Origin of the sequence: Alcaligenes sp. Me129, assembly GCF_050487245.1 — a bacterium.
GTDB lineage: Bacteria > Pseudomonadota > Gammaproteobacteria > Burkholderiales > Burkholderiaceae_B > Alcaligenes > Alcaligenes phenolicus.
Map to the genome: position 1 here is coordinate 397,275 of NZ_JBKQGX010000001.1, position 47,171 is coordinate 444,445.

Below are 47,171 nucleotides of genomic sequence, written 5' to 3' on the forward strand. Positions count from 1 at the left end.
TGTTGAAAACCTGGTTGCCCAAGGTTCAGCAAGCCATGGCCGAATTGCCAGAGCTGGTGGACGTGGACACTGGCACGGACGATAAGGCAGGCTTGGTCCAGCTGGAAATTGACCGCGATATGGCCACGCGCCTGGGCATTGATATGTCCATGGTGGCGGGGACTTTGAATAACTCCTTTTCCCAGCGTCAGGTTTCCACGATTTTTGGCCGCTTGAACCAGTATTACGTAGTCATGGAAGTGGAGCCGCGTTTTGCGCAGGATCTGGAGTCCCTGAAGGAAATCGAGGTTGTTGCCAAAGACGGCACCCGCGTTCCTTTGTCTGCCTTTACGCGCTTTACGACCGGCACCGCGCCGCGCAGCATTAACCATATGGGTTTGCTGGTGGCCGAGTCTGTGTCCTTCGGTTTGGCCGAAGGCGTCACCCTCAGTCAGGCAACGGCGGCCATTGAGCAGGCCATGGCTCGTATTCAGCTTCCTACACGCGAGATCCAGGCCGGGTTTGAAGGTAATACGGCGCAGATGCTCGATGCCCTGGCCAAGCAACCCATGATGTTCCTGGCTGCTTTGGTGGCTTTGTATATCGTGCTGGGGATGTTGTACGAGAGCTATATGCACCCGCTCACCATTCTGTCCACTTTGCCTTCGGCTGGGATTGGGGCATTGCTGGCCCTGATGATGACTAGTGGCGAGTTCAACCTGATTGCCATGATCGGGGTGTTCTTGCTGATTGGTATCGTCAAGAAGAACGCCATCATGATGGTGGATTACGCCTTGCAAATGGAGCGTGAGCGCGGCATGGGTTCGCGTGAAGCTATTTACGAAGCCTGCCTGGTGCGATTCCGCCCCATCATGATGACGACCTTGTCCGCCATTTTTGGTGCTATTCCTTTGATTCTGGCCTCCGGGCCGGGCGTGGAAATGCGACAGCCCTTGGGCGTCACCATTGTGGGTGGTTTGGTGCTCAGTCAAATCCTGACCTTGTACACCACGCCGGTGGTTTATCTTTATCTGGATCGTTTGCGCCATCGCTTCATGCGCCGCAAGAACCAGACAACTTTGAATATATAAGCTGATATGCCTACTTCTAACGCCATGATTCTTCCGCGCTTCGCACTGGCTGGGATGGTGCTGCTCCTGTCCGCATGTGCTGTTGGCCCTGATTATCAGCGGCCCGAAGCGCCGGTGGGCGAGCACTTCAGGGAAGAGGTACGGCCCACGGCCTGGAAGCAGGCCGAACCGGCTGATTTGAAAGACCGCGGCCCCTGGTGGGAAAGCTTCAACGATGGCGTGCTCAACACCCTGATGCAAAGCCTGAACGAGCAGAACTTCACTTTGCAGCAGGCACAGGCACGCGTTCGTCAGGCGCAGGCCACCCTGTCCAACACGCGTTCGACCCAGTTCCCGCAAGTAGGCAGTTCGGTCGGCACGACACGGCGTGGCAGTGGGTCGGGTGATACCAGCCAAAGCAGCAGCGCCTATGACGCCAGCATCACGGTGAATTGGGAAGTGGACTTGTGGGGGCGGATTCGCCGTCAGGTAGAAGCAGGTGATGCTGGCCTGCAAGCCAGTGCTGCGGATATGGCTGCTACACGCTTGAGCCTGCAGTCTCAATTGGCACAGACTTATTTGCAGTACCGCAGTGTGGAGTCCAGCGAGCGAGTGCTGGATGAAACCGTGGCCGCGTACGAGCGTTCTTTGCAAATCAATCAGAATCGCCTGGACGCCGGGTTTTCGGCACCGGGAGATGTGGCTGCAGCCTTGAGCCAGCTAGAGGGGGCTCGCACCCAGCGCTTGGCCTTGAATCGCGAGAAGGCCATCTACCTGCATGCGATGGCTGTGTTGGTAGGCCGCGCACCTTCCCAGTTTGAGGTGGTGCCTCATGCGCCCTGGCCTGTTGCTCCGGATATTCCGGTGGGTCTGCCATCCAGTTTGCTGGAACGTCGTCCCGATGTGGCCCGTGCCGAGCGTCGCATGGCGCAGGCCAATGCCCAGATTGGTGTGGCCAAGGCTGCCTGGTTTCCCAGTCTGAGCCTGAAGGCCAGTGGAGGGTTCAGCAGCAGTGATCTTAGCGAATGGCTGACGGCACCCGCGCGTGTCTGGTCCCTGGGCCCAGCCTTTGCCCTGACTTTGCTGGATTTTGGGGCACGCCGTGCGCAAGTCGAGCAGGCCGAGGCCAGCTATGACGAACAATTGGCTGCCTATCGTCAGACGGTGCTGGATGCGTTGAAGGAAGTGGAAGATGCCTTGTCTGAACGCAATGGCCTGGAGCTGGAGCAAGCCAGCCAGGCGCGTTCTCTGGCCGCGGCACGCGAGTCCTTGCGGCTGACACGCAATCAGTTTGATGCTGGTCTGGTGGATTTCCTGAGTCTGGCACAAACCCAGGCTACGGCACTGTCGGCCGAGCGGCAGGCTTTGGATCTGGAGTCTCAACGCCTGCGGGCGGCGGTCAAACTGATGGTGGCCTTGGGCGGTGGCTGGGATGTAGCGACAGGTCTGAATCCCGAAGAGCCGAAAGCGGTGGAAGTTGATCCAGCTGCGAAAGCAGAATAGGTTTGGCCTGACCTACACTAATCTGACCTGACCTGACCTGACCTGACCTGACCTGACCTGACCTGACCCGATCCAATCTGGTCTTAATCAAGTTTAGTTTAGTTTGGTTTGATGTGGTTCGGCGTTGGCTGAACTTCTTGGCGCTTGGTTTGGTTTGGCCGTTTTACCGTGCTCTCCGGCCTGGCTGGGCCGGAGCTTCAACGCCCGGTTTGCTTCGTATGGACCAAGCAAGGATTGGATTACCGCCCAAGCTTTGGGCTGCAGTTTGCTTGCTTGTAGTTCAATAGCGGCTCATTCCTTGCTTGATAGTGCGCGGAAACCGCCTCAGTCCTGGTCCATCCAGGCATACAGTCCGTCAACCCATTCCTCGCCGTCGGCCAAGCCCAGGGTGGCGTGGATCTCTTCAGCCCGCTGGTACAAGTCATCAAAGTCAATTTTTGGCGGGTCAGCAAAAGCCAGGGCGACCAGATTGCCATCGTGCGTTTCAGGTAACCAGACCACGGCCGGGAAGCTTTCTTGAAGCGCATGCAGATTGCGCGCATGGACCAGTTCCGAGCCCAGCAAATTCACCGTTAACAGTCCTTGTGGCCCCAGAGCCTTGCGGCATGCCTGATAGAAAGCTTCGCTTTCCAGGGCAGGGTGTTCGGCCTGGTCGGAGTACACATCAATTTGCAGCACATCCAGCTCGCCGTAGACGGCATCCAGATAGTCCAGCGCGTCTACCGTGTGCACGTTCAGGCGTTCGTCGTCGGGTGGCAGATTGAATAGCAGGCGACTGGCCTGCACCACTTCCGGGTTGATTTCCACGGCGTCGATGCGCGCCTGGGGGAAGTGCTGGTAGCAAAAGCGTGTCAGGCTGCCTGCGCCCAGGCCAAGCTGGGCAATACGGCGCGGATCGGTCTGGAACAAGGTCCAGATCATCATTTGGCGAATGTAGTGCAGCTCTAGCTGATCGGGAGCATCCAGGCGCATCGCACCCTGCACCCAGGCAGAGCCCAGGTGCAGGTAGCGTACGCCTTCATGTTCCGAAATAGTGACGTGTGGCGTCATGCCGGGTCGTTGTCCAGCATGTGGCGTATACCGGCAATACCGTGTGCACCGTGGTTGCGGGCGTCAGCCAAGGTCTTGGCCGACTGTCCGCCTATGGCAAACACAGGTAGACCAGCCTGTTCCGCCAGGCTGGCGAAACGGGCCCAGCCCATGCCGGGATCGCCGGGATGGGAGGAGGTTTCCAGGACATGGCCCAGAACCAGAAAGTCCGCCTGGATTTTGCGGGCTATTTCAATATCACTTTCATTGTGCGTGGACATGCCGATCAGGCCTTTGCTGATTGCGGGAAATGTCGTCAAGGTGTCGTGGCATTTCGCGGACAGGGCTTGGGCGTCGCTGGCGCGCAAATGCACACCATCGGCATGGTCCCACCAGCTCTCGGGGTGCAGGCTATTGACCAGGCAGCGCGCTTGGTAGCGCTGGCACAGGTTCACAACTTGCAGGAACGCTTGGTGCAAATGGAATTCGGCATCGGGCCGGGCAGCCCAGGCTGGCTCACGAAACTGGACCAAGGCCGGGCCTTGTTGCAGGGCTTGTTCCAGTTGTTCCAGATAGGCGGGTAAGCGGGCCGGCTCGTCGATGTTGGTAATCAGATAGCGTTCAGGCAGTTGCAGCCATTTAAGCGGCGGTTCGGTAGCAGGCAGTACAGGGCCGACTTCCAAAGGACCTTTAGGGTTGACCCAGGCAAGCTCTTGGCCTTCCAGGCACTGGGGTTCGCCTTCCCATTCCCGCACCAGGCAGAAAGAGAGTTTGACGAAATTCTTGGGGTATTCGTGTGTATAGGTAACCCAGGGGTGTGCGTGGGTGGTTTCAATGCCGAGTTCTTCGCGCAGTTCCCGTACCAGCGCCTGTATGACGTTCTCGCCCGCCTCAATCTTGCCGCCTGGCAGTTCCCACCAGCCCGGCCAGGGTTTATCGGCTGGGCGTTTTCCCAGTAGCACTTGGCCGTGTTGGTTCAGTAAAACGCCAACGGCCACTTCCAACGTGGGTTTAGACATGTCTAGCGGTCCAATCTCTAGCAAATTGACGTGCTACCCGGCCGGAGCGAGAGCCACGTTCCAGAGCCCATTGCAAGGCTTCCATACGCGAGCTTTCAATGTGTTCTGCAGGGCAACCCAAAGCGCCAAGCCAGTAATACACAATGTCCAGGTAGTCGTCTTGTTTAAAGGGGTAAAACGACAACCATAGTCCAAAGCGCTCGGACAGGGATACCTTTTCTTCAACGGCTTCACCAGGGTGGATCTCGCCGTCTGCAGACGTGGAGGCACTCAGGTTCTCTTTCATGTACTCGGGCATCAGGTGACGTCGGTTGGACGTGGCGTAGATCAGTACATTGTCGCCAGGGGAGGCCAGCGAGCCGTCCAGCACGGATTTAAGCGCCTTGTAACCGGCTTCACCTTCTTCAAAGGACAGGTCGTCGCTGAAGATGATGAAGTGTTCGGGGCGGGTGCTGATCAGGTCAATGATGTAGCCCAGGTCGCCCAGATCGGATTTGTCCACTTCGATCAGACGCAGGCCCTGATCGGCAAATTTGGCCAGCATGGCTTTGACCAGCGAGCTTTTGCCCGTACCGCGAGCACCTGTCATCAAGACGTTATTGGCCGGTTTGCCTGCCAGGAAATGGCGGGTGTTGCGCTCAATAATGCCCTTTTGGCGTTCGATATGGTGCAGGTCTTCGGTCTGGATGGTGGCTACGTGCTGGACACCTTCAAGCCAGCCGCGCGAACCATTGGTACGCCAGCGAAAAGCAATGGAATCCCAGTTGATAGGGGGTGGAGCAGGGGGCAGCCAGGCTTCCAGTTGAGCGAGAACCCGCTCGGCCCGGCTGATCAGGGTACTCAGGTCTTGCGAACTCAAGACAGTCTCCGTTTCAGGTTGAAATGCTTATTATCGCTAATTTGGCCCCTTTTTCTGTGATCACTGTTGTGCTTGACGCGTAACAATAGGCCCAAAGCGATTCAAAATCGTATAATCATCAAGTTACGGTTGGCCGATAGCGGCCCCCTCCCTTACTCGTCCGGAATTCTGTTTTGAACCTGTCCACCCTGATTGAACCTATTGCCGACGACATGAAGGCTCTTGATGTCGTCATTCGTGAGCGCTTGAATTCGGATGTGGTGCTGATACGCACAATCGGCGAATACATCGTTAGTGCTGGCGGCAAGCGCATGCGTCCTGCGCTGCTGTTGCTGGTAGCCCGCGCGCTGGCTTATCAGGGGAGCACGCACCATCTGTTGGCAGGTGTGGTGGAGTTCATCCACACCGCCACCTTGCTGCACGACGATGTGGTCGATGAATCCGATATGCGACGCGGTCGCCACACGGCCAATGCGGTCTACGGTAATGCCGCCAGCGTGCTGGTTGGCGACTACCTGTACTCGCGCTCCTTCGAGATGATGGTGCAATCGAACTCCATGCCGGCCATGGCCGTGCTGTCGGCAGCCACCACGGTGATCGCCGAAGGCGAGGTCTTGCAGCTGCTGAACGTACACGACCCGGACGTTTCCCTGGAACGTTATCTGCAAGTCGTACGCTACAAGACAGCCAAGCTGTTTGAAGCGGCGGCGCAAGTGGGGGCGATTGTGGCCGGTGCTTCGCCTGAAATGGAAGAAGCCATGGCCGCCTATGGCCGCCACCTGGGTACCGCCTTCCAATTGGTCGACGACGTGCTCGATTACACCGGTGATGCCCAGGCCTTGGGCAAGAACGTGGGTGACGATCTGCGCGAAGGCAAACCCACCATGCCACTGATCCGTGTCATGGAAGTTGGCACACCCGAGCAGGTTCAGCTGATCAAGTCGGCCATTGAAACCGGTGATGCGGATTTTGCCGCTGTTGCACAGGCTATCGAGCAAACCGATGCTTTGGCCTATACCCGTGAAGCGGCCAAGGCAGAAGCCCAGCTGGCTGTTCAGGCCTTGGCTGATGTTCCCGAGAGCGAATTCAAGCAGGTATTACTGAGCTTGTGCGCGTTTTCCATCGAGCGCGACCGCTAAGTCTCCAGCCTTTCCCAACCCGCCACATGGCGGGTTTTTTTGTAATAAAGCGGGCCGATTCAGGGAAATTGGCGTCATTAGGCGCCTGTTCATGTTATTTTTCTCGGTTTTACTACGCTGTTGGTGGTCATGCCTTTGTCCCACAAGGACGAAGTAGCGACGATAGACATGCCTATTTGAACAAATTGGTTTGAAGCCTCTGTCAGACACAAAGGTGCAGGCCCCTTATTCCAAAGATGTAAGGAACGGATAGATGAACATTCAGCTCGATATCGCGCAAACGGTAGGTTTGGCGGCTGTCTTTCTCGTGCTGGGAGAATATATAAAGAATCGCGTTGCTGTATTGGCCCGCTATTTCATTCCCAGCCCCATTATCGGCGGATTGATTTTTGCCTTGATTGCCTTGGTTGGACATCAGACCGGCTCGTTCAACTTTACGTTTAACGACGATATACGCAATTTCTTGCTGATGGCCTTTTTCACGACCATCGGTTTTTCAGCCAGCTTCGAGTTGTTGAAAAAGGGTGGTCTGGCCGTTGCTTTGTTCCTGGGCTGCGCGGTTGTCCTGATTATTTTGCAGAACGTGATGGGCGTGACCTTGGCGACCCTCATGGACGCCAACCCCTTGCTGGGTCTGGCCGCCGGTTCGATCTCCATGACGGGCGGCCACGGTACTTCTGCTGCCTTTGGTCCGATGTTGGAGAACGCCGGCGCTGTCGGTGCTTTGCCCGCTGCCATTGCGGCTTCGACCTGGGGGCTGGTGATGGGTTGTGTCATCGGCGGCCCCTTGGGCAAGCGCTTGATGAAAAAATACAATATCGACGGCCCTGCTCCACACCGTCGTCATCGTCGTCAGCATGAGGGTGCAGATGCGCCTCATGCGGTGGAAACCACGGTTAAAGAAACCGTTAAGATTGACGACGGTGGCTTTGAAATGCCGGTGTACGCCGTAGTCCTCTTGTCCATCGCGATTGGAGTGGGCAGTGTCGTCATCGAATGGTTGGGCGAGCGCGGCATTGTGTTGCCAGCCTACCTGGGCTCCATGCTGGTGGCAGCCATCATCCGTAATGTGATCGACTGGCGTCGTTATCGCTTGCCGGAAAAAGAGTTTGAAACCATGGGCAATGTGTCCCTGGCTTTCTTCCTGGTCATGGCGCTGATGGTGATGAAGCTGTGGGAGCTGGCTGAAGTAGCGGGCCCGCTGTTGATCATCCTGATCGCCCAGACGGTGCTGATGTTCTTCTTTGCCAGCTACGTGACTTTCAAGGTCATGGGCAAGGACTACGATGCTGTGGTGATGTCGGCTGGTCATTGTGGTTTTGGTATGGGCGCAACGCCTAACGCCATGGCGAATATGCAGGCCTTTACGGAAGACAATGGTCCATCACGCAAGGCCTTCTTTGTAATCCCGCTGGTGGGCTCCTTGTTCATCGACTTCTTCAATGCCGTGATCATTACCGGTTTTGTGAATTTTCTGACTTAAGTACCGAGAAGTGGGCGCAATCAGCAATATCGCGGCCCTTGTCAGACAGCCCCTTGGATCGATATCCGGTCCCAGGGGCTTTCTTTTTACCTGTGTTGTTGAATCGTGAATCTTGGATCGCTTCTATTTTTGAGTCCTTAAGGACTCTGTTTGCCTTGGCGCAAGGACGCCTGCAGGCGCTTGGGCTTCAATTGTGCTTGTCTTTAGGGAGTGCGCAATGCGAAGCCATGTAGTGGGACCCGTGCTGTTAGTGGCCATTCTGGCCGGATGTTCGTCTGGCGAGCCCAGCAATCCAGCGGGTTTGCCCGAGCTGGTTGAAGTGGCCGGTCCGGCGCGTGAAGTTATGCAGGCCGGTGAATACTTGCTGGATGGGCGTCTGATTGCATCCGACACGGTGATGTACGCTCCTGTTCCCACCTTGAAAGCCATGAAATATCAGGTCAGTCAGTTTGAGTATGATCAGTGCGTTCGTGCCGAGCGTTGTAAAGCTGCCGATGCGGTGGGCCAAGGACAGGCCAAGAATATGCCGGTGGTCGGCGTCAGCTGGCAAGACGGCCAGGATTACGCCGCCTGGTTAAGTGAGCGCACCGGCAAGCAATTCCGTCTGCCGGATTACCTGGAGTGGAGCTATTTCGCAGACCAGAAAGTGCCTGAGTCGGCCCAAAGCGGTCTGGACGAAAACGAGCAAGCTGCCTTGTGGCTGCAGGAGTATCAGGAGAGCTACAAACGCAAGCAGGAACAGGAAGTTCCCTTGGCACCCTTGGGGCAGGGCGTTGCCAATGCTTATGGGGTGTTTGATGCGGGCGGGCAGGTGGCTGAATGGACCAATACCTGCCATGTCCGGGTACACCGTATCAGCATGCCACGCGCAGAGTCTCGCCTGGAAAACTGCGGTGTCCGTACCCTGGGGGGCGAGCACATTGCGGTGATGCCCGACTTTATCCGCGACCCAAAAACCGGGGCGTGTTCGGTGGGTGTGCCACCGCGTTACTTGGGTCTGCGTCTGGTCACTGAAGACTAAACCTGCGCTTAGCCGCGTTCCAGAACCGCTTGTGCAAACTTGTCCAGGTCCGCAATCGTAATTTGCTTGCGGCCTGCCAGAATCAAACCTTGATGATCCCAGCTGCTGACGACGCGGCTGGCCGTGTACAAGGTGGTCCCGGCCAGGTCGGCCAGATCTTGCCGGGTTACCGGAATACTCAAGGACGTCCCTTGTGCGCCGCTTTGACCCACCTGACGAATCAAGCGCAGCAGGCTGTGAGCCAGTCGCTGCTCCACTTCCAGACTATGAATTTCCAGCAGGCGATCATCGGCATCGCTCAGTCGTTGCGCGACCGTGTCTTGTGCAGAGCTGAGCAGGCAAGGAAAGCGTTGCGTCAGGCTGTCCCAGGACTTTTCAGGCCAGGCCAATGCGGCGCTGGTGGTTACGCTAATGGCGGTTGCCGGATAGTTGCGACGGCGCAGGGCAGGGGCAATGCCAATTACGTCGCCGGGCAAGGCAAAACGTACCAAGAGTTGTGAACCATTGGGCATGGTGCGTACGACTTTGATCAGGCCTTGCAGCAGAACAAAAAAGTGGTCGCTGCTTTGTTCCTGACGAAAGACCTGGCTGTCCTTGTCGTAGTGGATCAGGCGTCCCTCTTGCCACAGTTCGTTGATGCTGGTTGCGTCCAGCTGGGAGAAAACGGGCAGGCTGGCTAACAAGGAGGGGTAGGATATGTCAGTCATCACTTAAGCTTTCTGAGCGGGTTTTAAGCCCTAGTTTGCTGGCCAGCTTGTGCAGATTGCTGGGGTCTATGCCTAGCTGCCGGGCAGCCTGGCTCCAGTTACCGTCAGTCTCATCCAGAGCTTGCCGAATCAGCCGGCTTTGCAGCTGCTCAACGGACTGACGCAAGGATGGGCGAGGTGAGCCAATAGCCGTACTGGTCGCTGCGACAGGCTGGTGGGTAGAAGGTAACAAATTGAGATTATCGGCGCTAAGCGTAAATATTTGGTTACGATCTGGCGTATCGACCAGCAGGCGGATGGTTGCCCGACTGATTAAATGTTCTAGTTCGCGAACATTACCTGGCCAATGATAAGCCAGTAAAGCGGCTTCTGCGTCGGGGGATAAGCGAATTCCGCGCAATCCCAAACGAGAACGGTTGGTCTCCAGAAAGTGGCCTGCCAGCAGCAGAATGTCCTGATGGCGCTCGCGCAGTGCGGGGATCGTGAGGGGGAAAACCGACAGACGGTGAAACAAGTCCGCCCGGAAACCACCTTGGGCGATCTGCTGGCTCAGATCACGGTTTGTGGCAGCAACCAGACGTACATTCAATTTGATGGGGTGGTCCGCCCCCAGGCGCTGAATCTCGCCGTTCTGCAAAGTACGCAGCAACTTGGCTTGTATCGTTAAAGACAACTCGCCTATTTCATCCAGAAACAGGGTGCCGCCCTGGGCCGCTTCAAAGCGCCCGGCCCGATTCTCATGGGCACCCGAGAATGCTCCCTTTACGTGCCCGAATAATTCGCTTTCTGCCAGAGACTCGGGCAGGGCAGCGCAGTTCACGTAGATCAAGGGTTTGTTGTGGCGTGGTGAGCGTTGGTGCAGGCGTTGTGCAAATAACTCCTTCCCCACGCCGGTTTCACCCAGCAAGAGCACAGGCAGCTCGGAGGTGGCCACCGTGTCCAGCAATTGAATGACCTCCAGCAGGGATTTGCTGTTGCCAATGATGGCGGCCGAGCTATTGCGCGACAGGTAATCGGGCGGCAAGGTGGAGAGCAGGCGCAAGCTGCGGTTTTCTTCTTCCAGCTCGCTGATGCGAATTGCGCTTTCCAACACCAGACACCAGTGCTTGAGTTCCACCAGCGTGGAGGCTGAAAACGTCCCTGGTCGCAAGGCATCCAGCGTCAGAATGCCCCAGGGCGTGCCCTGGACTTGCAAGGTAATTCCCACGCAATCATGCACCGGCAGGGGCTGGCCCAGCTTGTCATCAAGCAGGCCGTCATACGGGTCCGGCAGGGCACAGTTGGGTTCAAAGCGGGTCAGGCTGGGGGAGTTCAGGATCCGCGTCAGTCGGGGGTGATCTGCAATGACAAAGTGACGCCCCAGGGTGTCATGGCCCAGACCACTGGCCGCCACAATGCGCAGCACCGTGTCGTCCAGCTTCAGCAAACCCGCCGCATCACAGCCAAAGTGCCGTGCCAGCAAATGCACCATGCGCTGCAGGCGTAACGGCCCCGGAATCTCGGTGGCAAGGTCGGCAATCAAGAGATCTAGCATGGGTGAAAAATACCCTTATGGTGAAAAATACCCAGTTTTGTCGAGGTAGTTTATACCCAGGCTGACGGCAACCCTTTGATCTATGTCGTCCAGGACTTGGCACGGTCTTTGCTTTAGATGTTTTGTCATACATTTTTAAGGACTATGACATGACCCCCGACTTAGCAGAACATCGCTACAAGGCGTGTACTTCGGTCCGTCCCCCGTTCCGGGGCCGTACCCAAACAGGTTTTGACCAGGTAACTGGGTCCTGCCAGGACTTGTTTGGATTGGGTCGTTTGATTCATCAGCGAGACGGAGAAGAAAATGCGTAGCTATAAAAAACTATGGTGGTCCCTGGTGGCAGTCACCATGGTCACCTTTGCCATCCTGGGATGGACAGGTGTGGAGGTGTATCGTCAGGCACCCCCCATGCCCGTCAAGGTAGTCACACCGGATGGCCGTGAATTTACCTCACAGGAACAGATACATCGTGGCCAGTCCGCCTGGCAAAGTACTGGCGGTATGCAGCTGGGCTCGATCTGGGGGCATGGGGCCTACCAGGCCCCGGACTGGAGCGCCGACTGGCTGCACCGGGAGGCTCTGGCCTGGCTGGATCTGGCCGCCCAGCAAACCTACTCGCTGAACTATGATCAGCTGACATCCAGTCAGCAGGCCACCTTGCGGCAGGAACTTCAGGACGAATACCGTCCTAACCGCATTGATGAAGCGACGGGCGTATTGCAGATCAGCGAACGTCGCGCCAAGGCCATCGACACCACTGCCCAGTATTACATCGACCTGTTTGGTGATGCGCCCGAGCTGAAATCCAGCCGCGAGAGCTTCGCCATGAAGGACAACACCCTGCCAGAGCTGCAGCGCCGTCAGGACATGACCCGCTTTTTCTTCTGGCTGTCCTGGGCCACGGTAACGGAGCGTCCTGGCACTACCGTCAGCTATACCAACAACTGGCCACATGAGCCCTTGGTGGATAACCATCCTTCCACGGCCAATATCGTCTGGTCCATTGTCAGTATCGTGCTCTTGCTGGCCGGTATTGGTTTGCTGGTCTGGATCTGGGCCTTTACGCACAAAGAAGAGGAAGCCCCTGTTGCACCGGCCACTGATCCGGTTCTGGCATTTCGCCTGACCCCTTCGCAGCGTGCCCTGAAAAAATATGCCTTCCTGACGGTTGCCCTGTTTGTCATCCAGGTCTTCCTGGGCGGCTTTACGGCGCACTACACGGTTGAAGGCCAGATGTTCTATGGCATAGACGTGTCGCAGTGGTTCCCTTACTCCTTGACCCGTACCTGGCATATTCAGGCAGCCCTTTTGTGGATTGCCAGTGGCTTCCTGACCGCTGGTCTGTTCCTTGTGCCATTGATTAATGGGGGCGAGGATCCGAAGTTCCAGCGTCTGGGTGTGGACGTTCTGTTCGGCGCTCTGGTTGTACTCTTTATTGGTTCTTTTGCCGGCAACTTCCTGGCCATCAAAAATATCCTGCCCCCCGAGCTGAACTTCTGGTTCGGTCACCAGGGTTATGAGTATCTGGATCTGGGCCGTTTCTGGCAGATCATCAAGTTCATTGGCCTGGCTTTCTGGCTCCTGCTGATGTTGCGTGGCATGTGGCCTGCCTTGCGTCGTGACAAGGGCGACAACCATTTATTGGTTCTGTTGACCATCTCTACCGTGGCCATTGGTCTGTTCTACGGTACCGGCTTGTTCTATGGCGAGCACACCAATATCACCATCATGGAGTACTGGCGCTGGTGGGTGGTTCACCTGTGGGTTGAGGGCTTCTTCGAGGTCTTTGCAACGGTTGCCATGGGCTTTATCTTCCTGACCTTGGGTCTGGTTTCCAAGCGTAGTGCCACGATTGCGGGTTTGGCAGCGGCCTCGCTGTTCCTGGTCGGTGGTGTGCCTGGTACTTTGCACCACCTGTACTTCTCGGGTACGACCACGCCGATCATGGCCATTGGTGCTTCCTTCAGCGCGTTGGAAGTGGTGCCTTTGATCATGTTGGGCTACGAAGCTTTCCATAACTGGAAGATGCAGAAACAAGCCAGCTGGATGAGTGATCTGCGTTGGCCCGTCATGTTCTTTGTGGCCGTGGCCTTCTGGAACATGCTGGGTGCTGGTGTGTTTGGCTTCCTGATCAACCCACCTATCTCGCTGTACTACATCCAGGGTTTGAACACCACGCCATTGCATGCTCACGCAGCCTTGTTCGGTGTGTATGGCTTCCTGTCTTTGGGCTTTGTCTTGCTGGTGGTGCGTTATATCTCGCCCGAGGTTCGTTACAACGATCGCCTGATGAGCTGGGGCTTCTGGACGCTGAACCTGGGTCTGGTGCTGATGATGTTCGTCAGCCTGCTGCCAGCCGGGATTATTCAGGCCTGGGCCAGCATCTCGGAAGGCATGTGGTATGCCCGTAGCGAAGAGTTCATGCAGCAGCCTATCCTGCAATCCCTGCGCTGGTGGCGCACCTTGGGTGACGTTGTGTTCATTGCCGGTGCATTGATTGTGTTCCAGCAGGTTTGGGTACGTATCATGGCTGGCCGTCGCGGTGCCGCTGCCAATGCTGCAGGTGCAGTAAAAGCATCGTGATCTTGTTTAAGGACGGTCTGTTTTTTCTGTGAGATTCCGTCTATGAAAAAAACCGCCTTCGGGCGGTTTTTTTTGTTGCTTATGCGAGATGCTTGCGCTGCAGCAAAGAGCGGGAAGTCTGATTGCGGTCCAATACATCCTGTAACTGTTAGATCTGAATAACATTTAATCAGCAGGCATCACGCCTGGATCAAACCGGAGGTAGTATGGAACGTCGTCATTTCTTGAAAAGTGCTGGCCTAGGTGTCGCCGCAGGAACGACTTTGCTGGCGGCTCAAGTACAAGCCCGCGAGATGGCTGCACCAAAAAAGAACGCGCCCTGGCTGGCCGCGCGTACAGAAGCCCAGATCGCCAAGCTGGAGCGGGTCAAGGTGGATCTGGTTGCGCCTCCTATGGTCCACAAGCACGAGCAGAAAGTAGGTCCCGAGCCTCGCGTGGTGGAGTTCCGCATGAGCATCGTGGAAAAAGAGATCGTGGTCGATCGCGATGGCACCACCATGCACGCCATGATGTTTGATGGCTCCATGCCCGGCCCCACCATGGTTGTGCATGAAGGCGACTACCTGGAGCTGACTCTGGTCAACCCGGCCAGCAACACTATGCCGCACAACATCGACTTTCACGCCTCGACTGGCGCGCTGGGCGGTGCCAAGTTGACCAACGTGAACCCCGGCGAACAAGCCACCTTGCGCTTCAAGGCCGACCGTACCGGTACGTTTGTGTACCACTGCGCACCCGAAGGCTCTGTAGCCTGGCACGTGGTCCAGGGCATGCACGGTACCGTCATGGTGCTGCCACGCGACGGCCTGAAGGATTCGGCGGGCAACTCGCTGCATTACGACCGTGTCTACACCATTGGCGAGTTTGACCTCTACATCCCTCGTGATGAAAAGGGCAACTTCAAAAAGTATGGTTCCTCGGCTGAAAGCTATGGCGACACCCTGGAAGCCATGCGTGGTCTGATCCCCAGCCACGTGGTGTTCAACGGCAAGGTCGGTGCCTTGATGGGCGACGGTGCCATGAAGGCCAACGTGGGTGAAACCGTGCTGTTCATTCACTCGCAGGCCAACCGCGACACCCGTCCTCACCTGATCGGTGGTCACGGTGACTGGGTTTGGGAACTGGGCAAGTTTGATGATCCACCTGCCAAGAACCTGGAAACCTGGTTCATTCGCGGCGGTTCGGCCGGTGTGGCGCTCTACACCTTCAAGCAGCCTGGTGTGTACGCCTATGTGAACCACAACCTGATCGAAGCCATGGAACTGGGCGCAGCAGGTCACGTTCTGGTCGAAGGCGAATGGAACGACGACTTGATGAAGCAAGTCAGCCCTCCCGGCCCGATCAAGGGCTAAGCAGGGTTGGCACCCGGTACGCGGAATTGAGGACCAGAAGCACTTATCAATTCCGCCGGGCTTCAAGGCAGTTATTGAATAGTGATTAGCTAGTGAAAACGCAAGAGGTTCGAACCATGAAAAACGGGCCTCTTGTACAGAAAACGAAGTATCAGCCAGGCATGCATTCATGCCGACTGTTTAAAGGGTAAACCCATGAGAACCTATCGCCCCGCCACCATGATGTACTCCGCAATGGCCGCTTTGTTTTTGCTGGCCGCCGCACCTGCAGCACATGCCAACTCGGACGAAGCTCTCAAGCTGTACAAGTCTTCGTGTATGGTCTGTCATGCATCGGGTATGGCCAATGCCCCTCGTTTGGGTGACAAGGCTCGTTGGGAGCCCCTGATCGCCCAAGGCGAAGACGCCTTGATGCAAGTTGTGCTGAACGGCAAGGGCGCCATGCCCCCACGCGGTGCAGCACCTAAAGCAACCGATGAACAATTGCGTAGCGTTGTGCGCTACATGATTGAAAAAGCCAGCTAAGGCGCTGGCTTTTTCAGGCTGGATTTACAGGCTCCAGTCGTAATCAACCGTCAGTGGCGCGTGGTCGCTGAAACGCTCTTCCTTATAGACCGTTGCGCTGCGCGCCTTGGCAGCAATACCTGGGGTGGCAATTTGATAATCAATGCGCCACCCCACATTTTTGGCCCAAGCCTGGCCGCGGTTGCTCCACCAGGTGTAGCACTCGTCCGTGGTATCGGGATGCAGGCTGCGGTACACATCCACCCAAGCCAGTTCGCCCAGCACTTTGCTCATCCAGGCGCGTTCTTCTGGCAGAAAACCGCTGTTTTTCAGATTGCCTTTCCAGTTCTTCAAATCGGCTTCGTGGTGCGCAATATTCCAGTCACCGCAAATAATGAACTCGCGGCCGGTATCGAGGTGTTCCTGCATCAAGCCATTAATCCATTGCTCAAAATGATCCAGAAAGCGGTACTTGGCGGTTTGACGCTCGTCGCCCGATGAACCCGAGGGCAGGTAGGCGCTAATCACACTAAGGTCGTTCCAGTCGGCGCGGATAATGCGGCCTTCAGCATCGAACTCTTCGCAGGCCATGCCTTCGGCCACGCTTTCTGCCTTGTGGTTCAGGTACAGGCCTACACCGCTATAGCCTTTTTTCTGAGCATGGTGGAAATGCCCGTGGTATTGACCGGGGTTGGTCAAATCGGGGGTCAGATCAGGCTCGCTGATCTTGATTTCCTGCATGCAGACAATATGAGGTTTCTGGGCTTCCAGCCAGGCGGGCAGGCCTTTACGAAAGGCGGCCCGAATACCGTTGACGTTTAACGAGGTGACGCGTAACACGTGGCAATTCTCCTTATAGCGTCAGCACTTTAACCCGTAACCTGCCTGGATGTCAGTGGCCGTCAGAGCTTGTTACGACGCTGAGCCGAAGCGGTAGCTGGACACGGTCAAGCCACCAAAGGCCTGGGTTTCGTGGTGGAAGCGATGCGCTGCGTCGCCACGCGCAGCACCAGCGGCCACCATGAGGGGAACCAGGTGATCTTCGCGGGGATGGGCAATACGTGCGGCCGGGGCCTGTTCCCAGTCCATCAAGGCCTGACGACGGGCGGCAGGGTCCTCCAGGCTCAGGCTTTGATGCAGCCAGGCATCAAACTGGGCAGAGGGCTGCACAACGCCAGGGCCCATATTGCGCAGGTTGTGATAGCTCAGACCGCTGCCAATAATCAGCACCTCTTCGTCTCGCAAAGGCGCAAGCGCCTCGCCCATGGCGTAGTGCAGGGCCGGGTCGTAGTTCGCGTGAATGGACAGTTGCACCATAGGCACTTTGGCTTGCGGATAGATCACATAAGCCGGTACGAATGCACCGTGGTCAAAGCCACGCTGCGAATCCAGATGAGTGGGCAGGCCAGCGCCTTCCAGCAAATTACAGACCTGTTGGGCCAGAGCAGGATCGCCTGGTGCAGGGTAGTGAATCTCGTACGTGTGGGATGGAAAGCCGTAATAGTCGTACACCATGCTCGGTTGTGCTGCGGCGGCAACCAGCAGATTGGCTTGTTGAGCTTCCCAGTGGGCGGAGACCATCAAGATCGCTTTGGGTGTGCGCCCCAATTGGCGTGGAATATCCTGCAAGGCAGCACGCAGCGGGGCGTACATGGTTTGCGCTTCAGGCATCCAGGGCCAGGGTCCGCCACCATGCGAGATGAAGTAGGTGGGCATTGTCATGATGATCTCCTGCCCCTGCCCTGATAGGGGCAGGGGATAAGGGGTTGGTTAAGGCGTCAGGCTTTGCCGCGGCCTGCGTCAATACTCCATGGGCCTGGGCCGGCAAAGGCCAGGTACAGGAAGGCAAAGCAGAACAGAACTGCCGCCTCACCGCCATTGAGGATAGGGGTTGCGAAGGTGCTGCCGCTGGCGTGGCCAATAAAGTAGGCGAAAGCGCACAGGCCCGAAGCGATAAAGGCCGCAAAACGAGAGAACAGACCAATCACCAGCAAGACACCCAGAACCAGTTCCAGAATGCCCGCAATGCCGTAAATGGAGCTGATTTGCAGGTTGGCAAACATGTCTACTTTGGGGAAACCCAGGATCTTGGCAGTACCGTGTGTCAGCAGGAGATAGCCTGTAACGATGCGCAGCAGGCTAAGGATGCGAGGAGTCCAGCTAGAGGTAAGGGCGCTCATGTATGTTCCTTTGGAAAGTTGACAGTATCGGTAAACGAAGCACTGGCCCGGCGTAGTGACAAAAGCTCTGTGTCAGGCATGACGTGATGACATCCTGGTGCTGGTCCCGCCCATTCAAGGCCCAGACAGGCACCGGGTTAGCGCTCGTTCAAGATTAATCAATTACTATCAGGAAATAAACAGGCCTCTTTTCATTAGTTACTTTCTTATTAGGAAAGCATGGATACGATTCAGAGTTTGCGGGTGTTCCGGGAAATCGTCGCAGCGGGCAGCTTTGCAGCGGCGGCGCAACGCTTGGATATGTCTGCGCCCATGGTCAGCAAGCACTTGGCCAATCTGGAAAAACAGCTGGGCGCCCGCTTGCTCCATCGCAGCAGCCGTCGTTTGAGCCTGACAGAGTTGGGGCAAACCTACTTTGATTATTGCTTGCAGGCACTCGATACCCTGGAGCGCGGACAGCAGGCATTGTCGGGTTCTGAGCATCAGCCCCAAGGTGTGTTGAGAGTGACGGCCCCCGTATGGTTTGCCAACCGCAAAGTGGCGCAGCTGTTGCAGGATTACCAAACGCGCTTTCCGGAAGTGACTCTGGACATGAGCCTGAGCAATCACAAAGTGGATTTAGTGGCGGAAGGTTTTGACCTGGCCTTGCGGGTGATGCGCGAGCCTGCGCCGCATCAGATTGCACGTCTTATTTGCCCCACGCCCTTTCATCTGGTGGCCAGCCCGGAGTTTGTGGCCCAGCACGGCATGCCGCGTAACTGTGCGGAGGTGATGCGTCTGCCGGCTATCAGCCCCAGTTATTTACAGCAGCCCAGTTTTGAATTTTTGGGGCCGGACGGGCCGGAGTCCTTGCGCCTGAATCCTTTCATGCGTTCGGATAACACCAATCTGACTTATTACAGTGCGTTGGGTGGAGCAGGGCTGGCCTATTTGCCGGAGTGGCTGGTGATGGATGATCTGGAAAGTGGTCGGCTGGTTCGCCTGTTGCCCGATTACACCGAAGAGCTGCAGCAGCTGCATGCCGTCTATGCCAGCCGTCGCTATTTGACACCTAAAGTGCGCAGTTTTATCGACTTCTTGCTGGAAGAACTGGCCGAACCTGCCAAGTGATGGCTCACATCACGCTAAAATGCTTTTCGTCTCTATCTTTTTCATACTCTGTCATGTCGGCTAATAACGATAATCGTCGCAATTTTGTGCGCTTTTCCCTGGAACAGGGAGTGCTGCGCTTTGGGGAATTCAAGGTCAAGTCTGGCCGTTTGAGCCCTTACTTCTTCAATGCCGGCCTGTTCAATACGGGACGTAGTGTGGGTCAGCTGGCCCGTTTCTATGCTCAGGCTTTGCTGGATTCGGGCGTGTCTTTTGACATGCTGTTTGGTCCCGCCTACAAGGGGATTCCTCTGGCTGCCGCAACCTCGATTGCCCTGGCTGAGCACCCGCAAATCGGTGAGCGTGATGTGCCTTTTGCTTTCAACCGCAAGGAAGCCAAAGACCACGGCGAAGGCGGCACCCTGGTGGGCGCTCCTTTGCAAGGCAAGGTCGTGATTATTGATGACGTGATCACAGCGGGTACGTCCGTGCGTGAATCCATGCAGATCATCAAGGCCGCAGGTGCAGAACCTGCCGCGGTGCTGATTGCTCTGGATCGCATGGAGCGCGCCGGTAACGATCAGGAACTGTCCGCGCATTCTGCAGTGCAGGAAGTGGAACAGACTTACGGTATTCCTGTGATCAGCATTGCCTCTTTGGCTGACATCATGGCGGTGCTGGCGGACGATACCACCTTGGCGGCTCATGCTCCTCAAGTGAAAGCCTACCGCGACCGCTACGGTGTCTGATCATCTGCGTTTGTTAAGCAGAGTTCAGCAGTAAAAAAACACCAGGCCTTGGCCTGGTGTTTTTGTATCCGTTAAGCGTAGAGTCCGGACTTAGGCGTCCAGCTTTTGCTTGAGCATTTCGTTGATCTGCTGCGGATTGGCCTTGCCCTTGGCAACCTTCATCACCTGACCGACCAAGGCGTTGAAGGCTTTTGGCTTGCCGGCACGGTGCTGCTCGACGATGCTGGGGTTGGCGGCCAGTACTTCGTCCACCATGGCCTCAATGGCACCTACGTCATTGATCTGCTTCAAGCCACGGGCGTCGATAATGGCGTCCACATCGCCATTGAGCTCGCCGTCCCACTGCGCCGCGAACACGTCACGGGCAATCTTGTTGGAGATGGTGCCGTCAGCAATACGGGCAATCAGCTGAGCCAATTGTGCTGGGCTGACTTTGGACTGCTCAATGCTCAGCTCTTCACGGTTCAAGGCAGCCGATAGTTCGCCCAGAATCCAGTTGGCGGCCAGTTTCGCGTTCGCCTTGGAGCCCGCCTGCAAGATGGCTTCGAAGAAGTCAGCCGTTGCACGATCTACCGTCAGTTGCGAGGCATCGTAACGGCTCAGTTCAAACTCTTGCTCGAAGCGAGCCAGTTTCTGGGCGGGCAGTTCAGGCATGTCCTGACGAACTTGCTCGATCCACTCTTCACTGATAAACAGAGGTGGCAGGTCAGGATCGGGGAAGTAGCGGTAATCGTGTGCGTCTTCCTTGCTGCGCATGCTGCGGGTCTCGTCACGGTCCGAGTCGTACAGGCGCGTTTCCTGGATGACTTTGCCACCGTCTTCGATCAGCTCGATCTGGCGGCGTGCTTCGTATTGAATGGCACGTTCCAGGAAGCGGAAGGAGTTGATGTTCTTCAGTTCGCAGCGAGTGCCAAATTCTTTCTGGCCTTTAGGGCGTACCGATACGTTGGCATCCACACGGAAAGAGCCTTCCTGCATATTGCCGTCGCAAATGCCCAGCCAGACTACCAGGCTGTGCAGGGCGCGTGCATAGCCCACGGCTTCAGCCGCCGAGCGCATTTCAGGTTCGGACACGATTTCCAGCAGCGGAGTGCCTGCGCGGTTCAAGTCGATCCCGGTGCTGGACTCGCCGTAAGGACCACGGAAGTTTTCATGCAGGGATTTACCGGCATCTTCTTCCAAGTGGGCGCGAGTCAGATTGATGGTTTTTTCTTCACCGTCCAGCATGAAGCTGACCGTACCGCCGCTGACGACAGGAATTTCCATCTGGCTGATCTGGTAGTTCTTGGGCAGATCCGGGTAGAAGTAGTTCTTGCGCTCGAACACGGAGCGCGGCGCAATGTGGCCGCCTACGGCCAGACCCAGGCGAATTGCCCGTTCGGCAGCGCCACGGTTAAAGACAGGCAGAGCGCCGGGCAAGGCCATATCGACTTCGTTGGCTTGCGTGTTGGGCAAGGCGCCAAAGCGAGTGCTGCTGCTGGAGAAGATTTTGGATTCGGTCGAGAGCTGGGTATGAGTTTCCAGCCCGATCACAATTTCCCATTCCATTATTGTTGTCCTGGTTGACGTTGATGCCAGTCGGTGACTTGCTGGAAGCGGTCGGCAAAGGCCAGCAACTGGCCTTCACGGAAGTAGTTGCCAATGATTTGCAGGCCGATGGGCAGGGGGCGCTCATCCTTGCTGAATCCGCAAGGAATGGACATGGCGGGCAGGCCGGCCAGGCTCACGCCCAGTGTGTAGACGTCGCCCAGCCAATCGGTGGTGGGATCCTCGATGGTGGCACCCAGCTTGCGGCCCAGAGCCGGTGTGACGGGGCCCAGGATCAGGTCGCACTGTTCAAAGACTTTCTGGAAGTCGTCCACAATCATGCGGCGCACGCGTTGGGCTTGCAGATAGTAGGCGTCGTAGTAGCCATGCGAGAGCACATAAGTGCCGACCAGGATGCGGCGTACCACTTCAGGGCCAAAGCCTTCCGAGCGCGAGCGCGAAATCATGCTGTTCAGATCGGTGTACTGGCTGGCGCGGTGGCCAAAGCGTACGCCGTCAAAGCGCGACAGGTTGGTGGAGGCCTCAGCGGGGCTGATGACGTAGTAAGTCGGGACAGATAGCTCTGTCAGGGGCAGTTGCACGGTGACGCGCTCTGCACCCAGGCTTTCGTAGGTTTTCAGGGCGGCTTCAATGGCGTCGGCAACGACCGGATCCAGGCCGGGGCCAAAGAACTGGGCGGGCACACCAATACGCAGGCCTTTCAGTGGCTGGCTGCCTTGGGCTTCTTGTTGAGCCTGTTGCTGTTCAAATTGCTGACGAATGCGCGCGCCGTTATTGGGCTGGTCGTCGCAAAACTCCAGGCTGGTGGCGTCTTGCGGGTCGAAACCACACATGTTCTCCAGCAAGTCCAGCAAGTCGCGTGCATTGCGAGCGATAGGGCCGGCCTGATCCAGGCTGGAGCCGTAGGCAATAATGCCGAAGCGGGAAATCGTGCCGTAGGTGGGCTTGATGCCGCTGACACCACACAGGGCGGCAGGCTGGCGAATCGAACCACCGGTATCGGTTGCAGTCGCACCCGCTACCAGGCCAGCAGCGACAGCGGCGGCAGAACCACCCGAGGAGCCACCGGGCACCATGGAGTGATCCCAAGGGTTGCGCACGGGGCCAAACACCGAGCTTTCGTTGCGCGAGCCCATGGCGAACTCGTCACAGTTCAGCTTGCCCAGCGAGACAGCACCGGCTGCCTGCAGCTTGGTCACGACCGTGGCGTCAAAGGGGCTGACGTAGCCTTCCAGCATTTTGCTGCAGGCGGTGGTCTGCCAATCCTTGGTGACAAACAAATCTTTGTGGGCGATAGGGATGCCGGTCAGTGGACCGGCCTTGCCTTGAGCAATCAGGGCGTCAGCGGCATCGGCCTGGGCCAGGGTCAGGGCAGCGTCCTGCTGCACGAAGGCATTGAGCTCTTTTTGACGGGCGCTGTTGTCCAGGGCTTGCTGGGCCAGCTCGCGGGCACTGACGGTTTTGTTTTGCAGAGCTTGGCGCAGCGCTGCAATAGTCGCGAATTCAGGGGTAAAAGACATGGTTTTGCTTTATTCGATGACCGTGGGCACCAGAAACAGGCCATCCTGCTCGGCGGGGGCGTTGCGCATCATGGCCTGGCGGCTTTCTACCGTTCCGGAAGGCAGGGCCTTGTCCTCGCGCAGACGCAGACTGATCTGCTGGCGGGCGGACAAAGGGTGGGCCATGGGCTCAACGCCTTGAGTATCAACGGTTTGCAAGGTCTGGATCAGGCCCAGGATGCGCGTCAAATCGTGCTCGACCTGGGAGGCTTGTTCAGCAGAAAGATCAAGGCGCGCCAGTTGCGCTATACGGGCAACATCCTGTTCAGTGATAGACATGTGGGTGGGTACTGGAAAATGAGTAATAAAAAAAAGCGGAAATCCGTCAGTTAGGGACAGTTTGGCACTTTTACAGCAAATGCGGGGGTTACAGAACTTAACTGACCATTAAAACAGTCCTAATGTAGAGCAATTATAAGTTATCATTGACCGTTTCCTTCCCAGGTATTTTTGAATTCGTTGCCTGGTTCTTGTGCCTGTCGTTTTACGCTTGAGTTCCGCGCCGAATTTACCTGCCTTTTCCCCAAACACTTTACACTTTGCGCGCCCATGTTCGGATTCCTACGCAGTTACTTTTCCAGCGATATGGCAATCGACCTCGGTACGGCCAATACCCTTATCTATGTACGCGGCAAGGGTATCGTACTGGATGAACCGTCCGTTGTAGCCATCCGCCATGAAGGTGGACCTAATGGTAAAAAAATCATTCAGGCCGTTGGGCAGGAGGCCAAGCAAATGCTGGGTCGGGTGCCTGGCAATATTGAAGCCATCCGGCCCATGAAGGATGGTGTGATCGCGGACTTTACGGTCACCGAGCAAATGCTCAAGCAGTTCATCCGCATGGTTCACCCACGCAGCATGTTTGCTCCCAGCCCACGCATTATCGTGTGTGTGCCTTGCGGCTCCACCCAGGTGGAACGCCGTGCCATCAAAGAATCTGCTCTGGGCGCTGGCGCCAGCAAGGTCTACCTGATTGAAGAGCCCATGGCGGCCGCTATCGGTGCAGGCCTGGCCGTGTCCGATGCCAGCGGCTCCATGGTGGTGGATATCGGTGGTGGTACAACCGAAGTGGCAGTGATCTCTTTAGGCGGTATGGTCTATAAAGGATCGGTTCGCGTCGGTGGCGACAAGTTTGACGAAGCCATTATTAATTACATCCGTCGCAATTACGGAATGCTAATTGGTGAACCTACGGCTGAATTGATCAAAAAAGAGATCGGTTCCGCATTCCCTGGCACTGAAATTCGCGAGATTGAAGTCAAGGGTCGTAATTTGTCCGAAGGGGTGCCACGCAGTTTCACGGTGTCGTCCAACGAGATTCTGGAATCGCTTACCGATCCCTTGAATCAAATCGTTTCCGCGGTTAAAACCGCTCTGGAACAAACTCCTCCAGAACTGGGTGCGGACATCACTGACAAGGGCATCGTCCTGACAGGTGGTGGTGCTCTGGTTCATGACCTGGACCGTCTGCTGCAAGAAGAGACCGGCTTGCCCGTCGTGGTGGCTGAAGATCCTCTGACCTGCGTGGTACGGGGTTGCGGCGAGGCTCTGGAACATCTGGAGCGTCTGGAGTCCGTATTCATTTACGATTGATCTTTGCTTGGCCTTCACGGCAGTGTCTGCCTGTGGGGGCAAGCGATCGAGTGCTTGAGTAATGCGAGAACAAGGCTCCATCCGGCTATTTAGGCGCGGCTCATCAGCTGAGCTGCGTCTGGCCGCTCTTTTGGTGCTGGCTGTGGGCTTGTTGATTACTGACGCTCGTTATGCGGTGCTCGAACCCGTGCGTCAGGCCGTGGCCACTGTGCTGTATCCCTTTCAGCGTGTCATGCTGGCCCCTCGTGATCTGGTTACTTATTTCAGCAGCTGGACCGACGCGGCCTCCACCGCCCGTTCCGAAAAAGAAGCCTTGCAACGCCAGCGTATCGAGCTGGCTCAGTTGTCTACCCATGCCGCCCAGCTGTCTGCTGAGAACGAGCAGCTGCGCCGTTTGCTGCAAGTGGCCGATACGGTTACCCAACCGTCTGTCGCGGTAGAGGTTCTGTACGAACCGCCTAATGGGTACGCCCGTCACCTGATCTTCAATAAAGGCTCGGCCAGCGGTATTCGCCCCGGCATGCCGGTTATTGACGAAGGCGGCGTGGTTGGCCAGGTGGTGCGTGTCACGCGCTTTACCTCGGAAGCTGCGCTGATCACGGACGATAAAGTCTCGGTGCCGGTCCAGGTGTTGCGCAATGGTCTGCGTTTGATTGCCTTCGGTGGCAACCCCGGTGGCAAAGTGGAAGTGCGTTTTCTGACGGCTGATGTGGATCTGGAGCCTAACGATACCTTGATCACCAGCGGTATCGGTGGCTTGTTCCCTGCCGGTCTGCCGGTGGGCATGGTCAGCAGTATCGAGCGCGATGATGCGTCCGGTTTTGCGCTGGCCTTGGTGACGCCTTTGTCGCACCCCGAGCGTTATCGCCATTTTCTGATTTTGCTGGTGCCCGAGAGCGAGCGCCCTCTTGAACAGGACGATGCCAATGATGCGACGCGCTGAGTCCTCGGACACCTCGGGCCGTAAAACCCGGTCCTCATCCTTGAGTAGTTTGCAGCCTATTGATAGCAGCCCGTTTTCGCGCGCTTCCAGTCCCTGGTTGGTGTGGGGCTCGATTCTGCTGATGTGGCTGGTTTCCATGCTGCCCTGGCGCCTGCTGCCCTTTGCACCCGATCTGTTGATGCTGGTGCTGGCCTTCTGGGCTGTACACGAGCCGCGCCGTGTTCCCATGTCACTGGCATTTATTGTGGGCATTCTGGTGGATGTGCACGATGGCAGTCTGCTGGGCGAGCATGCCCTGGCCTATATTCTGGTCGTGTACGGCGCATTGCTGCTGCGCAAGCGCATCCTGAACTTTGGCATGTGGACTCACTTCTTGCACATGGCAGTTGTCATGCTGCTGGCCCAGTTGATTGTGCGGGTTCTGCACGCCTGGCTGGTAGGGGAGTGGTCTGGCTGGGAGTGGGCCGGAGGCGCCTTGTTGACCGCCGCCCTGTGGCCGCTGGCCGATAGTGTGCTGTTCTTGCCGCAGCGACGTCTGGACGAGTCCGACTCCGGTTCGTCCTGACGGGTAGGGCGGCCATGTTTGAATTCAAAAAAACTTCGCATCAGTTGCGCCAGCGCATTCTGTTTCGCGCCTTGGTGGCGGCCGTTCTGGCCTGCGTACTGTTAGGGGTGCTGGGCGTGCGCTTGTGGTATTTGCAAGTGGTGCGCTACGAAGGCTTTGCCGCCCGAGCCGATCAAAACCGTATTGCTGTTATCCCGATTACCCCTCGTCGAGGCGAGATTCTGGACCGCAATGGCGAGGTGCTGGCCCGTAATTACCGGGACTACACCTTGTCGGCCGTACCCGCCAGTCTGGGCGAGCCGGTAGACGATATGCTGGATCGTGTCGGCGAGCTGGTGGAGCTAAGTCCACGTGATCGTCGTCGATTCAAGCAGAACGTCGCGCAAAACAGTCGATATTCTGAAATTCTGTTGCGCAATAACCTGAGCGATGATGAAGCCGCCTGGTTTGCTGCCCATGCTTTCAAGTTCCCGGGTGTGACCTTGCAGGCTCGCTGGGTGCGCGAGTATCCGCAAGGCGAGGCGGCGGCGCACGTGCTGGGTTATGTGGGCCGTATTTCCGAGGGCGATCAGCAGCGCCTGGAAGAAACCGGGCAAACTGGTAACTACCGTGGCACGCAGGTCATTGGCAAAAAAGGGATCGAGAAAACCTGGGAAAAGACCCTGCACGGTCGCACAGGGATCGAGGAAGTGGAAGTGGCTGCTTCGGGCCGTCCAGTACGTACCTTGAGCCGGGTCGACCCCGTACCGGGTGCCAGCTTGCGCTTGTCGCTGGATATTGGCTTGCAGAAAATGGCTGAAGCCCTGTTTGCAGGACGACGCGGTGCGCTGGTGGCGATCGAGCCCAGCACTGGCGAAGTGCTGGCTTTCGTGTCGGCCCCGTCTTTCGACCCGAACCTGTTTATTGACGGTATAGACGTAGAGAACTGGCGCAAGCTGAATGATTCGCCCGACCACCCGCTGATTAACCGCCCACTGTACGGCACCTATCCTATCGGTTCGACTTACAAGCCCTTTGTGGCCTTGGCTGCTTTGGAAACCGGCAAGCGCAAGGCGACGGACCGTATTTCTGACCCTGGCTACTTTGAGTTTGGTGGTCAGCGTTTCCGTAACGCAGGTGGCGCTGTGTATGGCTCTACCGACATGCACCGCGCCTTGGTGGTGTCCTCCGATACCTATTTCTACTCATTGGGCCCAGAAATTGGCGTTGATAATTTGCATGATTTCATGAAGCAGTTTGGCTTTGGCCAGCAGACGGGTATTGACCTGGATGGCGAGCGCCAAGGCATTCTGCCTTCTACTGAATGGAAACGTCAGGCCTACAAAAAACCGGCCCAACAGCGCTGGTATGCAGGGGAAAGCATTTCGGTGGCCGTGGGCCAGGGCTATAACTCGTTTACTGTGCTGCAACTGGCCCATGCGACTGCCGTGTTGGCCAGCAATGGCATTGTGCGGCCTCCGCATCTGGTCACCCAGACACTCAGCCCCCATGATCCGGAAATTGAACAGCCCGTGCGTATTGATGCCAAGCTGATCCCCCTGAAGCAGGCCAATGTGGATGTGGTCAAACGTGCTCTGGTGGATGTGGTGCGTTTGGGCACCGCCCGCCGGGCTTTTGCGGGTGCGGCGTATCAGGCCGCTGGCAAAACGGGTACGGCACAGGTCTTTAGCTTGCGCGGTGCCAAGTACAACGCCAACGCCATTGATGAGCGTTTGCGCGACCACGCCTTGTTCATGTCCTACGCCCCGGCAGAGAACCCCAAAATTGCTGTTGCCCTGATCGTGGAAAACGCAGGTTGGGGTGGTTCGGTTGCGGCACCGATTGTGCGCAAGGTCTTTGATTACTGGTTGGTGGAACGAGGGCAGATGCAATGAAGCGACTTTTGCAACTGGGCCTGAGAGCCGTCACCGCCTTTGATTGGCCTTTGCTGCTTTTGCTGGTGCTGATGGCTGCGCTGGGCATGACCGTCATGCATTCCGCTGTGGGCGGTACAGACTGGCGCTTTGCCGATCAGGTGCGTAATTTCCTGTTGGCCTTTGGTGTGATGTGGCTGGCCGCCCTGATTCCGCCTGCCTTGTGGATGAAGCTGGCTCCAGTGGTGTATTCGATCGGGGTCGTGTTGCTTTTGGGGGTGGAGTTCTTTGGCGAAACCAGCAAGGGCGCAACGCGCTGGCTGGACCTGGGGGTGGCACGTATTCAGCCCTCGGAAATGCTCAAAATTTCCGTGCCCTTGATGTTGGCCTGGTATTTCCACCGCTATCAGCGGCCCAAGATGAGCTTGCTGGACTTCATGGTGGCAGGCATCTTGCTGATGATTCCGTTCCTGCTGATCGTGCGTCAGCCGGATTTGGGTACGGCTTTGCTGGTGTTTGCGGCCGGTTTCTGCGTGATTTACTTTGCAGGCCTGTCCTTCAAGCTGATCGTGCCCATTGTGGTGGTGCTGGTGCTGGGCATTAGCGCCTTGCTGTACTACGAAGACTATATCTGCGTACCTGACCTGGATTGGGTGGTGTTGCACGACTATCAAAAGCACCGTGTCTGCACCTTGCTGAACCCCGGTAGTGACCGTTTGGGAAGAGGGTTCCATACCATCCAGTCCATGATTGCGATCGGTTCTGGTGGTGTTTACGGCAAGGGCTACATGATGGGCACCCAGTCCCATCTGGATTTCGTGCCCGAGCGCACAACCGACTTTATTTTTGCAGTGTTTGCCGAAGAATTCGGTTTGTACGGCGGCATCATGCTGCTGGTGCTGTACGCCTTGTTGATCCTGCGCGGCTTGTCGATTGCTGCTGTGGCTCACACCCAGTTCAGCCGTCTGCTGGCCGGTTCCATGTCCATGATGCTGTTCGTTTATGTGTTCGTGAACATAGGCATGGTGACGGGAATTCTGCCCGTGGTGGGCGTGCCTTTGCCGTTCCTGAGCTATGGCGGTACGGCCTTGATGACCTTGGGTGTCGCCTGCGGGATGCTGATGAGCATCAGCAACGATAAGCCAGCGCGGCCTGCATAGGCGCCGCTCCCCCCGGATTAGGCCGGGGATCTTGGCATCAGCTTAGCAGTAACTGTTCACTATCCTTGCTCTGGTACAAACCCAGCAGCAGCTTGCGTATGGGCGCAGGTAAAGCGGTCTGCTCCAGTGCTTCATGATCCTGCCATTGCTGGCCTGCCACTGGCTCAGCCAGTACAGATTCATCGACTTGCAGTAACCAAGGGGTGATGTGCAGCTTGAAGTGCGAGAACACATGCTGGAAAGAGGCCAGCGCAATAGCCTCCTTGTTAGACCAATGCAGTGCCGCCGTTTGCAGGCTGATGGCATCGTCAAACTGGGGCAGGGTGAGCAGACCACCCCAAATTCCCTTGTCAGGACGTTGTTCCAGCAAAACCTGGCCATTCAGTTCCAGAATCAGCACATGTGCATAGCGCTCATCCTGACGAATTCGTTCTTTGGGGCTGGGTAGCTCGGACTGTGCCTGATGCGTGTGGGCGTAGCAGTCGCTTTGCAGCGGACAGAGACTACAGGTGGGCTTGCTGCGGGTACAGCATTGCGAGCCCAGGTCCATCAGCCCTTGAGTGTAGGCCGCCATATCCAGGCTGGCGGGGGCAAGTTCCACGACCTCATCTGCCTTGGCCCACAAGGTGTTTTCCACGGCCTTTTTCTGCGTGGGCCCATAGATCCCGAAGTAGCGTGTGAACACGCGTTTCACGTTGCCGTCCATGATGGGGCTGCGTTCGCCAAAACAGAAGGCGGCGATGGCACAGGCGGTAGAGCGGCCAATGCCGGGTAAGGTCGCCAGATCTGTGGCATTAGCCGGAAAACGGCCGCCCCATGTCTCCATGACCTCGCGGGCACAGCGGTGCAAGTTACGGGCGCGGGCGTAGTAGCCCAACCCGGCCCAATAGGGCATGACTTCATCTTGCTCGGCCTCGGCCAAATCCTTGACGGTGGGGAAGCGTTCCAGAAAACGCTCGTAATAACCCAGTACGGTAGCGACCTGGGTTTGCTGCAACATGATTTCGGAAAGCCAGACGCGGTAAGGATCTTGCGTGTTCTGCCAAGGGAGGTGGTGGCGGCCGGAGGTTTTTTGCCAGGCCACCACTTTTTCGGCCAGATCTTGGGGACAGGGTTCAGGAAGTGACATCAATATTGGGTACTACGGGTAACAGACCAGCGTGCTGCCAGGGCGCCCAAAATGGCGACCAAAATAGCCGCTGTCAGCAACAGAGAAAATTCCGGCAGCCGGAGCGTCAACTGGACGCCATAGCTTTGGGCCAGACTGGATAAGGCTTTGTTCAGCGGGGTCAGTGCCAGCAAGGCCAGACCGCATGCCAGAGCGCTGGCCGTCAGGCCGGTTAGCGCGCCCATATACAGGAAGGGGCGGCGTACAAAGGCTTCGGTGGCGCCGACCAGACGGGCCACGGCAATTTCTTCACGCTGGTTCAGGGCTTGCAGACGGACGGTATTGAACACAGTGGCAATCACGACTACGCCCACGCCTGCCATCAGAATCCATAAGCCAATACGGATGAAGCTTAGAATCGCGGCCAGACGCTGCACCCATTCACTATCCAGCAGTACGCTATCCACGCCTTCGCGGCCTTGCAGGGTCTTGGCCAGGGTGTCAGCACGCGTTACCAGATCCGGTGTTTCATGCAGGGTCAGCACAATGGCGTGTGGCAAGGGGTTGCTGGGCAAGGCGCCCAAGGCATCTGTCCAGCTGGGGTTGCTTTGCAGTTGTTTGAGCGCCTGCTCCTTGCTGACCAGCCTGATCTGGGCCAGTTCAGTTTGAAACTCTTTGCCCACGGCCTGACTGAAGGCTTGCGCTTGTTCCAGCGTGCTGTTCTGTTTCATGAACACGGTCATTTCGGGAGAGGTCGGAATCTCGCGCACGACAGGTTGAGCGGCCAGCAAGATACTGGCTCCCAGAACGGGTACAGCCAGGGTCAAGGCAATGACCAGCAGGTTGGACAGGGAGGAGAAGGGTTGCACTTTCAGGCGGCGCAGGGCCACCAGAAAGGCGTATTGATGATGACGCAGCCAGGTTCTCATGCCAGCACTCCTGGGTGATCGGAAAAACGGCCGTCCTGAATCAGCAGGGTTCGACGTGCATAGCGTGCCATCAAATTCAGATCGTGCGAAGCAATTAAGGTGGTGACACCCACCCGGTTAAAGTCCATCAATACATCCATGATGCGTTTGGCGTTATCAGCGTCCAAATTGGCAGTGGGTTCGTCGGCAATCAAAATAGCCGGGCGATTCACAATAGCGCGGGCAATCGCCAGCCGTTGTTGTTCACCCCCCGACATTTCCACCGGCTTTAAATCTTCTTTGCCACGCAGGCCCACTTTTTCCATGGCGGCGCGGGCACGTGCCTGTGCCGTGCTGGGCTCCAGACCCATGACGGCCAGGGGCAGGAGTACATTGGCCAGGGCGCTGCGATCTTGCAGCAAGTGCGTATCTTGTAAAACCACGCCTACGGCGCGTCGCAAATACGGTCGTGCGCGGGCCGGCAGCTTGTCCAGCCTGTGTCCATTGACCTGGACAGAACCACGGCTAGGCAGCTCCAGGCCTCCGATCAGACGCAATAAAGTGGATTTACCTGCTCCAGAGGGGCCGGACACAAAAATGAATTCGCCGTCATCAATGCGAAAATTAATGTCGGCTAGAATATTTTTACTGCGGCCATACGATTTAAAAACGTGTTGGAACTCGATCATCGCGACGCACAATTAAAGAGGAATCTGCTTGGAAAGCCGCTGGGGAATGACCGCCGGGGCTCGCATGAAAATGTCGGCGTAGGTAAAAGTATTAGTCAGATTGTTAGAGGGAAACCCCCGATTTGTGTTTGGACAGTCTGGCTCTACGATTGGACACCACAGCTTAGCTGCAATTGTAATCTGCATCCATTTACCAAAAGTAAACAGGAGGTGATATTCCATGACCTTAGTGAAAACCATTGCATGTAGTGTTGCGTTGATGGCCTTGGCCGCTAATGCACAGGCAGGTGAAACCCTGGACTCGGTGAAGAAGAAAGGCTTTGTTCAGTGCGGTGTCTCAACCGGTATTGCAGGATTCTCGCTGGCAGACAGTAAGGGTGTCTGGTCCGGCATTGACGTGGACATGTGCAGTGCGATCGCCGCTGCTGTTTTTGGGGATGCCAAAAAATACAAGGTTACGCCTTTGACCACTCAGCAGCGCTTTACCGCCCTGCAATCGGGTGAAGTCGATGTGCTGACCCGTAATACCACCGCGACGATCTCTCGCGACACAACTTTGGGTTTGGTCAGCACTGGCATTAACTACTATGACAGCCAGGGCGTGATGGTGAAAAAATCCCTGGGCGTGAAAAGCGCTAAAGAGCTGGATGGGGCCGCTGTGTGCGTACAGCCCGGCACCACGACCGAGCTGAACCTGGCGGACTGGTTCCGTGGTCAGGGGATCAAGTTCAACCCTGTGGTGATCAACAACCCTGAAGAAGCCATGCGCTCCTTTACCTCCGGTCGTTGCGACGGCTTTACCAGCGATAAATCCCAGCTGGCAGCCATGCGTGCCGCCCAGGCTACGCCGGATGAGTTCGACATCCTGCCCGAGGATTTCTCCAAAGAGCCGCTGGGCCCATTCGTGCGTCAGGGCGACGAGGACTGGTTCACCCTGGTGCGCTGGACTCTGAACGCCATGCTGGAAGCCGAAGAATATGGCATTACCAGCGCGAACGTGGATGAAAAGACCAAGAGCGATAACCCGAACATTCAGCGCATTCTGGGCGTGTCCGGCGAGCTGGGCAAAGGTCTGAAGCTGGATAACAAGTGGGCCTACAACATAATTAAACAGGTCGGCAACTACGGCGAAAGCTTCGAGCGCAATCTGGGTAAATCGACCGCCTTGAAGCTGGAGCGCGGTTTGAATGCGCAATGGCGTGACGGTGGTGTGATGTACGGCTGGCCAGTGCGTTAAGATTTCGGTCTTCGCTGTTTGTTCTTGCGTCTGGCTTCGGCCAGACGCGCGCCACCTCGCAGGGCTACGCGTAGTGCTGCATCCATGGGTTTTACGCTATGGCACAAAATACACCTGCCGCGCCAGCCCCCCCTAAACGGCGCCTGTCCTGGAATGATCCGTTCACACGCGGCATTATTTACCAGGTGCTGATTTTGGGTGTGCTTGGCTTTTGTGTGTGGTATCTGGTCTCCAATACCTTGCACAACCTGGCTGTTCGCAATATTTCTACAGGCTTTGATTTCCTGAATCGAGAGGCTGGCTTTGCCATTGGCGAGTCGGCGCTGGCTTATAAGCCCTCGGATACTTATGGGCGGGCCATTCTGGTCGGTCTGGTCAATACGCTGAAGGTGGCGGTGATCGGCATTATTGCTGCCACCGTGTTTGGTACCTTGCTGGGCATTGCACGCTTGTCCAAGAACTGGCTGGTCTCCCGGCTGGCGGGCTTGTACGTGGAAGTGATGCGTAACGTGCCTTTGCTGCTGCAACTGTTCTTCTGGTACGCCCTGATTACCGAGACCTTGCCCGGACCGCGGCAGGCTTTGAATCCGCTGGGCGGCGTATTTTTATCGAATCGTGGTTTGAAGCTGCCCACCCTCCAGGGCGATGGTATGGACTGGATCTTTATGGGTCTGGGCCTGGCGGTGGTGCTGTGGGTCTTGATGGCGCACTGGGCGCGTCGTCGTCTGGAAAAAACGGGCCGTCCTTTCCCCACCATTCGCTTTGGCATTTTGCTGCTGGTTCTGATGCCGGTTCTGGCCTTGCTGATCAGCCCCGAACCCTTGGCGCTGGATGTGCCCCGTCTGCAAGGTTTCAACTTTGTCGGGGGCGTGACCTTATCGCCTGAGTTTGCCGCCTTGCTGGCCGGTTTGATTACCTATACCTCGGCCTTTGTGGCGGAAGTGGTGCGTTCCGGTATTCAGGCCGTGGGCAAAGGACAATGGGAAGCGGCGCAGGCACTGGGTCTGTCCCGTGGCCGCATGATGCGTTTGGTGGTTCTGCCCCAGGCTCTGCGTGTGATTGTGCCTCCCATGACCAGCCAGTACCTGAACCTGACTAAAAACAGTTCCTTGGCCGTGGCCATTGGCTATCCCGATATTGTGTCTGTGGTGAACACCACCTTGAACCAGACAGGGCAGGCGATTGAAGGCATTTTGATCATCATGGCGGCTTACCTGACGGTCAGCTTGTCGATCTCGATCTTCATGAACTGGTACAACAACCGAATTGCTTTGGTGGAGCGCTAAATGAGTCATACGCCTACATCCACCGTAAGCGGGCCACCGCCACTGCAGCGGGGCACCCTGGGCTGGCTGCGCCAGAACCTGTTTTCCTCTCCCTTGAACGCCATTTTGACGGTGTTGTCGGCCTGGCTGCTTTTGATGACTGTGCCAGCCATGATCGATTGGCTGTTCATCAAGGCCAATTTCGATGCGCAAACCGCGCAGGATTGTCGGGCCAGTGCGGGTGCGTGCTGGGCTTTCATTCGTGAAAAGCACCGTCTGATCCTGTTTGGTATCTATCCCTATGACGAGCAATGGCGACCCTTGTTGGCCTCCATCCTGCTGACCTTGCTGATCGTGTGCAGCTGCGTGCGTTGGTTCTGGAAACCCTGGCTGCCTGTGATGTGGCTGGTTGGCCTGACCGTCGTGGGTATTTTGATGTGGGGCGGTGTGCTGGGCCTGAGCTATGTGGAAAACAGCCTGTGGGGCGGTTTGCCGCTGACCTTGATTCTGGCTACCTTCGGCATCGCGTTCGCCTTTCCTTTGGGCTTGTTGCTGGCCTTGGGACGTACCTCGCGCTTGCCGGCCGTCAAGGCAGTGTGCGTGGTTTACATCGAACTGATTCGTGGCGTGCCGCTGATCAGCTTGCTGTTCATGTCCTCGGTAATGCTGCCTTTGTTCATGCCCGAGGGCTTTAACATCGACAAGCTGCTGCGTGCTCAGATCGCCATCATTTTGTTTGCGGCGGCGTACATCGCGGAAACCGTGCGGGGCGGCTTGCAAGCCATTCCCAAGGGACAGTATGAAGGCGCGGCTTCGCTGGGCTTGAGCTACTGGCGCACCATGCGTCAGATCATCTTGCCGCAGGCGCTCAAGATCGTGATCCCGCCACTGGTAGGCATTTTCATTTCCCTGTTCAAGGACACCTCCCTGGTCGTGATTATCGGTATTTTCGATTTGACCCAGGCGGCCAAAGTGGCCCTGGCCGATGCGGCCTGGCGCGGCTTTAGCCGGGAAGCCTATCTGTTCATCGCACTGATTTATTTTGTGTTCTGCTACTCCATCTCTCGCTACAGTCGTTCGCTGGAGCGACGTTTGCAAACGGGTTATGAACGCTGACACAGGTAGCAAAGCCTTGGTTAAGACCTATTGCTTTGCTGGCCAGACAAGGAGTTTTGCATGGCAGACGCCATTATTCAGCTAAAGAACGTCAATAAATGGTACGGGCAGTTCCATGTGCTGCGCGATATCAATCTGGATGTGGCCCCCGGCGAGCGCATCGTTATTTGTGGGCCTTCGGGTTCGGGCAAGTCCACCCTGATTCGCTGCATTAACCGCCTGGAAGAGCATCAGAAAGGGCAGATCATTGTGGCTGGTGAGGAGCTTACCAACGATGTGCGTCAGGTCGAGGCCATTCGGCGTGACGTGGGCATGGTGTTTCAGCACTTCAATCTGTTTCCTCACCTGACCGTGATGGAAAACCTGACTTTGGGGCCGATGTGGGTTCGTCGCAAGACCAAGGCCCAGGCTCAGGAGCTGGCCATGAAGTATCTGGAGCGTGTACGTATTCCAGAGCAGGCCAACAAATATCCCGGACAGCTCTCTGGCGGACAGCAACAGCGCGTGGCCATTGCACGTTCCCTGTGCATGGAGCCTAAAATCATGCTGTTTGACGAGCCGACCTCGGCGCTGGACCCGGAAATGGTCAAGGAAGTGCTGGAAGTGATGGTCGAGCTGGCCCATACCGGCATGACGATGTTGTGCGTGACCCACGAGATGGGTTTTGCGCGTAAAGTGGCTGATCGGGTCATTTTTATGGATCAGGGCGAAATCATCGAGCAAAATACGCCTGATGAGTTCTTTGACTCGCCACGCAGTGAAAGAACGCGTGAGTTCTTAAGCCAGATCATTCATTAAGGATCAGTGGCTGCTCTGTATGGGCTGCCTTGTGCAGCCCATATGCATTTTTATTTCAAGGAAAAAAAGTGATGTTTCGAGTCTGTAAGTGGCTGCTGGCTGTCTCTGGTGTTGCGGCTGTCATGGCCGCCCCGGCTGTCATGGCGGAGGATGCTTATCCTTCCAAACCTATCCAGTTCGTGGTGCCTTATCCACCGGGTGGCCCTTTGGATAGCATGGCTCGCTTGCTGGCTGAACGCGTCAAAGGCGACTTGGGCACGGTTGTGGTGGAGAACAAGTCGGGTGCGGGTGGCAATATCGGTGCCAGCATTGTGGCCAAGGCCGCTCCGGACGGCTATACCCTGATGATGGGGGCGGTGGCGATCAACTCCATTAACCCCTGGCTGTACAAGACCGTGCCTTTTGACCCGGTCGAGAGCTTTGCGCCTATCGCCCTGGTTGCCTCGGTGCCTAACATTCTGATCGTGAACAAAGAGTTTGCCGAACAAAACAAGATTGCTTCGGTGCAGGATCTGATCAGCTACGCTAAAGAGCATCCCGGTCAAATGAACTTTGCTTCGGGCGGTAATGGCAGTGCGGGTCATCTGGCCGGTGAGGTCCTGAACACCCGTGCCGAGATCAATTCCGTGCATGTGCCTTACGCCGGTGCCAACCCTGCCAAGACGGCCTTGCTGGCAGGCCAAGTGCATTTCATGTTTGATAACCTGGCTTCTGCAGCGCCGTTGATCAAGGCAGATACCGTCAAGGCCCTGGCTGTGACGACTCTGGAGCGTTCCAGCTTCCTGCCTGATGTTCCCACCATGGAGCAGGCTGGCGTGAAGCCTTTTGACCTGGGCACCTGGTTTGGAGTGTTCGCTACGGGCGGTACACCACAGCCTGTGCTGGACAAGCTGCATGCCGCTTACTCCAAGGCTTTGATGGACCCGGCAGTGCGTGAAGCACTGGCTACCATGGGCTCGGATGTGCAGCCTGGTACCATGGCTGAGTTCAGCGAGCTTGTCAGCAATGATCTGAAGAAGTACAAAGAAGTCGTTGCCGACTCGGGTGCCGAGTTGTTCTAAGCTTTCAAGTACTTAGCCCCCAGGCAATCAGTGACTGCAGTTTGTGTGGTCGCTGGCAAGATCAAGAATTGTTAAAGAAGGCAGTGAAGTCTGTTTTGAAGTACCTGCTTGCGGTGCCTCTTGCTAGTATTGGAGGCATTCAAGCGGTCCTGGTACTTAATTTGAGATTACGGAGCCAATAATGACAATTTCCATTCGTTCTGCAAAATTAGCAGCATGTGCTGGTGCTCTTTCCCTTTTGGCCGCTTGCGGCACGATGGACAATATGAGCACAGGTGGTCGTACCGCAGTGGGTGCGGGTGGCGGCGCTGCTGTGGGGGCTGGTCTTGGGGCTTTGATTGGTGATAGCAGCAAGGCCGCCATGATTGGTGCAGGTATCGGTGCACTGGCTGGTGGTATTGCAGCGTACAACTGGTCTGGCATTAAAAAGGATGTTCAGCAGTCTGGCGCAACTGGCCTGGGTGTGGATGTGACCGAAATGCCCGATGGCAGCTTGCGGGTCAATATTCCTAGCAGTGTGTCGTTTGATACCGGCCATTATCAGTTAAAGCCTGCTTTGCTGCCTGTTCTGGATAGTGTGGCTCGCGCCATGAATCAGCATCCAGAGCTGCGTGCCAAGGCTGTCGGTCATACCGATAGCACCGGGTCGGCACAGACCAATCAAACTTTGTCGGTTAACCGCGCAAGCGCTGTGACGAATTACCTGACGCAGCAAGGTGTGGGACAAGGTCGTTTGATGGTAGAAGGCCGTGGCCCGAACGCTCCTATTGGGGATAATGCGACGGCTGAAGGCCGTGCCATGAACCGCCGCGTGGAGTTGTATTTGTACGCTCCGCAGAAGTAAGTCTCTGCTTGCCGCCTTAAGGTGTGCTGACAAAAGGCCCGGTTTTTTAACCGGGCTTTTTTTTGTTTGATCGGGGAGTGAGGGCATGGTTTGAGGGCAGCATGTTCTGTCAGTTGTCAGTTATTAGTTGTGAACTGCTGATTGGTGGTTATCTGTTGTCGTTGATGGCATTAACGTTACTTGAGAGGGGCAGGGCTGATTATTGAGTAGAACGCAGTAATGAGCACGCCCTTGGGGGCGGTGGGCACCCGGAGGGGCTTGAGCACTTGCCGGTGCTGCGCACCGGTCCCCTTGTCGAGGGCATCATCCGGGCGCACTCTGAACTCGCGGGGTGGTTCGTCCCTCGGACGAACCACAAGCGTCCCGCTCAAACAGCAGAGTGCTTGCACCCCGGATCATGCCCCCGCCTGCGGCAAGTACTCTGAATCGCCCCTTCGGGTGCCCACCGCCCCCAAGGGCTCATACCGTGGCTATTCAAGCAATCATGTATTGAGGGTCTGGGTGTGAGATTTGGGATTTGGGATTTCGGATCTCGGATCTTGGGTCTGAGGTTTGGCGTCTGAGGTGAAGGGACTGAGGAGAGAGGTCGGAGGTGAAAGGTCTCAGGTGATAGGTGATAGGTGATGGGTGATAGGTGATGGGTGATAGGTCAGAGGTCAGAGATTCGACGCAGACCAGGAAAGTGCCACACGCCATTCAAGGATGCAGTTTGAACTGTCCAGAAAAAAACGATTGTGAGCCAGTTGAGCCTAGCTTCAGGGTGTCCGGGCGGTTCAGAGGGTTTGCCGCGGTCGGGAGATAGCGTAGGGGTGCAAGCATCCTGCTGTTTGAGCCGGACGCTTGTACTTGGTCCGGGGGACCAAGTACCCGGCGAGTTCAGGATGCGCCCGTAGCTATCTCCTGACAAGGGCACCGGTGCGCAGCACCGGCAAACCCTCAGCCCGGACACCCTGAAGCTAGGCTTAACTGGCGTCTTCAGCAACGATCTCTTCTGACTGTTAAACCTCGCTTTCCAATTAAATGAAATGACGAAGCTCCAAAAAAAAAGCCCCAGGCAGAAATAATCCACCCAGGGCTTCAACCTATCAAGGCCTGATCAAACAAAGATCATGTTCACACCAGGCCCGCATTCAACACAGCATCAAGCCTCCTGATACAGCTTGCTGCCCTGTTGAACAAACTGCACTGACATTTCCTTCATCCCCTGATCCACAGCGGACTGTTCATCCAGACCGTTAGCCTTGGCATAGTCCCGTACATCCTGTGAAATCTTCATGCTGCAGAACTTGGGGCCACACATGGAGCAGAAGTGCGCCACTTTCATCGAGTCTTTCGGCAAAGTCTCGTCGTGGAACTCACGCGCTGTATCCGGGTCCAGACCCAGATTGAATTGATCATCCCAGCGGAATTCAAAGCGCGCCTTGGACAAGGCATTATCCCGGAATGCCGCCGAAGGATGTCCCTTGGCCAAGTCCGCGGCATGTGCTGCGATCTTGTAAGTGATGATGCCGTCCTTCACGTCCTTCTTGTTCGGCAAGCCCAGATGCTCCTTGGGCGTCACATAGCACAGCATCGCCGTACCTTGCCAGGCAATCATCGCCGCACCCAAACCGGAAGTGATGTGATCGTAGCCCGGCGCAATGTCCGTTGCCAAAGGCCCCAAGGTGTAGAAGGGGGCCTCATGACAGTGCTCCAGCTGCAACTGCATGTTCTCTGGAATCAAATGCAAAGGCACATGACCAGGACCTTCAATCATGACTTGAACATCATGCTTCCACGCTACCTGGGTCAACTCGCCCAGGGTACGCAGTTCCGCGAATTGTGCCTGATCATTAGCGTCATAGCCCGAGCCGGGGCGCAAGCCATCGCCTAGCGAGAAAGCCACGTCGTACTGCTTCATGATCTCGCAGATGTCCTCGAAATGCTCGTACAGGAAGCTTTCGCGGTGATGCGCCAGACACCACTTTGCCATGATGGAACCACCGCGCGAAACAATGCCTGTCATGCGGCTGGCCGTCATGGGAATAAAGGGCAAACGCACACCGGCATGAATGGTGAAATAGTCCACGCCTTGCTCGGCCTGCTCAATCAAGGTGTCGCGGAAAATATCCCAAGTCAGATCTTCGGCAATGCCGCCGACCTTTTCCAGGGCCTGGTAAATAGGCACCGTACCGACAGGAACCGGCGAGTTGCGAATAATCCATTCGCGCGTCTCATGGATATTCTTGCCCGTGGACAAATCCATGATGGTGTCCGCACCCCAGCGAATCGCCCAGGTCATTTTTTCGACCTCTTCGCCAATGGTGGAACCCAGGGCCGAGTTACCGATATTGGCGTTGATCTTCACCAGGAAGTTGCGGCCAATAATCATGGGCTCGGTTTCCGGGTGGTTGATATTGGCGGGCAAAATGGCTCGGCCACGCGCAATCTCATCACGAACAAACTCGGGGGTGACCGTGGTGGGCAAGCTGGCACCGAAACCTTGACCAGGGTGTACCTTGGTCAGGCGACGAGCCATCTCTTCACCTTGCGGACCGCTGGCGCGCAAGCTTTCAATGTATTGCTCGCGTCGCAGATTTTCCCGAATCGCCACAAACTCCATTTCGGGAGTGATGATGCCGCGCCGTGCGTAATGCATTTGCGTGACATTAGTGCCCGAAATGCTGCGTCGTGGCTGACGCTTCAACTCGAAGCGCAAAGTATCCAGCTCCGGATCGGCCTGGCGAGCCTGACCGTACTGGCTGTTGAGCCCCGCCATCAACTCGGTGTCCTTGCGCTCGCTGATCCAGGCTTGGCGTAGCGGTGGCAGGCCTTTGCGAATATCGATCTGTACCGAGGGGTCCGTGTAAGGACCACTGGTGTCATAAACGCTTAAGGGAGGATTCGGCTCGGCGCCGAAGTGGCTGGGCGTATCAGCCAGGGAGATTTCCCGAAAAGGCACACGCAGATCAGGCCGTGAGCCGGTTTGGTAGATTTTTCGGGAGTTGGGTAAGGGCTGGATCGCAGCCGGGTCTACGCTGGCCGCTGTGGCCGTAAAAGAAGGGGTTTTGCTTGTCATTGCAGCTCCAAAGAAATGGTGGAGCCGATATAGGAAGAAGTGCCGTGCAGGCATTGCACCTGTGGCACACGCTCCCAGCATCGGCATTATCCGTACTGGTACGAGGGTTTATCTCAACCCGCCAAATGGCGAGTACCCCTGCGTGCTGACAAGTATAGGTATCTTGGAGCTGCTTGTGGACGTATAAGGCTTATTTTCTTTTCATACCGTTGAGCAGATGACGGATGGTTTGATCCAGGTGGTCACGCTCTTTGGGTGGCAAAGCCACAATCTCGTCCACGGAAAAGCGGTTGAAGGGCCAGGTCACAATCGGTGGGCCTTCGCCGGAGTCTTGCAAGGTGGTGGCATGGGCTGCACTCAGCTCCATATTGCCCAGCCCGTTTTTCAGCCATTGAGCACTGATATTCAGGGCTTTGGCCAGATCCAGTATTTCGCGCGCGTCACGCCGCGTACCACTCTCGTAATTGGAGATGGCGCTTTGACTGAGGTTGCACAGACGAGCCAGCTCGGCTTGAGAAAAGCCGCGTTGCAGGCGGGCGTGGCGGAGGCGATCAGAGAAGTGTTTCACAGTACAGATTGTTCATGGAACGCCCTGCACGATGGTTTTGAGTAAAGATGTCGTATGTGATAAAAATGTCTGGCTTAACCGGCTGAATGAAACGAAGAGAAGCTTAAGATGGGGGCAGCACCAGATTTGTCGGGTTCAAGCCTGTGCTTAAAGCTTGAATGTCAGGGGCGTTTAACAAGGCAGGCGGTATAGGCGGGTAGAACGTACGGTGCCTAGCGTTTTTTCATGCCGTCCAGTAAATGACGCAAAGTGCGATCGAGCAAATCACGTTCGCCATCTGCCAAAGCAACCACTTCATCGACGGAAAACAGACGGAAAGGCCAGGTAACAATGGGAGGACCATCCAGGGGTTCGGACAATGTGTAGCTGTCCTGCGTGAACTCCATCGTGCCGATACCCTTGCGCAACCACAAAGCGCTGACATTCAAGGCTCTGCTCAACTCCAGAATTTCACGTGCATCCCGACGAGTGCCATTTTCATAATTGGAGATGGCGCTCTGGGTCAATCCGCATAGACGTGCCAAATCTGCCTGAGAAAGACCGCGATGTTGACGTGCGTGGCGAAGGCGTTCGGAGAAATGTTTCACACAACAGATTGTTGATGTAAAGCCAAACACGATGGTTTTAATTAAAAATCACAGTCGTGATTTATACTGTCCGGCATAGTCATCAGATGTCATTATAGTTAAGGTATCAACTATGTCGGTTGCAAATGAAATTGCTGGCGGTCCTGTTGTTCTGTACCTGGCCACGGCTATCCCTGATCGAAACTTACTAGAACAACAAATTCAGGCTCTGGCAGAACGTGGTTATCGTCTTATTTTTTGCCCGGATGCGACGGCTTTGCTGCAGTTGGCCCAAACGCGGGGCCGTTACGCCGGTTCGATATGTATTGCCTGGTTGGGCGGGGCCTTGGCGGAAATCTGCTCGGCGGCCGTGCGCTTACGTATGCTGTGTCCGCAAATTGGAATCCTGATGCAGTCTGATGCGACGGACTCGGCCATGCTGCAAGCCTTGCATAGCGGCGGAGATCAGTTTTGCCCCAGGGATGCGTCTTTGGAGTTGCTGGCAGCCAGTTTGCACAGCTTGCAGCGGCGCATGATGCAGATGCCCATCATTCCTGAACCGTCTCAGCCCCAGGAGTGGGTGCTGGATCAGGAGGGCTGGGCCTTGATATCGCCTGTCGGGATCTCGTTTAGCCTGACCAGCACGGAGCGCGCCTTCATCGTCCGCTTGCTGCGCGAAGAGGATCGCCGGGCCAGTCATTACGAGTTGATGCGGGCTGTGGCTAGTAAAACGGATGTAATCAGCAATCCACCCGGTGCTTCGCATATCAACCGCCTGGGCGTTCTGGTCAGCCGTATGAGACGCAAATTCAACCAGGGAGGCACGGTTCTGCCTATCCGCTCGATTCATAACTGGGGCTATATGTTCGCTGCTAATTGCCAGTTGCTGGCCTAGTCAGGATGTCATCAGGGCAGGGCAGTTGAAAAAGGCCCTGTCGGTTATACCGGCAGAGCCTTTGTTCATGCTGTGGGGGGCAGGGCTTAGTAGTAGCGCTGCACCGACAAGTCGTCTGCACGGATGGCAGGCTCCTTGTTGCTGATCAGATCAGCCAGCAATTGTGCACTGCCGGTAGCCAAGGTCCATCCCAGCGTACCGTGGCCGGTGTTCAGGAACAGATTGGAGTAGCGGCTACGCCCCACAATTGGGGTGCTGTCCGGCGTCTTGGGACGCAGGCCGGTCCAGAAATGCAGATCTGCATCGCTTTGGTAGCTGCCGGGGAACAGATCATTCAGGACCATCAGCAAGGTCTGTTCACGGCGGGGATTCAGGCGCTTGTTAAAGCCGACGACCTCGGCCATGCCGCCCACGCGAATGCGATTATCAAAGCGGGTCAGGGCGATCTTGTAGCTTTCATCCAGCAACGTGGACTGAGGCGCACGCGAGGCATCCGCAATTGTGGCGGTAATGGAGTAGCCCTTCAACGGGTAGACCGGGATGGCCTGCAGGTCTTTCATCAAACCCGTAGACCAGGAGCCCAAGGCCACCACGTAGGCATCGGCAGTCAACAGGCCATCGGAGCTTTGGACGCCGCTGATCTGCGTGCCGTTGCTGTGAATGCGCTGAATGTTCTGGTTCCAGCGGAATTCCACGCCTTCCTTCTCGGCCAATTCGCTAAGGCGGCGGGTGAACATCTGGCAGTCGCCGGTTTCATCTTCCGGGAAGCGCAAGCCACCGCTTAGTTTGTGCTCTACGTGGCGCAGAGCCGGCTCAATCGTGTGCAATTCGGAGGCGGACAGCAGCTCGTAGGGCACGCCAGCTTCTTTCAGGACCTCGATGTCGGCGGCAATGCCGTCCAGCTGCTTTTGCGTGCGGAAAAGCTGCAAGGTGCCTTGGGCACGGTGCTCGAATTGAATGTCGGTCTGGGCGCGCAACTCGGCCATGCAGTGGCGGCTGTATTCAGCCAGACGCACCATGCGTTCTTTATTGATGGCGTAGCGGTCTGCTGTGCAGTTGCGCCACATGGCCAGTAGCCACTTGATTTGTGTCAGCGTGCCATCCGGGCGAATCGTCAGGGCCGGATGCTCGTCGAACATCCACTTGATGGCTTTGCGCGGGATACCCGGCGCAGCCCAAGGGCAGGCATAGCCAAAGGACAACTGACCAGCATTGGCAAAACTGGTTTCCAGAGCGGGCCCAGCCATGCGGTCGATGACCGTTACGCTGTGCCCTTGGCGGGCAAGATAATAAGCGCTGGTTACGCCTTCTACGCCAGCACCTAGCACGAGGATCTTCATACGGTTCCTTGGGCGCATCGCCCGAAAGGGAAAGTGTTGCAATCAGGCGCGCAAAAACCGCGCGCACTGTCGCAATTCGATACGTTTTATCCGTCTATTTCAACAGGCGGGCAGGGTAGGGGTCAAGGATTAGTCCTGATCCGGTGCACTGCGTGGGAACACCATATTGTTACGGTGTATCAGCTCTGTATCGTGTTCGCTGCCCAGCAATTCATTGATCAGGTGGCTGGGTTGGCCCATGATGCGGCGGGTGTCGTCCGAGGAGTAGTTGATCAGACCACGGGCGTATTCCACGCCGTGCTTGTCCACGCAGGCAACGACATCGCCACGGTCAAATTCGCCTTCTACATGGGTGACACCGACGGGCAGCAGGCTCTTGTGACCGTCTACCAGCGCACGTACAGCGCCTTCGTCCAGCGATACGCGACCACGCACACGCAACTGGTCGACCAGCCAGCGTTGGCGGGCCGAGCGTACGGGCAGGGTGGCACGCAGCTCGGTGCCAATGCGCTCACCTTGCGCCAGGCGGGACAGGACTTGCTGTTCGCGGCCAGAGGCAATAATGGTGTGGCCACCGCTTTGCGCAGCGCGTTTGGCGGCCAGGATTTTGGTGATCATGCCGCCGGTGCCGATATTGCTGCCCGAGCCGCCTGCCATGGCTTCCAGCGTCGGATCGCCCGCCTGTCCCAGCGAGATGAACTGTGCATCAGGATTGCTGCGCGGGTCGGCACTGTAAAGGCCAGCCTGGTCGGTCAGGATAATCAGGGTTTCGGCTTCGATCAGGTTGGTGACCAGTGCGCCCAATGTATCGTTGTCGCCCACGCGGATTTCATCCGTGACCACCGTGTCGTTCTCGTTCACGATGGGGACTACACCCAGGTCCAGCAAGGTGTTGATGGTGCCTCGTGCATTCAGGTAGCGATGGCGGTCGGCCAGATCTTCATGGGTCAGCAGAATCTGAGCGGTGCGCACACCATGGCGGGCAAAAGCCACTTCATAGGCTTGAATCAAGCCCATCTGGCCGACGGCCGCCGCCGCTTGCAACTCATTCATGGCCTTCGGTCGGCGCGGCCAGCCCAGGCGGGCCATGCCTTCGGCAATGGCACCGCTGGAAACCAGCACCAATTGCTTGCCTTGGGCATGCAGTTGAGCAATCTGGGTAGCCCATTGCTCTACGGCATCCAGGTCAATCCCTTTGCCCTCGTTGGTGACCAGGGAGGAACCTACTTTAATAACCAATCGACGCGATTGCGCAACGGCCGATTCAGAATGAGAAGAGTGCTGCATGACGAGTTCAGAAATCCATCGCTTGGCGTGTAAATAGAGAAAATGCCAGGAGTAGGGCGGTTGGCTTAACCGCGTCATCCGGGCATTTTGGGGTTCAGTCCTGGAGTCTAGATCCTGGACCTGTGTAGCACGATCAGTCTGGGGCAAACCTCTCGTCGTAAATATGGGTGCCGTCGGCAATATCTTGCTCGATATGCTCTTTGCGGCTTTCTTCATCCAGCCAGGATTGCAGCTGATAGACCAGATCCTGTGTACCGACACCGGTCAGGGCGGAGATACCAAAGACCGGGCCTTCCCAGTTCAGCTCTTTGAGCAGGCGGGCTTTCAGGTCTTCCGGGTCCGAGACCATGTCCAGCTTGTTCAGAACCAGCCAGCGTGGCTTGGCGTACAGCTCTTCGCTGTACAGACGCAGTTCTTCAACAATGGCGCGGGCCTCTGCAGCCACTTTGGCTACAACATCCTCGTCCGGGTCCAGGCTGGATACGTCCAGCAAATGTAGCAAGATACGGGTGCGAGTCAGGTGGCGCAGGAACAAGTGTCCCAGGCCGGCACCTTCCGACGCGCCTTCGATCAGGCCAGGAATATCGGCCACTACAAAGCTGTGGGCTTCGGACGAACGCACCACACCCAGGTTGGGGTGCAAGGTGGTGAAGGGGTAATCCGCAATGCGCGGCTTGGCGTTGGAAATGCGGGTGATCAGCGTGGATTTACCGGCGTTGGGCATACCCAGCAGACCGACATCAGCCAGCACCTTCAGTTCCAGACGCAGCTTGCGATGCTCGCCTTCCTTGCCGTAGGTAAATTGACGCGGGGCACGGTTCACACTGGATTTGAAGTGCAGGTTACCCAAACCACCGGCGCCGCCTTGGGCCAGGGTTATTTTTTCGCCATGACGCTTCATGTCAAACAGCTGCTCGCCGGTTTCTGCGTCAAAAATCATGGTGCCAACGGGCACACGCAGGGTGATGTCCTCGCCACCCGCGCCATATTGGTCGGACCCACGGCCGTTTTCGCCGTTGCGAGCGCGGTGCAGGCGGGCGTAGCGGTAGTCGATCAAGGTGTTGACGTTACGGTCGGCCTCGGCATAAATGCTGCCACCGCGTCCACCGTCGCCGCCATTGGGGCCACCTTTTTCAATAAATTTTTCTCGGCGGAAACTGGCAGCGCCGTTTCCACCTTTGCCTGCGACCACTTCAATGGTCGCTTCGTCTACGAATTTCATGGTGATGAGTGCTGTATAGGTCCAGGGGCCGCAGAACCGTATGGGCTGCTGGTCTGGGAGCAGACCATTTTAAACAAAAACCCCAATTGCTTAGTGTATAGGAGATTGGCTTATCTGCCGGTATGTGCCGTGATAGTGGCCGATTTTTAATCTCTTGCTGTGGCCGTAGGGAGACTGGCTAAGCC

The 47,171-nt window shown here is 56.6% G+C and carries 42 protein-coding genes (1 of these 42 only partly in view); 22 read left to right on the forward strand and 20 right to left on the reverse strand.

All coding sequences use genetic code 11. The features are described 5' to 3' along the window. Both ACLPGZ_RS01805 and ACLPGZ_RS01810 read left to right on the forward strand, forming a co-directional pair. Positions 1-1,070 carry the final stretch of an efflux RND transporter permease subunit gene (locus tag ACLPGZ_RS01805; RefSeq protein ID WP_035270387.1) on the forward strand. 2,035 nt of this gene lie to the left of the window's left edge, so the window shows 1,070 of its 3,105 coding nt (coding positions 2,036-3,105); the start codon falls outside the window, past its left edge; it ends in the stop codon at positions 1,068-1,070. A 6-nt stretch (positions 1,071-1,076) separates the two neighbouring features. Continuing rightward, complete coding sequence (locus tag ACLPGZ_RS01810; RefSeq protein WP_258866261.1) at positions 1,077-2,552, forward strand: efflux transporter outer membrane subunit; 1,476 nt, start codon at positions 1,077-1,079, stop codon at positions 2,550-2,552. Positions 2,553-2,876: 324 nt separating this feature from the next. On the opposite strand, the gene ACLPGZ_RS01815 is transcribed toward ACLPGZ_RS01810, so the two are convergent. From ACLPGZ_RS01815 to ACLPGZ_RS01825, 3 genes are read right to left on the reverse strand one after another with little or no spacing between them, the layout of a single operon-like run. Next, the gene (locus ACLPGZ_RS01815) at positions 2,877-3,602 is read right to left on the reverse strand and encodes a spermine/spermidine synthase domain-containing protein (protein ID WP_181900199.1); all 726 of its coding nucleotides are present in this window, start codon (positions 3,600-3,602) and stop codon (positions 2,877-2,879) included. Then, a complete protein-coding gene (locus ACLPGZ_RS01820) occupies positions 3,599-4,600 on the reverse strand; it encodes a Nudix family hydrolase (protein WP_115634427.1) in 1,002 nt (333 codons plus the stop codon). The genes ACLPGZ_RS01815 and ACLPGZ_RS01820 overlap by 4 nt, the downstream gene beginning before the upstream one ends. Next, positions 4,593-5,459 carry an ATP-binding protein gene (locus ACLPGZ_RS01825; protein WP_009458756.1) on the reverse strand — a complete coding sequence of 289 codons (867 nt, stop codon included), beginning with the start codon at positions 5,457-5,459 and terminating at the stop codon, positions 4,593-4,595. Before ACLPGZ_RS01825 ends, ACLPGZ_RS01820 begins: the two co-directional genes overlap by 8 nt. A gap of 173 nt (positions 5,460-5,632) precedes the next feature. On the opposite strand from ACLPGZ_RS01825, the gene ispB reads away from it, so the two are divergent. The 3 genes from ispB to ACLPGZ_RS01840 all read left to right on the forward strand — a co-directional run bounded on the left by ispB (position 5,633) and on the right by ACLPGZ_RS01840 (position 9,102). Continuing rightward, complete coding sequence (gene ispB, locus ACLPGZ_RS01830) at positions 5,633-6,598, forward strand: octaprenyl diphosphate synthase (RefSeq protein ID WP_009458758.1); 966 nt, start codon at positions 5,633-5,635, stop codon at positions 6,596-6,598. A 253-nt stretch (positions 6,599-6,851) separates the two neighbouring features. Then, positions 6,852-8,081 (forward strand): sodium/glutamate symporter, encoded by a 1,230-nt coding sequence (gene gltS, locus ACLPGZ_RS01835; RefSeq protein ID WP_115634426.1) that lies wholly within the window; start codon positions 6,852-6,854, stop codon positions 8,079-8,081. A gap of 217 nt (positions 8,082-8,298) precedes the next feature. Beyond that, a complete protein-coding gene (locus tag ACLPGZ_RS01840) occupies positions 8,299-9,102 on the forward strand; it encodes a formylglycine-generating enzyme family protein (protein ID WP_115634425.1) in 804 nt (267 codons plus the stop codon). 8 nt (positions 9,103-9,110) lie between these two features. Here the strand turns inward: ACLPGZ_RS01840 and ACLPGZ_RS01845 are convergent, their stop codons facing one another. After that, on the reverse strand, positions 9,111-9,809 hold the full coding sequence (locus ACLPGZ_RS01845; protein WP_060186649.1) for a Crp/Fnr family transcriptional regulator: 699 nt from the start codon (positions 9,807-9,809) through the stop codon (positions 9,111-9,113). Continuing rightward, on the reverse strand, positions 9,802-11,343 hold the full coding sequence (gene norR, locus ACLPGZ_RS01850) for a nitric oxide reductase transcriptional regulator NorR (RefSeq protein WP_429640963.1): 1,542 nt from the start codon (positions 11,341-11,343) through the stop codon (positions 9,802-9,804). The genes ACLPGZ_RS01845 and norR overlap by 8 nt, the downstream gene beginning before the upstream one ends. A gap of 306 nt (positions 11,344-11,649) precedes the next feature. On the opposite strand from norR, the gene ACLPGZ_RS01855 reads away from it, so the two are divergent. The 3 genes from ACLPGZ_RS01855 to ACLPGZ_RS01865 all read left to right on the forward strand — a co-directional run bounded on the left by ACLPGZ_RS01855 (position 11,650) and on the right by ACLPGZ_RS01865 (position 15,806). Then, positions 11,650-13,929: a nitric-oxide reductase large subunit gene (locus ACLPGZ_RS01855; protein ID WP_026484439.1), complete on the forward strand. Its 2,280-nt coding sequence runs from the start codon at positions 11,650-11,652 to the stop codon at positions 13,927-13,929. A 206-nt stretch (positions 13,930-14,135) separates the two neighbouring features. After that, positions 14,136-15,281, forward strand: a complete 1,146-nt coding sequence (gene nirK / locus ACLPGZ_RS01860; protein WP_429640964.1) for a copper-containing nitrite reductase — start codon at positions 14,136-14,138, stop codon at positions 15,279-15,281. Positions 15,282-15,476: 195 nt separating this feature from the next. Then, on the forward strand, positions 15,477-15,806 hold the full coding sequence (locus tag ACLPGZ_RS01865; protein WP_035270399.1) for a c-type cytochrome: 330 nt from the start codon (positions 15,477-15,479) through the stop codon (positions 15,804-15,806). Positions 15,807-15,830: 24 nt separating this feature from the next. Here the strand turns inward: ACLPGZ_RS01865 and ACLPGZ_RS01870 are convergent, their stop codons facing one another. The 3 genes from ACLPGZ_RS01870 to ACLPGZ_RS01880 all read right to left on the reverse strand — a co-directional run bounded on the left by ACLPGZ_RS01870 (position 15,831) and on the right by ACLPGZ_RS01880 (position 17,965). Then, positions 15,831-16,625, reverse strand: coding sequence for an exodeoxyribonuclease III (locus ACLPGZ_RS01870; protein WP_088452074.1), 795 nt, complete (start codon positions 16,623-16,625; stop codon positions 15,831-15,833). Between the two features lie 72 nt (positions 16,626-16,697). Continuing rightward, positions 16,698-17,507 carry a DODA-type extradiol aromatic ring-opening family dioxygenase gene (locus tag ACLPGZ_RS01875; protein WP_429640965.1) on the reverse strand — a complete coding sequence of 270 codons (810 nt, stop codon included), beginning with the start codon at positions 17,505-17,507 and terminating at the stop codon, positions 16,698-16,700. Between the two features lie 56 nt (positions 17,508-17,563). After that, a complete protein-coding gene (locus ACLPGZ_RS01880; RefSeq protein ID WP_026484436.1) occupies positions 17,564-17,965 on the reverse strand; it encodes a DoxX family protein in 402 nt (133 codons plus the stop codon). A 219-nt stretch (positions 17,966-18,184) separates the two neighbouring features. Between ACLPGZ_RS01880 and ACLPGZ_RS01885 the strand changes: the two genes are divergently transcribed. Together ACLPGZ_RS01885 and pyrE are read left to right on the forward strand one after the other, a co-directional pair. Beyond that, entirely contained in the window at positions 18,185-19,075 is an 891-nt protein-coding gene (locus ACLPGZ_RS01885) for a LysR family transcriptional regulator (protein ID WP_035270402.1), read from the forward strand. A gap of 53 nt (positions 19,076-19,128) precedes the next feature. After that, positions 19,129-19,803 (forward strand): orotate phosphoribosyltransferase, encoded by a 675-nt coding sequence (pyrE, locus tag ACLPGZ_RS01890; RefSeq protein WP_009460379.1) that lies wholly within the window; start codon positions 19,129-19,131, stop codon positions 19,801-19,803. Positions 19,804-19,893: 90 nt separating this feature from the next. On the opposite strand, the gene gatB is transcribed toward pyrE, so the two are convergent. From gatB to gatC, 3 genes are read right to left on the reverse strand one after another with little or no spacing between them, the layout of a single operon-like run. Then, entirely contained in the window at positions 19,894-21,351 is a 1,458-nt protein-coding gene (gatB, locus tag ACLPGZ_RS01895; RefSeq protein WP_022983608.1) for an Asp-tRNA(Asn)/Glu-tRNA(Gln) amidotransferase subunit GatB, read from the reverse strand. Then, complete coding sequence (gatA, locus tag ACLPGZ_RS01900; RefSeq protein ID WP_035270405.1) at positions 21,351-22,871, reverse strand: Asp-tRNA(Asn)/Glu-tRNA(Gln) amidotransferase subunit GatA; 1,521 nt, start codon at positions 22,869-22,871, stop codon at positions 21,351-21,353. Before gatA ends, gatB begins: the two co-directional genes overlap by 1 nt. 9 nt (positions 22,872-22,880) lie before the next feature. Further along, positions 22,881-23,189, reverse strand: coding sequence for an Asp-tRNA(Asn)/Glu-tRNA(Gln) amidotransferase subunit GatC (gatC, locus tag ACLPGZ_RS01905; RefSeq protein WP_003801948.1), 309 nt, complete (start codon positions 23,187-23,189; stop codon positions 22,881-22,883). A gap of 270 nt (positions 23,190-23,459) precedes the next feature. On the opposite strand from gatC, the gene ACLPGZ_RS01910 reads away from it, so the two are divergent. From ACLPGZ_RS01910 to rodA, 5 genes are all read left to right on the forward strand, one after another. Continuing rightward, entirely contained in the window at positions 23,460-24,503 is a 1,044-nt protein-coding gene (locus tag ACLPGZ_RS01910; protein ID WP_003801946.1) for a rod shape-determining protein, read from the forward strand. A gap of 61 nt (positions 24,504-24,564) precedes the next feature. Continuing rightward, on the forward strand, positions 24,565-25,446 hold the full coding sequence (gene mreC / locus ACLPGZ_RS01915; protein ID WP_009460381.1) for a rod shape-determining protein MreC: 882 nt from the start codon (positions 24,565-24,567) through the stop codon (positions 25,444-25,446). Next, entirely contained in the window at positions 25,430-26,011 is a 582-nt protein-coding gene (gene mreD, locus ACLPGZ_RS01920) for a rod shape-determining protein MreD (protein ID WP_080748006.1), read from the forward strand. The genes mreC and mreD overlap by 17 nt, the downstream gene beginning before the upstream one ends. A 14-nt stretch (positions 26,012-26,025) precedes the next feature. Further along, positions 26,026-27,885, forward strand: coding sequence for a penicillin-binding protein 2 (mrdA, locus tag ACLPGZ_RS01925; protein WP_035270408.1), 1,860 nt, complete (start codon positions 26,026-26,028; stop codon positions 27,883-27,885). Further along, entirely contained in the window at positions 27,882-29,024 is a 1,143-nt protein-coding gene (gene rodA, locus ACLPGZ_RS01930; protein ID WP_035270410.1) for a rod shape-determining protein RodA, read from the forward strand. The genes mrdA and rodA overlap by 4 nt, the downstream gene beginning before the upstream one ends. A gap of 37 nt (positions 29,025-29,061) precedes the next feature. On the opposite strand, the gene mutY is transcribed toward rodA, so the two are convergent. From mutY to ACLPGZ_RS01945, 3 genes are read right to left on the reverse strand one after another with little or no spacing between them, the layout of a single operon-like run. Beyond that, on the reverse strand, positions 29,062-30,153 hold the full coding sequence (gene mutY, locus ACLPGZ_RS01935; RefSeq protein WP_060186653.1) for an A/G-specific adenine glycosylase: 1,092 nt from the start codon (positions 30,151-30,153) through the stop codon (positions 29,062-29,064). Beyond that, complete coding sequence (locus ACLPGZ_RS01940) at positions 30,153-31,061, reverse strand: cell division protein FtsX (RefSeq protein WP_060186654.1); 909 nt, start codon at positions 31,059-31,061, stop codon at positions 30,153-30,155. Before ACLPGZ_RS01940 ends, mutY begins: the two co-directional genes overlap by 1 nt. Beyond that, the gene (locus ACLPGZ_RS01945; RefSeq protein WP_009460544.1) at positions 31,058-31,729 is read right to left on the reverse strand and encodes a cell division ATP-binding protein FtsE; all 672 of its coding nucleotides are present in this window, start codon (positions 31,727-31,729) and stop codon (positions 31,058-31,060) included. Before ACLPGZ_RS01945 ends, ACLPGZ_RS01940 begins: the two co-directional genes overlap by 4 nt. 220 nt (positions 31,730-31,949) lie before the next feature. Here ACLPGZ_RS01945 and ACLPGZ_RS01950 point away from each other — a divergent pair, with 220 nt between their 5' ends. The 6 genes from ACLPGZ_RS01950 (at position 31,950) to ACLPGZ_RS01975 (ending at position 38,050) form a co-directional block, all read left to right on the forward strand. Further along, positions 31,950-32,966: an amino acid ABC transporter substrate-binding protein gene (locus ACLPGZ_RS01950; protein WP_035270417.1), complete on the forward strand. Its 1,017-nt coding sequence runs from the start codon at positions 31,950-31,952 to the stop codon at positions 32,964-32,966. A 98-nt stretch (positions 32,967-33,064) separates the two neighbouring features. Then, complete coding sequence (locus ACLPGZ_RS01955; RefSeq protein ID WP_022983606.1) at positions 33,065-34,252, forward strand: amino acid ABC transporter permease; 1,188 nt, start codon at positions 33,065-33,067, stop codon at positions 34,250-34,252. Continuing rightward, on the forward strand, positions 34,253-35,347 hold the full coding sequence (locus ACLPGZ_RS01960; RefSeq protein WP_009460546.1) for an amino acid ABC transporter permease: 1,095 nt from the start codon (positions 34,253-34,255) through the stop codon (positions 35,345-35,347). A gap of 60 nt (positions 35,348-35,407) precedes the next feature. Next, a complete protein-coding gene (locus tag ACLPGZ_RS01965) occupies positions 35,408-36,145 on the forward strand; it encodes an amino acid ABC transporter ATP-binding protein (RefSeq protein ID WP_009460548.1) in 738 nt (245 codons plus the stop codon). A gap of 71 nt (positions 36,146-36,216) precedes the next feature. Beyond that, entirely contained in the window at positions 36,217-37,206 is a 990-nt protein-coding gene (locus ACLPGZ_RS01970; protein WP_026484425.1) for a Bug family tripartite tricarboxylate transporter substrate binding protein, read from the forward strand. A 265-nt stretch (positions 37,207-37,471) separates the two neighbouring features. Continuing rightward, positions 37,472-38,050, forward strand: coding sequence for an OmpA family protein (locus ACLPGZ_RS01975; RefSeq protein WP_088453170.1), 579 nt, complete (start codon positions 37,472-37,474; stop codon positions 38,048-38,050). Between the two features lie 1,141 nt (positions 38,051-39,191). Here ACLPGZ_RS01975 and thiC read toward each other — a convergent pair. The 3 genes from thiC to ACLPGZ_RS01990 all read right to left on the reverse strand — a co-directional run bounded on the left by thiC (position 39,192) and on the right by ACLPGZ_RS01990 (position 42,263). Next, positions 39,192-41,108: a phosphomethylpyrimidine synthase ThiC gene (thiC, locus tag ACLPGZ_RS01980; RefSeq protein ID WP_060186658.1), complete on the reverse strand. Its 1,917-nt coding sequence runs from the start codon at positions 41,106-41,108 to the stop codon at positions 39,192-39,194. A 190-nt stretch (positions 41,109-41,298) separates the two neighbouring features. Beyond that, complete coding sequence (locus tag ACLPGZ_RS01985) at positions 41,299-41,676, reverse strand: helix-turn-helix domain-containing protein (protein ID WP_022983604.1); 378 nt, start codon at positions 41,674-41,676, stop codon at positions 41,299-41,301. 212 nt (positions 41,677-41,888) lie between these two features. Further along, positions 41,889-42,263, reverse strand: a complete 375-nt coding sequence (locus tag ACLPGZ_RS01990; protein WP_022983603.1) for a helix-turn-helix domain-containing protein — start codon at positions 42,261-42,263, stop codon at positions 41,889-41,891. Positions 42,264-42,375: 112 nt separating this feature from the next. Between ACLPGZ_RS01990 and ACLPGZ_RS01995 the strand changes: the two genes are divergently transcribed. Continuing rightward, the gene (locus ACLPGZ_RS01995; protein ID WP_035270428.1) at positions 42,376-43,137 is read left to right on the forward strand and encodes a helix-turn-helix domain-containing protein; all 762 of its coding nucleotides are present in this window, start codon (positions 42,376-42,378) and stop codon (positions 43,135-43,137) included. A gap of 86 nt (positions 43,138-43,223) precedes the next feature. On the opposite strand, the gene ACLPGZ_RS02000 is transcribed toward ACLPGZ_RS01995, so the two are convergent. From ACLPGZ_RS02000 to obgE, 3 genes are all read right to left on the reverse strand, one after another. Continuing rightward, positions 43,224-44,477 carry a D-amino acid dehydrogenase gene (locus tag ACLPGZ_RS02000; protein WP_009460560.1) on the reverse strand — a complete coding sequence of 418 codons (1,254 nt, stop codon included), beginning with the start codon at positions 44,475-44,477 and terminating at the stop codon, positions 43,224-43,226. Between the two features lie 129 nt (positions 44,478-44,606). Beyond that, positions 44,607-45,764, reverse strand: coding sequence for a glutamate 5-kinase (gene proB, locus ACLPGZ_RS02005; protein WP_026484420.1), 1,158 nt, complete (start codon positions 45,762-45,764; stop codon positions 44,607-44,609). 133 nt (positions 45,765-45,897) lie between these two features. Then, positions 45,898-46,986 (reverse strand): GTPase ObgE, encoded by a 1,089-nt coding sequence (gene obgE, locus ACLPGZ_RS02010; RefSeq protein ID WP_009460564.1) that lies wholly within the window; start codon positions 46,984-46,986, stop codon positions 45,898-45,900. Positions 46,987-47,171: the final 185 nt, after the last annotated feature.

Excerpts from the sequence above, each read along its gene's own strand:
- ACLPGZ_RS01810 (WP_258866261.1), top strand. The coding sequence starts at position 1,077 with ATGCCTACTTCTAACGCCATGATTCTTCCGCGCTTCGCACTGGCTGGG.
- ACLPGZ_RS01815 (WP_181900199.1), bottom strand. The coding sequence starts at position 3,602 with ATGACGCCACACGTCACTATTTCGGAACATGAAGGCGTACGCTACCTG.
- ACLPGZ_RS01820 (WP_115634427.1), bottom strand. The coding sequence starts at position 4,600 with ATGTCTAAACCCACGTTGGAAGTGGCCGTTGGCGTTTTACTGAACCAA.
- gltS (WP_115634426.1), top strand. The coding sequence starts at position 6,852 with ATGAACATTCAGCTCGATATCGCGCAAACGGTAGGTTTGGCGGCTGTC.
- ACLPGZ_RS01840 (WP_115634425.1), top strand. The coding sequence starts at position 8,299 with ATGCGAAGCCATGTAGTGGGACCCGTGCTGTTAGTGGCCATTCTGGCC.
- ACLPGZ_RS01845 (WP_060186649.1), bottom strand. The coding sequence starts at position 9,809 with ATGACTGACATATCCTACCCCTCCTTGTTAGCCAGCCTGCCCGTTTTC.
- norR (WP_429640963.1), bottom strand. The coding sequence starts at position 11,343 with ATGCTAGATCTCTTGATTGCCGACCTTGCCACCGAGATTCCGGGGCCG.
- ACLPGZ_RS01855 (WP_026484439.1), top strand. The coding sequence starts at position 11,650 with ATGCGTAGCTATAAAAAACTATGGTGGTCCCTGGTGGCAGTCACCATG.
- nirK (WP_429640964.1), top strand. The coding sequence starts at position 14,136 with ATGGAACGTCGTCATTTCTTGAAAAGTGCTGGCCTAGGTGTCGCCGCA.
- ACLPGZ_RS01865 (WP_035270399.1), top strand. The coding sequence starts at position 15,477 with ATGAGAACCTATCGCCCCGCCACCATGATGTACTCCGCAATGGCCGCT.
- ACLPGZ_RS01875 (WP_429640965.1), bottom strand. The coding sequence starts at position 17,507 with ATGACAATGCCCACCTACTTCATCTCGCATGGTGGCGGACCCTGGCCC.
- ACLPGZ_RS01880 (WP_026484436.1), bottom strand. The coding sequence starts at position 17,965 with ATGAGCGCCCTTACCTCTAGCTGGACTCCTCGCATCCTTAGCCTGCTG.
- ACLPGZ_RS01885 (WP_035270402.1), top strand. The coding sequence starts at position 18,185 with ATGGATACGATTCAGAGTTTGCGGGTGTTCCGGGAAATCGTCGCAGCG.
- pyrE (WP_009460379.1), top strand. The coding sequence starts at position 19,129 with ATGTCGGCTAATAACGATAATCGTCGCAATTTTGTGCGCTTTTCCCTG.
- gatB (WP_022983608.1), bottom strand. The coding sequence starts at position 21,351 with ATGGAATGGGAAATTGTGATCGGGCTGGAAACTCATACCCAGCTCTCG.
- gatA (WP_035270405.1), bottom strand. The coding sequence starts at position 22,871 with ATGTCTTTTACCCCTGAATTCGCGACTATTGCAGCGCTGCGCCAAGCT.
- gatC (WP_003801948.1), bottom strand. The coding sequence starts at position 23,189 with ATGTCTATCACTGAACAGGATGTTGCCCGTATAGCGCAACTGGCGCGC.
- ACLPGZ_RS01910 (WP_003801946.1), top strand. The coding sequence starts at position 23,460 with ATGTTCGGATTCCTACGCAGTTACTTTTCCAGCGATATGGCAATCGAC.
- mreC (WP_009460381.1), top strand. The coding sequence starts at position 24,565 with ATGCGAGAACAAGGCTCCATCCGGCTATTTAGGCGCGGCTCATCAGCT.
- mreD (WP_080748006.1), top strand. The coding sequence starts at position 25,430 with ATGATGCGACGCGCTGAGTCCTCGGACACCTCGGGCCGTAAAACCCGG.
- mrdA (WP_035270408.1), top strand. The coding sequence starts at position 26,026 with ATGTTTGAATTCAAAAAAACTTCGCATCAGTTGCGCCAGCGCATTCTG.
- rodA (WP_035270410.1), top strand. The coding sequence starts at position 27,882 with ATGAAGCGACTTTTGCAACTGGGCCTGAGAGCCGTCACCGCCTTTGAT.
- mutY (WP_060186653.1), bottom strand. The coding sequence starts at position 30,153 with ATGTCACTTCCTGAACCCTGTCCCCAAGATCTGGCCGAAAAAGTGGTG.
- ACLPGZ_RS01940 (WP_060186654.1), bottom strand. The coding sequence starts at position 31,061 with ATGAGAACCTGGCTGCGTCATCATCAATACGCCTTTCTGGTGGCCCTG.
- ACLPGZ_RS01945 (WP_009460544.1), bottom strand. The coding sequence starts at position 31,729 with ATGATCGAGTTCCAACACGTTTTTAAATCGTATGGCCGCAGTAAAAAT.
- ACLPGZ_RS01950 (WP_035270417.1), top strand. The coding sequence starts at position 31,950 with ATGACCTTAGTGAAAACCATTGCATGTAGTGTTGCGTTGATGGCCTTG.
- ACLPGZ_RS01955 (WP_022983606.1), top strand. The coding sequence starts at position 33,065 with ATGGCACAAAATACACCTGCCGCGCCAGCCCCCCCTAAACGGCGCCTG.
- ACLPGZ_RS01960 (WP_009460546.1), top strand. The coding sequence starts at position 34,253 with ATGAGTCATACGCCTACATCCACCGTAAGCGGGCCACCGCCACTGCAG.
- ACLPGZ_RS01965 (WP_009460548.1), top strand. The coding sequence starts at position 35,408 with ATGGCAGACGCCATTATTCAGCTAAAGAACGTCAATAAATGGTACGGG.
- ACLPGZ_RS01970 (WP_026484425.1), top strand. The coding sequence starts at position 36,217 with ATGTTTCGAGTCTGTAAGTGGCTGCTGGCTGTCTCTGGTGTTGCGGCT.
- ACLPGZ_RS01975 (WP_088453170.1), top strand. The coding sequence starts at position 37,472 with ATGAGCACAGGTGGTCGTACCGCAGTGGGTGCGGGTGGCGGCGCTGCT.
- thiC (WP_060186658.1), bottom strand. The coding sequence starts at position 41,108 with ATGACAAGCAAAACCCCTTCTTTTACGGCCACAGCGGCCAGCGTAGAC.
- ACLPGZ_RS01995 (WP_035270428.1), top strand. The coding sequence starts at position 42,376 with ATGTCGGTTGCAAATGAAATTGCTGGCGGTCCTGTTGTTCTGTACCTG.
- ACLPGZ_RS02000 (WP_009460560.1), bottom strand. The coding sequence starts at position 44,477 with ATGAAGATCCTCGTGCTAGGTGCTGGCGTAGAAGGCGTAACCAGCGCT.
- proB (WP_026484420.1), bottom strand. The coding sequence starts at position 45,764 with ATGCAGCACTCTTCTCATTCTGAATCGGCCGTTGCGCAATCGCGTCGA.
- obgE (WP_009460564.1), bottom strand. The coding sequence starts at position 46,986 with ATGAAATTCGTAGACGAAGCGACCATTGAAGTGGTCGCAGGCAAAGGT.